This window comes from Planococcus lenghuensis (genome assembly GCF_001999905.1).
GTDB lineage: Bacteria > Bacillota > Bacilli > Bacillales_A > Planococcaceae > Indiicoccus > Indiicoccus lenghuensis.
In genome coordinates, this window is record NZ_CP019640.1 from 982,501 (window position 1) to 1,037,681 (window position 55,181).

At 49.2% G+C, this 55,181-nt stretch carries 55 protein-coding genes, 15 tRNA genes, 2 rRNA genes and 1 riboswitch (2 of these 73 only partly in view); of the genes, 48 read left to right on the forward strand and 24 right to left on the reverse strand.

The annotated features are described in order from the left end of the window. From B0X71_RS04905 to B0X71_RS04985, 17 genes are all read left to right on the forward strand, one after another. Positions 1-1,653, forward strand: a 23S ribosomal RNA gene (locus B0X71_RS04905) (it extends 1,281 nt beyond the left edge of the window). A 246-nt stretch (positions 1,654-1,899) separates the two neighbouring features. After that, a 5S ribosomal RNA gene (gene rrf, locus B0X71_RS04910) occupies positions 1,900-2,015 on the forward strand. Between the two features lie 8 nt (positions 2,016-2,023). After that, a tRNA-Asn gene (locus tag B0X71_RS04915) sits at positions 2,024-2,098 on the forward strand. 6 nt (positions 2,099-2,104) lie between these two features. Then, positions 2,105-2,195, forward strand: a tRNA-Ser gene (locus tag B0X71_RS04920). A gap of 29 nt (positions 2,196-2,224) precedes the next feature. After that, positions 2,225-2,299, forward strand: a tRNA-Glu gene (locus B0X71_RS04925). A gap of 50 nt (positions 2,300-2,349) precedes the next feature. Next, positions 2,350-2,426, forward strand: a tRNA-Met gene (locus B0X71_RS04930). A 3-nt stretch (positions 2,427-2,429) separates the two neighbouring features. After that, positions 2,430-2,505: transfer RNA gene (locus B0X71_RS04935), tRNA-Asp, on the forward strand. Positions 2,506-2,527: 22 nt separating this feature from the next. Further along, a tRNA-Phe gene (locus B0X71_RS04940) sits at positions 2,528-2,603 on the forward strand. Between the two features lie 6 nt (positions 2,604-2,609). Further along, a tRNA-Thr gene (locus tag B0X71_RS04945) sits at positions 2,610-2,685 on the forward strand. Between the two features lie 8 nt (positions 2,686-2,693). After that, positions 2,694-2,777, forward strand: a tRNA-Tyr gene (locus B0X71_RS04950). A gap of 5 nt (positions 2,778-2,782) precedes the next feature. Then, positions 2,783-2,856 (forward strand) — tRNA-Trp (locus tag B0X71_RS04955). Between the two features lie 30 nt (positions 2,857-2,886). After that, positions 2,887-2,962 (forward strand) — tRNA-His (locus tag B0X71_RS04960). A gap of 52 nt (positions 2,963-3,014) precedes the next feature. Further along, positions 3,015-3,090, forward strand: a tRNA-His gene (locus B0X71_RS04965). 11 nt (positions 3,091-3,101) lie between these two features. After that, positions 3,102-3,173: transfer RNA gene (locus B0X71_RS04970), tRNA-Gln, on the forward strand. 8 nt (positions 3,174-3,181) lie between these two features. Next, positions 3,182-3,253 (forward strand) — tRNA-Gly (locus B0X71_RS04975). Between the two features lie 16 nt (positions 3,254-3,269). Further along, positions 3,270-3,344, forward strand: a tRNA-Cys gene (locus B0X71_RS04980). 6 nt (positions 3,345-3,350) lie between these two features. Further along, a tRNA-Leu gene (locus B0X71_RS04985) sits at positions 3,351-3,432 on the forward strand. A 248-nt stretch (positions 3,433-3,680) separates the two neighbouring features. Here B0X71_RS04985 and B0X71_RS04990 read toward each other — a convergent pair. Beyond that, a complete protein-coding gene (locus B0X71_RS04990; protein ID WP_077588397.1) occupies positions 3,681-4,034 on the reverse strand; it encodes a winged helix-turn-helix transcriptional regulator in 354 nt (117 codons plus the stop codon). A 152-nt stretch (positions 4,035-4,186) separates the two neighbouring features. On the opposite strand from B0X71_RS04990, the gene B0X71_RS04995 reads away from it, so the two are divergent. After that, positions 4,187-5,245 carry an LLM class flavin-dependent oxidoreductase gene (locus tag B0X71_RS04995; RefSeq protein ID WP_077588398.1) on the forward strand — a complete coding sequence of 353 codons (1,059 nt, stop codon included), beginning with the start codon at positions 4,187-4,189 and terminating at the stop codon, positions 5,243-5,245. 12 nt (positions 5,246-5,257) lie between these two features. Beyond that, positions 5,258-5,824: an NADPH-dependent FMN reductase gene (locus B0X71_RS05000; protein WP_077588399.1), complete on the forward strand. Its 567-nt coding sequence runs from the start codon at positions 5,258-5,260 to the stop codon at positions 5,822-5,824. Between the two features lie 233 nt (positions 5,825-6,057). Here the strand turns inward: B0X71_RS05000 and B0X71_RS05005 are convergent, their stop codons facing one another. After that, complete coding sequence (locus B0X71_RS05005) at positions 6,058-7,008, reverse strand: AAA family ATPase (protein WP_077588400.1); 951 nt, start codon at positions 7,006-7,008, stop codon at positions 6,058-6,060. A 118-nt stretch (positions 7,009-7,126) separates the two neighbouring features. Here B0X71_RS05005 and B0X71_RS21535 point away from each other — a divergent pair, with 118 nt between their 5' ends. Beyond that, positions 7,127-7,249, forward strand: coding sequence for a hypothetical protein (locus B0X71_RS21535; RefSeq protein ID WP_269750100.1), 123 nt, complete (start codon positions 7,127-7,129; stop codon positions 7,247-7,249). A gap of 23 nt (positions 7,250-7,272) precedes the next feature. Next, complete coding sequence (locus tag B0X71_RS05010) at positions 7,273-8,769, forward strand: MDR family MFS transporter (protein ID WP_077588401.1); 1,497 nt, start codon at positions 7,273-7,275, stop codon at positions 8,767-8,769. A gap of 51 nt (positions 8,770-8,820) precedes the next feature. On the opposite strand, the gene B0X71_RS05015 is transcribed toward B0X71_RS05010, so the two are convergent. After that, on the reverse strand, positions 8,821-9,180 hold the full coding sequence (locus tag B0X71_RS05015; RefSeq protein ID WP_077588402.1) for a cupin domain-containing protein: 360 nt from the start codon (positions 9,178-9,180) through the stop codon (positions 8,821-8,823). Positions 9,181-9,292: 112 nt separating this feature from the next. On the opposite strand from B0X71_RS05015, the gene B0X71_RS05020 reads away from it, so the two are divergent. Further along, entirely contained in the window at positions 9,293-10,357 is a 1,065-nt protein-coding gene (locus B0X71_RS05020; RefSeq protein WP_077588403.1) for a C45 family autoproteolytic acyltransferase/hydrolase, read from the forward strand. Positions 10,358-10,591: 234 nt separating this feature from the next. Here B0X71_RS05020 and B0X71_RS05025 read toward each other — a convergent pair whose 3' ends face one another. The 3 genes from B0X71_RS05025 to B0X71_RS05035 form a co-directional block, all read right to left on the reverse strand. Further along, the gene (locus tag B0X71_RS05025; protein ID WP_077588404.1) at positions 10,592-11,641 is read right to left on the reverse strand and encodes a C45 family autoproteolytic acyltransferase/hydrolase; all 1,050 of its coding nucleotides are present in this window, start codon (positions 11,639-11,641) and stop codon (positions 10,592-10,594) included. Between the two features lie 83 nt (positions 11,642-11,724). Next, positions 11,725-12,633 carry an alpha/beta hydrolase fold domain-containing protein gene (locus tag B0X71_RS05030; protein WP_198038688.1) on the reverse strand — a complete coding sequence of 303 codons (909 nt, stop codon included), beginning with the start codon at positions 12,631-12,633 and terminating at the stop codon, positions 11,725-11,727. Positions 12,634-12,791: 158 nt separating this feature from the next. Then, entirely contained in the window at positions 12,792-13,460 is a 669-nt protein-coding gene (locus B0X71_RS05035; RefSeq protein ID WP_077588406.1) for a B3/B4 domain-containing protein, read from the reverse strand. Between the two features lie 66 nt (positions 13,461-13,526). Here B0X71_RS05035 and queG point away from each other — a divergent pair, with 66 nt between their 5' ends. From queG to B0X71_RS05055, 4 genes are all read left to right on the forward strand, one after another. Beyond that, positions 13,527-14,672 (forward strand): tRNA epoxyqueuosine(34) reductase QueG, encoded by a 1,146-nt coding sequence (gene queG / locus B0X71_RS05040; protein ID WP_077588407.1) that lies wholly within the window; start codon positions 13,527-13,529, stop codon positions 14,670-14,672. A gap of 10 nt (positions 14,673-14,682) precedes the next feature. Then, positions 14,683-15,156 carry a tRNA (uridine(34)/cytosine(34)/5-carboxymethylaminomethyluridine(34)-2'-O)-methyltransferase TrmL gene (gene trmL, locus B0X71_RS05045; RefSeq protein WP_077588408.1) on the forward strand — a complete coding sequence of 158 codons (474 nt, stop codon included), beginning with the start codon at positions 14,683-14,685 and terminating at the stop codon, positions 15,154-15,156. A 298-nt stretch (positions 15,157-15,454) separates the two neighbouring features. Then, positions 15,455-15,781 (forward strand): hypothetical protein, encoded by a 327-nt coding sequence (locus tag B0X71_RS05050; RefSeq protein WP_077588409.1) that lies wholly within the window; start codon positions 15,455-15,457, stop codon positions 15,779-15,781. A gap of 130 nt (positions 15,782-15,911) precedes the next feature. Then, positions 15,912-16,742 carry an aldo/keto reductase gene (locus tag B0X71_RS05055; protein ID WP_077590900.1) on the forward strand — a complete coding sequence of 277 codons (831 nt, stop codon included), beginning with the start codon at positions 15,912-15,914 and terminating at the stop codon, positions 16,740-16,742. A gap of 530 nt (positions 16,743-17,272) precedes the next feature. On the opposite strand, the gene B0X71_RS05065 is transcribed toward B0X71_RS05055, so the two are convergent. Genes B0X71_RS05065 through B0X71_RS05075 form a run of 3 tightly spaced genes read right to left on the reverse strand, consistent with a single transcriptional unit; the run spans position 17,273 to position 19,058 of the window. Further along, positions 17,273-18,109 carry an RluA family pseudouridine synthase gene (locus B0X71_RS05065; RefSeq protein WP_077588411.1) on the reverse strand — a complete coding sequence of 279 codons (837 nt, stop codon included), beginning with the start codon at positions 18,107-18,109 and terminating at the stop codon, positions 17,273-17,275. 52 nt (positions 18,110-18,161) lie between these two features. Beyond that, entirely contained in the window at positions 18,162-18,632 is a 471-nt protein-coding gene (locus B0X71_RS05070) for a thioredoxin family protein (protein WP_077588412.1), read from the reverse strand. A gap of 3 nt (positions 18,633-18,635) precedes the next feature. Further along, positions 18,636-19,058 carry a disulfide oxidoreductase gene (locus tag B0X71_RS05075; protein WP_077588413.1) on the reverse strand — a complete coding sequence of 141 codons (423 nt, stop codon included), beginning with the start codon at positions 19,056-19,058 and terminating at the stop codon, positions 18,636-18,638. Between the two features lie 133 nt (positions 19,059-19,191). Between B0X71_RS05075 and B0X71_RS05080 the strand changes: the two genes are divergently transcribed. Next, entirely contained in the window at positions 19,192-20,736 is a 1,545-nt protein-coding gene (locus tag B0X71_RS05080; RefSeq protein WP_077588414.1) for a carbon-nitrogen hydrolase family protein, read from the forward strand. Positions 20,737-20,812: 76 nt separating this feature from the next. On the opposite strand, the gene rsgA is transcribed toward B0X71_RS05080, so the two are convergent. Then, positions 20,813-21,868 carry a ribosome small subunit-dependent GTPase A gene (gene rsgA / locus B0X71_RS05085; protein WP_077588415.1) on the reverse strand — a complete coding sequence of 352 codons (1,056 nt, stop codon included), beginning with the start codon at positions 21,866-21,868 and terminating at the stop codon, positions 20,813-20,815. 354 nt (positions 21,869-22,222) lie between these two features. Between rsgA and B0X71_RS05090 the strand changes: the two genes are divergently transcribed. The 3 genes from B0X71_RS05090 (at position 22,223) to B0X71_RS20825 (ending at position 22,949) form a co-directional block, all read left to right on the forward strand. Continuing rightward, entirely contained in the window at positions 22,223-22,459 is a 237-nt protein-coding gene (locus B0X71_RS05090) for a hypothetical protein (protein ID WP_077588416.1), read from the forward strand. A 129-nt stretch (positions 22,460-22,588) separates the two neighbouring features. Further along, a complete protein-coding gene (locus tag B0X71_RS21540) occupies positions 22,589-22,720 on the forward strand; it encodes a hypothetical protein (RefSeq protein WP_269750101.1) in 132 nt (43 codons plus the stop codon). Between the two features lie 55 nt (positions 22,721-22,775). Then, positions 22,776-22,949, forward strand: coding sequence for a hypothetical protein (locus B0X71_RS20825; RefSeq protein ID WP_156889796.1), 174 nt, complete (start codon positions 22,776-22,778; stop codon positions 22,947-22,949). A gap of 179 nt (positions 22,950-23,128) precedes the next feature. On the opposite strand, the gene B0X71_RS05095 is transcribed toward B0X71_RS20825, so the two are convergent. Further along, the gene (locus tag B0X71_RS05095) at positions 23,129-24,007 is read right to left on the reverse strand and encodes a cation diffusion facilitator family transporter (RefSeq protein ID WP_077588417.1); all 879 of its coding nucleotides are present in this window, start codon (positions 24,005-24,007) and stop codon (positions 23,129-23,131) included. A gap of 383 nt (positions 24,008-24,390) precedes the next feature. On the opposite strand from B0X71_RS05095, the gene kynU reads away from it, so the two are divergent. Together kynU and B0X71_RS05105 are read left to right on the forward strand one after the other, a co-directional pair. After that, a complete protein-coding gene (kynU, locus tag B0X71_RS05100) occupies positions 24,391-25,641 on the forward strand; it encodes a kynureninase (protein ID WP_077588418.1) in 1,251 nt (416 codons plus the stop codon). A 2-nt stretch (positions 25,642-25,643) separates the two neighbouring features. Beyond that, on the forward strand, positions 25,644-26,264 hold the full coding sequence (locus B0X71_RS05105; RefSeq protein WP_077588419.1) for a cyclase family protein: 621 nt from the start codon (positions 25,644-25,646) through the stop codon (positions 26,262-26,264). A gap of 76 nt (positions 26,265-26,340) precedes the next feature. Here the strand turns inward: B0X71_RS05105 and B0X71_RS05110 are convergent, their stop codons facing one another. Next, complete coding sequence (locus B0X71_RS05110; protein ID WP_077588420.1) at positions 26,341-26,775, reverse strand: phosphatase; 435 nt, start codon at positions 26,773-26,775, stop codon at positions 26,341-26,343. A 223-nt stretch (positions 26,776-26,998) separates the two neighbouring features. Next, positions 26,999-27,511 (reverse strand): universal stress protein, encoded by a 513-nt coding sequence (locus B0X71_RS05115; protein WP_077588421.1) that lies wholly within the window; start codon positions 27,509-27,511, stop codon positions 26,999-27,001. 636 nt (positions 27,512-28,147) lie between these two features. Here B0X71_RS05115 and B0X71_RS05120 point away from each other — a divergent pair. Together B0X71_RS05120 and B0X71_RS05125 are read left to right on the forward strand one after the other, a co-directional pair. Further along, positions 28,148-29,884: an ABC transporter ATP-binding protein gene (locus B0X71_RS05120; protein WP_077588422.1), complete on the forward strand. Its 1,737-nt coding sequence runs from the start codon at positions 28,148-28,150 to the stop codon at positions 29,882-29,884. Positions 29,885-29,886: 2 nt separating this feature from the next. Beyond that, positions 29,887-31,650: an ABC transporter ATP-binding protein gene (locus B0X71_RS05125; RefSeq protein WP_077588423.1), complete on the forward strand. Its 1,764-nt coding sequence runs from the start codon at positions 29,887-29,889 to the stop codon at positions 31,648-31,650. Between the two features lie 99 nt (positions 31,651-31,749). Here B0X71_RS05125 and B0X71_RS05130 read toward each other — a convergent pair whose 3' ends face one another. After that, positions 31,750-31,953 (reverse strand): YheE family protein, encoded by a 204-nt coding sequence (locus B0X71_RS05130; protein ID WP_077588424.1) that lies wholly within the window; start codon positions 31,951-31,953, stop codon positions 31,750-31,752. 104 nt (positions 31,954-32,057) lie between these two features. Here B0X71_RS05130 and B0X71_RS05135 point away from each other — a divergent pair, with 104 nt between their 5' ends. The 3 genes from B0X71_RS05135 to B0X71_RS05145 all read left to right on the forward strand — a co-directional run bounded on the left by B0X71_RS05135 (position 32,058) and on the right by B0X71_RS05145 (position 34,434). Beyond that, positions 32,058-33,206 carry a DUF445 domain-containing protein gene (locus tag B0X71_RS05135; RefSeq protein ID WP_232336789.1) on the forward strand — a complete coding sequence of 383 codons (1,149 nt, stop codon included), beginning with the start codon at positions 32,058-32,060 and terminating at the stop codon, positions 33,204-33,206. Positions 33,207-33,220: 14 nt separating this feature from the next. Further along, positions 33,221-33,568, forward strand: a complete 348-nt coding sequence (locus B0X71_RS05140; RefSeq protein WP_077588425.1) for a YlbF family regulator — start codon at positions 33,221-33,223, stop codon at positions 33,566-33,568. A gap of 86 nt (positions 33,569-33,654) precedes the next feature. Further along, the gene (locus B0X71_RS05145; protein WP_077588426.1) at positions 33,655-34,434 is read left to right on the forward strand and encodes an enoyl-CoA hydratase; all 780 of its coding nucleotides are present in this window, start codon (positions 33,655-33,657) and stop codon (positions 34,432-34,434) included. Positions 34,435-34,767: 333 nt separating this feature from the next. On the opposite strand, the gene B0X71_RS05150 is transcribed toward B0X71_RS05145, so the two are convergent. Beyond that, complete coding sequence (locus tag B0X71_RS05150) at positions 34,768-34,953, reverse strand: YhzD family protein (protein ID WP_077588427.1); 186 nt, start codon at positions 34,951-34,953, stop codon at positions 34,768-34,770. Positions 34,954-35,079: 126 nt separating this feature from the next. Between B0X71_RS05150 and B0X71_RS05155 the strand changes: the two genes are divergently transcribed. The 5 genes from B0X71_RS05155 to yhaM all read left to right on the forward strand — a co-directional run bounded on the left by B0X71_RS05155 (position 35,080) and on the right by yhaM (position 42,304). Next, the gene (locus B0X71_RS05155) at positions 35,080-35,979 is read left to right on the forward strand and encodes an ABC transporter ATP-binding protein (RefSeq protein WP_077588428.1); all 900 of its coding nucleotides are present in this window, start codon (positions 35,080-35,082) and stop codon (positions 35,977-35,979) included. Then, positions 35,972-37,234 carry an ABC transporter permease gene (locus tag B0X71_RS05160; protein ID WP_077588429.1) on the forward strand — a complete coding sequence of 421 codons (1,263 nt, stop codon included), beginning with the start codon at positions 35,972-35,974 and terminating at the stop codon, positions 37,232-37,234. The genes B0X71_RS05155 and B0X71_RS05160 overlap by 8 nt, the downstream gene beginning before the upstream one ends. A 100-nt stretch (positions 37,235-37,334) precedes the next feature. Beyond that, positions 37,335-38,540, forward strand: coding sequence for a metallophosphoesterase family protein (locus B0X71_RS05165; protein WP_077588430.1), 1,206 nt, complete (start codon positions 37,335-37,337; stop codon positions 38,538-38,540). 3 nt (positions 38,541-38,543) lie between these two features. Next, positions 38,544-41,363: an ATP-binding protein gene (locus B0X71_RS05170; protein WP_077588431.1), complete on the forward strand. Its 2,820-nt coding sequence runs from the start codon at positions 38,544-38,546 to the stop codon at positions 41,361-41,363. Then, entirely contained in the window at positions 41,360-42,304 is a 945-nt protein-coding gene (gene yhaM / locus B0X71_RS05175) for a 3'-5' exoribonuclease YhaM (RefSeq protein ID WP_077588432.1), read from the forward strand. Before B0X71_RS05170 ends, yhaM begins: the two co-directional genes overlap by 4 nt. 830 nt (positions 42,305-43,134) lie before the next feature. Here the strand turns inward: yhaM and B0X71_RS05180 are convergent. The 8 genes from B0X71_RS05180 to B0X71_RS05215 all read right to left on the reverse strand — a co-directional run bounded on the left by B0X71_RS05180 (position 43,135) and on the right by B0X71_RS05215 (position 48,306). Continuing rightward, a complete protein-coding gene (locus B0X71_RS05180; protein WP_077588433.1) occupies positions 43,135-43,686 on the reverse strand; it encodes a GNAT family N-acetyltransferase in 552 nt (183 codons plus the stop codon). A gap of 247 nt (positions 43,687-43,933) precedes the next feature. Continuing rightward, on the reverse strand, positions 43,934-44,851 hold the full coding sequence (locus B0X71_RS05185) for a peptidylprolyl isomerase (RefSeq protein ID WP_077588434.1): 918 nt from the start codon (positions 44,849-44,851) through the stop codon (positions 43,934-43,936). A 128-nt stretch (positions 44,852-44,979) separates the two neighbouring features. Then, positions 44,980-45,165, reverse strand: a complete 186-nt coding sequence (locus B0X71_RS05190) for a hypothetical protein (RefSeq protein ID WP_077588435.1) — start codon at positions 45,163-45,165, stop codon at positions 44,980-44,982. Positions 45,166-45,247: 82 nt separating this feature from the next. Then, a complete protein-coding gene (locus B0X71_RS05195; RefSeq protein ID WP_232336790.1) occupies positions 45,248-45,769 on the reverse strand; it encodes a DUF3267 domain-containing protein in 522 nt (173 codons plus the stop codon). Between the two features lie 126 nt (positions 45,770-45,895). Then, entirely contained in the window at positions 45,896-46,456 is a 561-nt protein-coding gene (locus B0X71_RS05200) for an HTH-type transcriptional regulator Hpr (RefSeq protein WP_077588437.1), read from the reverse strand. A 252-nt stretch (positions 46,457-46,708) separates the two neighbouring features. Next, complete coding sequence (locus tag B0X71_RS05205) at positions 46,709-47,137, reverse strand: YtxH domain-containing protein (RefSeq protein ID WP_077588438.1); 429 nt, start codon at positions 47,135-47,137, stop codon at positions 46,709-46,711. Between the two features lie 117 nt (positions 47,138-47,254). Continuing rightward, complete coding sequence (locus tag B0X71_RS05210; RefSeq protein WP_077588439.1) at positions 47,255-47,782, reverse strand: tryptophan transporter; 528 nt, start codon at positions 47,780-47,782, stop codon at positions 47,255-47,257. Between the two features lie 92 nt (positions 47,783-47,874). Continuing rightward, positions 47,875-48,306: an HIT family protein gene (locus B0X71_RS05215; RefSeq protein ID WP_077588440.1), complete on the reverse strand. Its 432-nt coding sequence runs from the start codon at positions 48,304-48,306 to the stop codon at positions 47,875-47,877. A 105-nt stretch (positions 48,307-48,411) separates the two neighbouring features. Between B0X71_RS05215 and B0X71_RS05220 the strand changes: the two genes are divergently transcribed. The 6 genes from B0X71_RS05220 (at position 48,412) to ribH (ending at position 54,050) form a co-directional block, all read left to right on the forward strand. Next, complete coding sequence (locus B0X71_RS05220) at positions 48,412-49,164, forward strand: ABC transporter ATP-binding protein (RefSeq protein ID WP_332309464.1); 753 nt, start codon at positions 48,412-48,414, stop codon at positions 49,162-49,164. Then, positions 49,148-50,335, forward strand: coding sequence for an ABC transporter permease (locus B0X71_RS05225; protein ID WP_077588442.1), 1,188 nt, complete (start codon positions 49,148-49,150; stop codon positions 50,333-50,335). The genes B0X71_RS05220 and B0X71_RS05225 overlap by 17 nt, the downstream gene beginning before the upstream one ends. 114 nt (positions 50,336-50,449) lie before the next feature. Continuing rightward, a riboswitch (FMN riboswitch) is annotated at positions 50,450-50,593 on the forward strand. Next, complete coding sequence (gene ribD, locus B0X71_RS05230) at positions 50,578-51,735, forward strand: bifunctional diaminohydroxyphosphoribosylaminopyrimidine deaminase/5-amino-6-(5-phosphoribosylamino)uracil reductase RibD (RefSeq protein WP_332309465.1); 1,158 nt, start codon at positions 50,578-50,580, stop codon at positions 51,733-51,735. Its footprint overlaps the riboswitch before it by 16 nt. Continuing rightward, on the forward strand, positions 51,736-52,365 hold the full coding sequence (ribE, locus tag B0X71_RS05235) for a riboflavin synthase (protein ID WP_077588443.1): 630 nt from the start codon (positions 51,736-51,738) through the stop codon (positions 52,363-52,365). Between the two features lie 14 nt (positions 52,366-52,379). Continuing rightward, positions 52,380-53,573 (forward strand): bifunctional 3,4-dihydroxy-2-butanone-4-phosphate synthase/GTP cyclohydrolase II, encoded by a 1,194-nt coding sequence (locus B0X71_RS05240; protein ID WP_077588444.1) that lies wholly within the window; start codon positions 52,380-52,382, stop codon positions 53,571-53,573. Positions 53,574-53,585: 12 nt separating this feature from the next. Next, the gene (ribH, locus tag B0X71_RS05245; protein ID WP_077588445.1) at positions 53,586-54,050 is read left to right on the forward strand and encodes a 6,7-dimethyl-8-ribityllumazine synthase; all 465 of its coding nucleotides are present in this window, start codon (positions 53,586-53,588) and stop codon (positions 54,048-54,050) included. 48 nt (positions 54,051-54,098) lie between these two features. Here ribH and B0X71_RS05250 read toward each other — a convergent pair whose 3' ends face one another. Continuing rightward, on the reverse strand, positions 54,099-55,181 hold the 3' portion of the coding sequence (locus B0X71_RS05250) for a M20 family metallopeptidase (RefSeq protein ID WP_077588446.1). 93 nt of this gene lie beyond the right edge of the window; the window shows 1,083 of its 1,176 coding nt (coding positions 94-1,176); its start codon lies beyond the right edge, outside the window — the gene reads right to left on this strand; the stop codon is at positions 54,099-54,101.

Genomic DNA, 55,181 nt, shown 5'->3' on the forward strand with positions numbered 1-55,181 from the left:
GTGCTTAGAAGTGAGAATGCCGGTATGAGTAGCGAAAGAAGGGTGAGAATCCCTTCCACCGAATGCCTAAGGTTTCCTGAGGAAGGCTCGTCCGCTCAGGGTTAGTCGGGACCTAAGTCGAGGCCGAACGGCGTAGACGATGGACAACAGGTTGATATTCCTGTACCACCTCCCCGCCATTTGAGCAATGGGGGGACGCAGGAGGATAGGGTGAGCGTGCCGTTGGTTGCGCACGTCCAAGCAGTGAGGTGGGGAACGAGGCAAATCCCGTTCCCACAACCACCAGGCTGTGATGGCGAGGGGAAATATCCCCGGAGTCCCTGATTTCACACTGCCAAGAAAAGCCTCTAGCGAGGCGGGAGGTGCCCGTACCGCAAACCGACACAGGTAGGCGAGGAGAGAATCCTAAGGTGTGCGAGAGAACTCTCGTTAAGGAACTCGGCAAAATGACCCCGTAACTTCGGGAGAAGGGGTGCTCTTTTGGGTGAACAGCCCGAGAGAGCCGCAGTGAATAGGCCCAGGCGACTGTTTAGCAAAAACACAGGTCTCTGCAAAACCGTAAGGTGACGTATAGGGGCTGACGCCTGCCCGGTGCTGGAAGGTTAAGGGGAGCGCTTAGCGCAAGCGAAGGTGCGAACCGAAGCCCCAGTAAACGGCGGCCGTAACTATAACGGTCCTAAGGTAGCGAAATTCCTTGTCGGGTAAGTTCCGACCCGCACGAAAGGCGTAACGATCTGGGCACTGTCTCAACGAGAGACTCGGTGAAATTATAGTACCTGTGAAGATGCAGGTTACCCGCGACAGGACGGAAAGACCCCGTGGAGCTTTACTGCAGCCTGCTATTGAAGTTGGATACAGCCTGTACAGGATAGGTAGGAGCCGAAGAAGCGTGAGCGCCAGCTTACGCAGAGGCAATGGTGGGATACTACCCTGGCTGTATTGGACTTCTAACCCGCCGGCCTTATCGGCCGGGGAGACAGTGGCAGGCAGGCAGTTTGACTGGGGCGGTCGCCTCCTAAAGAGTAACGGAGGCGCCCAACGGTTCCCTCAGAATGGTTGGAAATCATTCGCAGAGTGCAAAGGCAGAAGGGAGCTTGACTGCGAGACAGACACGTCGAGCAGGGTCGAAAGACGGGCTTAGTGATCCGGTGGTTCCGCATGGAAGGGCCATCGCTCAACGGATAAAAGCTACCCCGGGGATAACAGGCTTATCTCCCCCAAGAGTTCACATCGACGGGGAGGTTTGGCACCTCGATGTCGGCTCATCGCATCCTGGGGCTGTAGTCGGTCCCAAGGGTTGGGCTGTTCGCCCATTAAAGCGGTACGCGAGCTGGGTTCAGAACGTCGTGAGACAGTTCGGTCCCTATCCGTCGCGGGCGCAGGAAATTTGAGAGGCGCTGTCCTTAGTACGAGAGGACCGGGATGGACACACCGCTGGTGTACCAGTTGTCTTGCCAAAGGCATCGCTGGGTAGCTATGTGTGGCCGGGATAAGTGCTGAAAGCATCTAAGCATGAAGCCCCCCTCAAGATGAGATTTCCCATTACGTTTACGTAAGTAAGATCCCTCAAAGACGATGAGGTGGATAGGTTCGGGGTGGACGCATGGCGACATGTGGAGCTGACGAATACTAATCGATCGAGGACTTAACCAAAGAAAAGCGCAGGTGGCCACGCAAGGCCCGACCGGCGTAGAGACGGCCCATGGCGGAAATCCTGATTTCCAGAATGGGACGGCTTACGACCCGAGGGCCTGGCCACCGAGCTAGACACCACAGCATTTCAATGTCGGTTATCCAGTTTTGAAGGAACAAGAAAACAGGCTTTCTTTTAAAAAAATGCTTGTAAAACTCGTGAGAGTTGATATAATAAATCTTGTCTTTCAAAACAAAACCAAATAGTCCAGTGATGATGGCAGAGAGGCCACACCCGTTCCCATCCCGAACACGGCAGTTAAGCTCTCTTGCGCCGATGGTAGTTGGGGGCTTCCCCCTGTGAGAGTAGGACGTCGCTGGGCAATATCATTCCGAAGTAGCTCAGTGGTAGAGCAACCGGCTGTTAACCGGTTGGTCGTAGGTTCGAATCCTACCTTCGGAGCCATACTATGGAGAGCTGTCCGAGTGGCCGAAGGAGCACGATTGGAAATCGTGTATACGCTAACCGCGTATCAAGGGTTCAAATCCCTTGCTCTCCGCCAGTATATAAAACTTTCCATATATTATGAAAGGCCCCTTGGTCAAGCGGTTAAGACACCGCCCTTTCACGGCGGTAACACGGGTTCGAATCCCGTAGGGGTCACCATTTTTATTCTTATCAACATCAGTGACGCAACATATCACTATTAATATTATCGCGGGGTGGAGCAGTTCGGTAGCTCGTTGGGCTCATAACCCAAAGGTCGCAGGTTCAAATCCTGCCCCCGCAACCAAACGGTCCTGTGGTGTAGCGGTTAACATGCCTGCCTGTCACGCAGGAGATCGCGGGTTCGATTCCCGTCAGGACCGCCATTTTTTCTTTTATTAATAGCGTGGCTCAGTAGCTCAGTCGGTAGAGCAAAGGACTGAAAATCCTTGTGTCGGCAGTTCGATTCTGTCCTGAGCCACCATTATCCGCCGGAGTAGCTCAATTGGTAGAGCAACTGACTTGTAATCAGTAGGTTGAGGGTTCAATTCCTTTCTCCGGCACCAGCATCAATGGAGGGGTAGCGAAGTGGCTAAACGCGGCGGACTGTAAATCCGCTCCTTCGGGTTCGGCAGTTCGAATCTGCCCCCCTCCACCAGTCATAGGGGCATAGTTTAACGGTAGAACAGAGGTCTCCAAAACCTCCGATGTGGGTTCGATTCCTACTGCCCCTGCCATTTTTTTATTTAATCAATAATTCCAATATGGCGATCGTGGCGAAGTGGTTAACGCACCGGATTGTGGTTCCGGCACTCGTGGGTTCAATTCCCATCGGTCGCCCCATCTTAGTTAGGTTTTTCCTCTCTATTAAATAACTTCAGTAATTAAAATAGTGGCGATCGTGGCGAAGTGGTTAACGCACCGGATTGTGGTTCCGGCACTCGTGGGTTCAATTCCCATCGGTCGCCCCATTTTTTCCTATTGGGGCATAGCCAAGCGGTAAGGCAACGGGTTTTGGTCTCGTGATGCCTAGGTTCGAATCCTAGTGCCCCAGCTTGATTTGCGGAAGTAGTTCAGTGGTAGAACGCCACCTTGCCAAGGTGGAGGTCGCGGGTTCGACCCCCGTCTTCCGCTTTTCCCTTAAGATAATGGCGGCATAGCCAAGTGGTAAGGCATGGGTCTGCAACACCCTTATCCACCGGTTCGAATCCGGTTGCCGCCTCCAAAACATGCCGGCGTGGCGGAATTGGCAGACGCGCACGACTCAAAATCGTGTTCCTTCGGGAGTGTCGGTTCGACCCCGACCGCCGGTATTACAAATGGTCGATTGATAGAAAAAGCCAGAGCTTTAGGAAACTAAAGCTCTGGCTTTTTCTCATTTCACTAATGCTTTTGCAAGATGGTATGCTAGGTAAAACAAGCAGTCTGCAATCTATCCGGTTACTATACATGTGGGACATTTCAAGCTCATTTCTGTTATCTAATTGCCGAGCAGGCAATGGCATTTTAGCATGAAGCAACTTTACTGGCTTTGCAGCGAGATGCAGGGAGGCAATCTAAATTAGGAGATGTCTTTTGCATCAGTTAATTTTTCCTGTTTGTGAATAAGGTGTTGTGTTCCCCATTCATGCATTGCTTCGAGAATAGGCTGAAGGCTCATGCCATATTCAGTGATGGAATACTCGACTTTAGGCGGGACTTGCGGGTAGACTGTCCGGTTGATGATATCTTCTTCTTCTAATTCCCGCAATTGTTTCGTCAGCATTTTTTGGGTGATACCCGGCATGCTTTGTTTAAGCTCGCTGAATCGTTTCGTGCCTTCCTGCATAAGGCGAAGTAAGATAATTGGCTTCCATTTGCCGACCAGAATACTCAGTGCATCTTCTACATGGCAGTTTTCAGGGGTTCTGTTCATGTTGTGCCTCCTAGGTATCTTTTTGTATACTATGTCACTTTTATGTGCGTACTTACGTTTTGTGCGGCTACAGACTATAATAGCGCTGTTGGGGTAAACAGGAAAGTGAAAAGTGTGCGTATTAACTTTAAGCAAGGGAAGGGCTGAACAGAATGCAGAAATATGGAATCAATCCGGAAAAAGGACTTGAATTCGGAATTTACACACTCGGGGACCATTTGCCCGATCCGCATACCGGCGAACGGATCTCTGAGGGACAGCGGCTCCGTGAAATCGTGGAATATGCCAAGCTGGCTGATGAGGCCGGTCTTGATTTTTTCAGTGTGGGTGAAAGCCATCAGGAGTTTTTCGTGACACAGGCCCATGCAGTTGTACTGTCAGCCATTGCGCAGGCGACAAAACAGATCAGACTTGGAAGTTCTTCGACGATTATCAGCACATCGGATCCGGTACGCGTTTACGAAAACTTCGCGACAGTGGATCTGCTGTCCGAAGGGCGGATGGAAATCATCGCGGGACGTGCTTCGCGCGTCGGCCTCTTTGATTTGCTCGGCTATGATATTCGGAATTATGAGGAATTGTTTGAGGAAAAGTTCGAGCTTTTATTAAAAATAAACGAAGAAGAAGTCGTCAATTGGAGCGGGGAATTCCGGCCGCCATTGAGAAATGCAAAAGTGCTGCCCCGGCCGGTGAATGGGTCATTGCCGATTTGGCGGGCAGTCGGCGGAACGCCTGCAAGCGCCCGGAAGGCAGGGTATGCAGGCGTTCCGATGTTTATGGCACATCTCGGCGGACCGGTATCGATTTTCAAACGAACAATCGATTCGTATCGGGATGCAGCGAGAGAAAGCGGATTCGATCCGGCAGAACTTCCAGTCGCAACAGCGGGGTTCTTCCACGCTGCTGAAACGTCCCAGCAGGCGCTCAGGGACATGTATCCGCACATCAATGAAGGAATGAAACGGACGAACGGACAAGGATTTCCGAAGCAGCAATTCGCCCAGGGGGTTGATCCGCATAATGTGATGAACATTGGCAGCCCGCAGCAAATCATCGAAAAAATTCTTTATCAACATGAGGAGTTCGGTCACCAGCGGTATATTGCGCAAATCGATTTCGGCGGTGTACCATACGACCGCCTCGTTAAAAATATCGAGTTGATTGGCACCGAGATTCTGCCGGCCATCCGTAAGTACACAGCGAAGAAGTAGGAGGAGATAAACGTGAAAATCGTCGGATTATCAGGCTCTATTGTCGGATCCAAGACAAGAACCGCTATGAATTATACGATGCAGGCTTTAGAGGAAAAGTATCCGGAGATTGAAGCAGAATTGATCGATCTGGCAGAGTATGATGTTCAATTCAGCGACGGACGCAATTACCTGGAATATGAAGGGGATACCGGCTATGTGACCCGTGCCATTATGGAAGCGGATGCCATCATTATTGGAACACCGATTTTTCAGGCTTCCATTCCTGCGACACTTAAGAACATTTTCGATCTTCTTCCGGTGGACGCACTGCGGGATAAAGTGGTCAGCATGGTCGTGACTGCAGGATCTGCCAAGCATTTTCTGATTGCGGAGCAGCAGCTGAAACCGATTCTGGGCTATATGAAAGCACAAATCGTGCAAACTTATGTATTCATCGAAGAAGAGGATTTCCACCGCAAGAAAATCATTAATGATGATGTTTTGTTCCGGCTTGAGCGGATGGTTGAAGATACAGTTGTCCTGACAGAGACGTATCAGAGCATCCGGGAAGCAAAAGAAGCAGAATATGATTTTTGATCAATAAGCTCCTGGCAGGCCTTCTGGTACCTGTCAGGAGTTTTTTGTAAGTGGGTTAAATCGCTTTTAAAGGAGTTCCTGCTAAACAGGTGAGATGGTGAAAAAGGCGGAGGACCAGGAGTTAATTGTAGAGTCATCAATGGCAGTCAAGTGGCAATGGAAGTCCGATGGGTAAGTATTATCGCATTCGCTCTTGTTTAGGAGTAAGGAATTTGTTATCCGGCTCCTTTTCATCATGCCCCGATTAAGTCCAATAAGATTTGCATTCGTTCATGATTCCGTTCCCCGAGCCGCCGTTTAAGTTTTCCTTGTTTCATCTTCTTTGCTTCTTCATGTTCGTCAATCAGCAGTGTGACATCATAGATAAATGCGGGAGAGAAGTTCAGTGAAAGCAGCACCTGGTATGCCAGATAAGCACTGACGTGTTCATGACCATGGAAATTGTCTTCACCAAAAGGCCGGTTTTTCCGAATAGAAGCCTTGCCGATGTCATGAAGGAGAGCGAACCATGAAAGCAATTCCTTTTCTTCAGGTTCGATGGTGAGGCTTTGCACTTTTTTATAAACTTCAAATAGGTGCTGAATGACTGAAGCAGCTGCATTCGGCTCTCTATGCCGCCAATTGTGCATAGCTTGTGTTTCAAGCAACTTGCTATACAATTCCGCAATGGATTCGAACGTGGCATCGCTGTTCACGGCAATGGACTTAATCGCATGGGCATTACTGACCGGTTCTTTGCTGCTGATAATCCTTGCATTCGTAAAGCCTTCGTTAAACCGCGGAAATTGGAATGCCCGAATGTATCGCTCAAGAACATGGTCAGGTACCCGTTCGCGGCTATCCCGGTTTCGATTCCGCTCCTTTAGCAGGCTGTAAGATGTTCGCAGGACGACAGCTTCAGCATTCGGCCGGCCGATTCGATTCAGGAAACTGCGTCTTCGTGTGGAAGCTAAATTCGTAGCATCATATAATACGTGGTGACCAGCGGCCAATGCGGCAGCTGTCTGCTGGTACATTTCCTCGAAAACCTCCCGGTAGTCGATTTCTTCATCTGCACCAAACCGGCTGCGGGCAATTCGGTCTGAAGATATATGAAGCCATCCGGAGTTAGAAGCCAGGAAATTTTCGGCGTAAGTTGACTTGCCGCTTCCCGGCAAACCAATAAGCATTTGCAGGTTTGTCATCAGTTGCTCCTTGTTAAATTTGACATTTTATATACAAGCCGGTAACCTACTCCTATTGACTTCCCGGCTATCCAATCAGGAAAACCTGTGTCAGAGGCAGGCAGCTGAAGGCTATTCCATGGAATCTGGAAGAAAAGCTTATGGAGTGGTTCCTGGCTTTATGGAAAAAGTGGGCGATTCATCGAAACAGATCAATGAAGAAGAAACACTGAAAAACAGATGTGTTGCTGTAAGACAATAAATACTTGAAAGAGGTTAAGCATTATGTCCGAAGTTGATTTAACTAATTTTAAAAAAGGGCCAATGGTGGCTGTCCTGCTGCTTGGCGCGTTTTTCTCTCTATTGAATGAAACACTGCTGGCGACAGCATTGCCGAGTATTATGGCGGATTTTGGAATCACTCAAAATAAAGTCCAGTGGCTGACAACTGCATTCCTGCTGACGAACGGAATCATGATTCCAATTTCCGCATTTTTGATTGAACGATTCACTACTCGAAAACTGTTTCTGTACGCCATTTCTGTGTTCGCCCTTGGCACAATGGTTGCAGCAGTCTCCCACAGTTTTCCGCTGCTGCTAGCTGCAAGAATCATTCAGGCAACCGGATCCGGCATTATGCTGCCATTGATGATGACGGTTCTGCTGACGATTTTTCCGATTGAAAAAAGAGGTGCCGCTATGGGAATGGCCGGTATTGTTATTTCATTTGCGCCGGCGATCGGGCCAACCTTGTCAGGCTGGCTGCTGGATAGCTATTCCTGGCGGTCCTTGTTCTATGTTGTTGTTCCAATCGCTCTTTTGACATTGATCGGCGCCGTGTTCTTCGTGAAAAATGTAACGAAACTGACGTATCCGAAAATTGATGTGTTATCGATTTTACTGTCTTCTTTCGGTTTTGGCGGGCTGCTGTATGGATTCAGCAGTGCAGGCGAAAAAGGATGGGACAGCGCGTTTGTGATTAGCTGCATCATCGGTGGCACCATTATCCTGACGCTGTTCATCATCCGGCAATTGCGGTTAAAAGTGCCGATGCTTGAGTTCCGGGTATTCAATAACAGCATTTTTTCCATCTCACTCATCGTTACGATGATCGTCCTCATTTCGCTGATCGGTGCAGAGACGTTGCTGCCGCTTTATATGCAGATTACCCGCGGTTTTACACCGCTTGAATCGGGACTAATGCTGCTGCCGGGGGCTATCGTTATGGGCATCATGTCGCCGATTACCGGAATTTTGTTCGATAAGGTGGGCGCGAAGGTGCTGGCAATTCCCGGGCTGCTGATCGTCAGCGTTACGACGTATCTGTTTTCCAACCTGACGTTGGATACCTCTTTCACATTCCTGACAATTGTGTACGCAATACGGATGTTCGGACTGTCACTGATCATGATGCCAATGATGACCAACGGCTTAAATCAGCTGCCACAGAAATGGAATTCCCACGGGACAGCGATGGCCAATACGATGCAGCAAGTATCGGCATCGATCGGCACTGCGCTGCTGGTGACCATCGTGACGATTGGATCCGCGCGCTATGAGCCGAATACAGCAGCGCTTGCCGATCTGTCGCAAGCGGAGGCTCAGCAGTATGTCACCAATCAAGCATTGATCAGCGGTTATAATCTGGCGTTTTTGGCTGCTTCTGCCTTGACTGTCGCTGGGTTGATCCTGACGCTGTTCCTGAAAGAGAATCCATCATGGCAAGAACAGAAAGCTGGAGAAACAGCTGCACGTACAGAAGAACGCCCAGTTCAGTCATGATAGAAGACGCTGTCCTGTTTTAGAGGGACAGCGTCTTTTTAATGGCGGCGGTTAAATCGATTCCAGGTTAGATACCGTCCGCTCATTTACTTCAGTGCCGGTGTTTAATGTTGTATTTGGTTCGAACAGCAGTACATGTGCTTCTTCTTCAGCGACCGGCCGGTGTTCGACTCCTTTCGGAACGATTAGAAATTCGCCTTCATTGATTGTGATGTCTTTGTCGCGCAGCTGCATGAGGAGGGACCCTTTAATAACCAGGAACATTTCGTCTTCCTCCTCGTGCTGATGCCAGACGAATTCCCCTTTCAGCTTGGTGAATTTCACGTGCATGTCGTTTATTGAACCGCCAATTTTCGGACTCCAATGATCAGTGAACAATGAGAATTTATCCTGAATATTTACTTTTTCCAAGCAATTTCCTCCTTCTGTTGAGTCATTCTTTTTTATTATAACGAAAAAATACTGGTATGATTAGTAAGTGGCCATACAGAAGGATTGATGGAATCCGGAACAGGAGGACGAGATGAAAGAAATACACAGCGACATCCTGCAGTTCCGTGGGAGTCATTACGAATTTGGGCTCCGGCAGGGAGAACTGCTGCGGGGCACGATTACATTGGAAAACCGGCGCGGCCAATGGAAAGCGAAGCGGCCGCGATTTGCGATAAATGAGCAGGAAGCATACGGGATGTTCAGCAAGTTCGCACCAGGCATCTGGGATGAATTGCTGGGACTAAGGGACAGTTTGGAACTGCCATTGGAGGAAATTTTGCTGAACTTTGGCGGCTACCGGACAGAACTTGTGCCAAGCGGTTGTTCGATTTTTACGGGCACCGACTTCATGATAAGGAATTACGATTTCCACCCGCAGACATACGAGGGCCGCTTCGTCTTATTTCAGCCATCGGATGGCGGCTATGCATCCATCGGGCCAAGTTCGCGGATTACAGGCCGGACGGACGGGCTGAATGAAAAAGGGCTTGCGGTCGGCCATAATTTCATCCACCGAAAAAACCCGGGTGACGGTTTTGTGTGTTATGTCATCAGCCGGATCTTGCTTGAAACATGTGCAACAGCAGAGGAAGCAGTAGCGGTACTAAAGGAGATCCCGCATCGCGGCTCATTTAGCTATGTTGTGACAGATGCCACAGGTGAGAGCTTCATTGTCGAAGGCAGTCCGCGCTCAGTTGATGTACGACAGGAAAGCGTCTGTACGAACCATTATGAGATTCAGCTGCAGGAAAATCGCAATTACCTGAAGGACTCGCATGCCCGGATGGAAGCGATCCGGAATGGAGAAACGGGGGAAGCTGAAAAAGCTTACCGGCTGTTCAATGACACGGATAAAGGTGTGTTTTCCAAGCTGTATAAGAGCTGGGCAGGCACGATCCACACATCTGTTTACTTTCCGGCGGCCCGTGAAGCATGGTTTGCCCTCGGCGGCGACCGGGAACCGGAAGTGTTCGATTTTGACAGCTGGCTCCAGGGAGAAGATGTGGACGTGCAGCGGTTGACAGGTAAAGTGGATACGGACATCGGATTCGCCAATATCGACGGACGTGCGCGCAGCCGGCAGACGAACAGGTAGAAGTGAAAAGAATACAGAAAAAGAGGACGGAATCGGTTTCCGTCCTCTTTGTGCGTTGTATTACGGGTTCATGCGCTATAACTGGCGGCTTATGCGCTATAATCCTGATTTATGCGCTATAATCGGCGGCTTATGCGCTATAACCAGCGGTTTATGCTCTATAATCCCAATTTATGCGCGCTAGCCGAGGTTTTATGCCTAATAAGACAATAAGGACGCAAGGATCCAACCCGCTTAAATGGTTTCCTTATTCACAAATTCAAGCTCAGATTCGATTTCGCCATTGATCCGTTTGATATTGAAGGGCTTTCCATCCAGCCATTGGCCAAAATCAAGCATGAGCGGCAGCCGGTCTCCGCCTAAAGCAAAGCCGATCCGCAAGGTGTCAGGCGCATACACGGCAGTATGGAGAGTGCCGGCAGACGCACCGTATTTTTTTGAGAAAACACCTCGCTGTGTATCATTCAGCAGGCGGAATGCATCGAATGCATCGGCTGTTTCTGCCTGCCGTTCCTGGATAAGTTGCTGTCGGCGCCGTGAGTCGTCCGTCCGGTACCGGTTTTCGCTTGTCAGTAATTCAAAATGGTTCGTTGAAATGGTTGACCGGCGGATCTTTACCATGCGGGGAGATGTTTCTGCAACGACTGTTTCACCGGAGCGGTCAAGCAGCACATAACTGAACGACCGGCGATGCGGAATTTCCCGGAGCAAGGCAACCGCTTCATCAATGGTGGCACAGTTTTCAAGAATCATCCGTCCAATCATGTTACAGATGAACCCGTCACCGGAATTGCGCCGATTGATGAAGTTATAGCCCATGACGAGCCCTTTTTCGTTTATGCCGTCCATGCGTCCGGTAATCTGCATGGTCGGTCCGGCAGTCGCATAGCCGCCGTCTGTCGGCTGATAAAATGCGAATCTGCCTTCGTAGCCAATCGGTGTGCTGTCATAATTGCGGACCATATAATCGAGCCCCGTCAGGATGGAGCATCCACTGCGGGTGTATTCGATATAATAACCGCCAAACTCGCGGAGAGCATCTGTCCTATTCCAGTTGAGTGCATCCGCCAGCCCCTGGATCTCCTCCAGAATTTTAGGCGCTAATTGTTTTAAAAGTTTGAGTGCTTCTTGTTCATTTGTCATAAAGTTGCGGGCGCGGGAAGCGTCCCACTGCTTTTTTCGATTTGGCAGGATAACTGAATCCTTCAACAATACCCCTTGTTTATAGCCGAAATCATAATGGCTTCCCCGAAACTGAACGACATCACTATATACTCTTCCCATCTGCATTCCTTCTTTAAATTGAAAGTAACAAGAGTTTACAGCATTCCCCAGCCAATGAAAATAAAAATGCTCATCATAGCGTCTCAGCTGTTTTGGATGAGAGCGGCAATTTGCCGCAAAGCTTGTTTTGCTTCCGGAATCGGATAGACCGGGAAGACGTGGTTCATCTTGTCGTATTCGAAATAATTGATCGGCACTTGCAGCCGGTCCGCTCTCTTTTTCAAGGCCCGGGCGTCAGCCAGCAGGATTTCCCGGGTGCCGACGAATACGGAAATCCTCCCGAGTCCCTGCAACGGGCCTCGGAGCGGGCTTAACAGGAAGTGACTGACGTCTTCACGCCCTGCCCAGATCCGGCCCATCTCCCGCATGCCATAGGCTGCCAGCATTGGATCTTTTGGTTCCAGTTTCGGGATCAGTGGCGAATTCATGGACAAATCGAGCCATGGCGACAGGAGGATGATATTGCCGGGCTGCGGTAGATTTTCCTGCAGCAGGAGCTGAGCAAGCGCTAGCGAAAAACCGCCGCCGGCTGAATCGCCCATCACTACCATATCTTGGGCGGCAGTCCGGCTGCGCATCTCTAAATACAGGGGCAGCACCCTGTTGAATGCTTCGGTGTACCGATGATGGGGCGCTTTCGGATAAATCGGGACGGTAATAGTGACATCCATTTGACCGGCGAGTTGGTATAGAAACCGCCAATGCTCATGGAGCGGCTGATTAAAATAGCCCCCGCCATGCAAGTATAAAATTTGTTTTTGTCTGATGCGACCCTTATTTCGGGTGAGCACATAGCAATCCATGCCATTTCGGTGCTGCTCAACAAATCCATATTCTTTCCGGATCTCTTCGGGCATCACGTAACGTTTGCTGTTATCCAGCTGTTTCTGTCTTAAATAGTCTTTGAACTTTTCAGGATCTGCAATTTGCTCTTTCGTGCCGCGTTTCTTGATGATTCGTTCAACGACTCTGCTTTTTAAGCTTCGTGCCATATTATCATTACTCCTCGTTTTATCCATACTTATCAGGTGAGTGGCTTAAGCCAAAGAACAGTAAACTGCATTTCTTTCAAACCGGCAGAAAAACCATTATAATAGGTAGTTGGAAAAAGAATAACACGTTTATTGTGCGTCAGGCATGCTGTTTCAGCTCATGCCTCCGCGAGCTGCACTTCGAATTCTCCACCATGGATTTGGGTGAACATGCCGCCCGCTGCATTCAAGAGCTGCAGGGCTTGCCTGGAGTCCATGGAAGGCTGCAGATAAAACACATGAAGCGCACGGACAGTTTCTTCTGTCACAGCGGTCCGTTTCGAATCAACGAACGGGCTGCCGAAAGCGCCGGCCTGATCTTTTGTAATTGGTATCCCGGCGAGTGTATTCGGCCGGTTATTGAGGCCTTCGTATGTATCAGCTGCTGTGCCGGTTGTCAGCAGCACGTTACCTTGGATTTTATCGGCGTCGTACAGCCCGAGCGGTATGCCATATTGAAGCGATAAAAACGTATTCATGTCAACAGCGGAATGGATGGGATCCAAGTAGTTCTGTTTGGCGATCCGCCGATACAGCGCTTCAGCGGACGGCCGATAGCGATTCGGATCAGCGCCCAAAGCTTTAAATACAGAGCGCCATTCCCGGATTGCCGGGTAATCGGTCACTTTCTTGTCACTCAAGTCGAAAAATAATTGTTCCTGAAACAGCCGGAGCCGGCCTTTCAGCATTTGCGGTGAATCGGAAACGGTGATATGGTCGTACTGAATTATGCCCGCTTTGAAATCAGGGAGAGTTTCATGCAATTCGGGAGCAATTGCGATGTTCACATCAATCAGCTTCCTTTCATGTATAAGTAACGCTATATTATCATATTTTTACAGGAGGTGAGCGCAATGAATCTCGACGAGTTCCAGGACAAGCTAGTGGCATACGCGCATGAGATTGGAATTGATAAAATCGGATTCACGAATGCTGCCCCTTTCTTTAGTTTAAAACACCGGCTCATCCGGCAGCAGGAATTGAATTATCAGTCAGGCTTTGAGGAGCCGGATATCGAAAAACGGACACAGCCGAAACTGCTGCTCGATGAAGCTGTCAGCATTATTTCCATCGCCATCGCGTACCCATCCAAAATGGAAAATGCTCCAACAGGGAAGAAAGGAGCGCGGCGCGGAATCTTTGCCCGGGCTTCATGGGGCATTGATTACCATACAGCGCTCAGAGAGCGGCTGCGGTTGCTGGAAGCTTTTATCGCCGCCCATTACCCGGATGCGCGGATGCGTTCCATGGTGGACACAGGCGAGCTGTCAGACAGGGCAGTAGCGGAACGGGCCGGAATTGGCTGGAGTGCAAAAAACTGTGCGGTCATTACGCCGGAGTTTGGTTCTTATGTGTATTTGGGGGAAATGATCACCAATTTGCCGTTCCGGGAAGATGAACCAATGGAAGACCAGTGCGGCGACTGCCGGCTGTGTTTGGATGTATGTCCGACAGGTGCACTCATTGAAGGCGGGCAATTGAATGCCCAGCGCTGCATTGCGTTCCTGACCCAGACGAAAGGATCGCTGCCGGATGAGTTCCGGGCGAAAATCGGGAATCGGCTGTATGGCTGTGATACATGCCAGACCGTCTGCCCGAAGAATAAAGGGAAAGCGAACCGGATCCACGAGGAGTTCGAACCGGATCCGGAAATCGCCAAGCCGCTGCTCGAACCGCTCCTGAACTTGTCGAACCGGGAATTCAAGGATCGTTTCGGGCATGTATCCGGTGCTTGGCGCGGCAAAAAACCGATTCAGCGCAACGCAATTCTTGCACTGGCGCATTTCAAAGAACAAAGTGCAGTACCGGCACTGATCGGCGTGATGGAAAGGGATCCGCGTCCGGTCATTCGCGGCACCGCCGCCTGGGCGCTTGGTAAGATCGGAACAGCAGAGGGACTTGAGGCGCTGAAACAGGCGGAACAGCGGGAGACGGATGCGGAAGCACTCGAGGAAATCAGAAAAGGTTTGGCGTTTTTCGCTGAAGAATTGAAAGGATAAGTGAAGATCATTGGCTATTCATGTTGTGCTGTATCAGCCGCTCATCCCGGCAAACACAGGAAATATCGCCCGGACATGTGCAGGAACGGGCGCAAAATTGCATCTCATCCGGCCGCTCGGGTTTTCAACAGACGATAAGATGCTAAAACGGGCCGGACTCGATTATTGGGAACACGTGGACATCACTTACTATGATTCCCTGCAGGAATTGTTCGACCGGTTCCCTGACGGCGAGTTTTATTATTTAACCAAGTTCGGCTCCAAGCCGCATACCACTTATGATTACTCCAGTCAGAAGAAAGACCATTTCTTCGTCTTTGGCCAGGAAACAAAAGGACTCCCGGCTGAAATTCGGGAAGCAAATCCTGACCGGGCGCTCCGCATCCCGATGAACGGCAATATCCGGTCACTGAATTTATCGAATACGGCGGCCATTCTAATCTATGAAGCGTTCCGCCAGCAGGGATACCCGGGACTGACATAAAAAAACCGGCACCCGTGCGATTCAGCGCACGGGTGCCGGTTTCAGTATTACCGGTCTTCTTCAGTTCCTTGTTTATCGTCATAGCCAGCAGTCAGGATGGCGGAAAGGAATGCGACGATTACACCGACCACAAGAACTGTATTCATAAGCGATGGCCTCCTTGTAATGTTGAGTCTACAGTTCAGTATAGCGCAGGCAAGGAGAAAAATAAACAAAACAACTGATAAGACTGTGGCGGATGCATGGCATCTTTCCCCGTATTCTTATATAGTAAAGGAAAAGAAAAGGAGGCAGGAATATGCGAACTGCAATTGCCCTTTTATGGCTGACCGGTATATTCGAAGCATTGCTCGGCATTCCGTTTTTTGGAGGCGCTTATGTGTTAAGCACCGGATGGACTGCACTTGGCATTATGTTTGTACTTCATGCAATCACCCTGTTTTTCTGCATTCGGGAACGCGCACCGAAAATCGGTCCGATTCTTGGACTGATCACAAGTCTGATCGCAGTCATTCCGGTTATTGGAATGATTATGCATTGGATTACAGCGGTTGTTCTGATTATGAGTGCCATTGCTGCCGGCAAGAATACAGAGCGGCGGACTATGACAAAAGATCAGTTATAATGATGGCAATCATCAGGGATGTCCGAGGTGTTCAATTCGGACATCCCTGATTCATGGGACTGTGAAAAGCTGATGAGTCGAATTTTTTGTTCCGGATTCGTACAATAAAGAAGAAGAAAGGATGAAGGCGATGAACTTATCTATTGATTCAATGAAAACACTGTCCAACGGTGTGGAAATGCCACGATTCGGTCTGGGGGTCTACAAAATGACGGACCGGGAAGAAGCGATCCAGGCAATGACCCATGCCCTTAAGACTGGCTACCGGGCAATCGATACGGCTTCATTGTATGAGAATGAACGAGAAGTCGGCGAAGCGGTTCGTGCATCCGGCATTAAGAGGGAAGAAGTTTTTATTACATCGAAAGTATGGAACAGTGATCAGGGTTACGATAATACACTCCGGGCATTCGAAACGACCCTGGAAAACCTTGGGTTCGATTACCTGGACTTGTACTTGACGCACTGGGCAGTTGAAGGAAAGTATCCGGATACATATCGGGCGATCGAAAGGCTGTATGAGGAAAAGCTGATTCGCGCGACAGGTGTGTCAAATCACCAGTCGCATCATTTGGAACGGATTTTTGCAACTGCGAATGTAAAACCGATGGTGAGTCAGATTGAGCTCAGCCCGCAGCTGACACAGGAAGATGTGCGTGCGTTCTGTAAGGAGCATGATATCGCAGTGACTTCGTGGTCACCGCTTGCAAGAGGAAGACTGCTGGAAGAACCGACATTGCGTCACATCGCTGAAAAATACGGCAAGTCAGCGGCTCAAATCATCATTCGGTGGCATCTGCAGAATGATTTGATTGTCATTCCGAAGTCCGTGACACCGTCCCGGATCGAAGAAAATGCCGATGTTTTTGATTTTGAATTATCCCTTCATGACATGGTGACAATCGACAGTCTGAACCGTGACGCGCGGACAGGTGCCGATCCGGATAATTTTGCTTTTTGACCTCTTAGTAAAAGAAGCTCGGTGAAGATGCAGTTGCAGGATAAGCAAAGGGGTTGTCCGAAAAGGTCAAAAGATTCGTTGACGGCACCTCCCGATCCGGGATGGGAAAACCGGACGCTTTCGGGACCACAGGAAGTGGTTCATGCAGCTGGCGCGACAGAACGTCGCGTTGCCAGCTGCCAGGACGGACGTCCGAGCCACCGCCGCTCATGCTTCGCGGTGAGGGTCTCAGCCATCCGTTCTTCCGCCGGAGTCGCCGGTTTCCTATTCACCCCGGCTTAAAAAACAGCGGCAGATCAGGAACGCACACATCTCTTTGATTCAGCGAACGGGATCAGCAACGGAAAAATTAAAAATGGCGGGAAGAGGACTGAAACCCTCTTCCCGCCTTTATGCATTCTGTCTGATTGTCTCCTTCAACTGGCCTGGCACGGAACACGGCGGAAGCCAGCGAACAGCAGCGGCAGAAGTCGTGCAGTAATGGAAGACCATCTAAGCAAGACAAACCTAAGGGCTTTTGGGACAGCCCCTTAATTTTGTGCAGTGAGTTTTTTGCCTGTGAAAGGATGGATAAATGTCATTCGGAACGCATGGAGCTTGTAGGTTCCGGCTGAATCGGCGGCTCCGCCATACAGTTCATCACCGGTAATCGGATGGCCGATGGAGGCAAGATGAACCCGAATCTGATGCGTTCTGCCCGTATCAAGCGTCAGCCGTAGTTCAGTTGTTCCCTTGCGGCGCGCTGTCACGCTGTAATGCGTAATGGCGGGCTGGCCGGAAGGTGAAATGTGGCGCCGGGTCGGATGGTGACGGTCCCGGCCAATAGGGGCTGTGATTGTTCCGCCATTCTTTTGGATATTCCCTTCAACTTCTGCCAGGTACTCCCGGGTGATTTGTCTGTCTTCGAGCATCCGGTCCAGTGCATTTTTGACAACCGGGTGTTTGGCGAACAGCACCAGGCCGGATGTACCTTGATCAAGCCGGTGCACGTGCTCGGCATAAGTTCCGCCATGAGCATGGACGTATCCAAGGACACCATTCAGCAATGTGCCGGATTGTCCAGGGTCATTCGGATGCGTCGGCATGCCTTTCGGTTTACAGGCAATGAGTAAATGATCGTCTTCAAATACAATCGATACATCAGGATTGGGTTCCGGAACATGGGGAGAGACAGTATCAGCCAATTGGATGACCACCGGTGTCCCGGCAGCAAGGGGTTCGTTCCAGCGGATCGGTGTTTCGTCCGCATCCAGGATTCCTTTTGCCATGCGGAGTTCATGTACTTGTTTTTTGCTGAGCCGCCACTCATCCCGAAGCAATTGCTCGACGGTTAATCCCTCTGTCTGAATCGTATAAGTCCATTTCATGTAATCACTCCTAAAAAACGGATCATGCGCCATGCACATGATCCATTCCGGTTTAATTCAGTACGATTTCGTCAAAGAACCGGCGGATGTTTCCTTCCGGCTGGGAACCTTCCCAGCGCGCAACTTCTTCGCCGTTTTCATAATGGACTAAGGTCGGTGTTCCTTGAATCGCATATTCATCCCAACCTTGTTCAAATTCCCAGAGATTGTACTGGTCAACTTCAACATCCATTTCTTCAGCGACCGGCATGAGGATCGGTGTGGTTTCCTGGCAATGCGGACAAGTCGGACTGAAATAATAAACCGTTGTCGGTTCACCGCTTGCGATTTTTTCATCCAGTTCATCCGGCAAGATGATGTTCTGGTAGTTTTCATCGTCCAGCTGGTCGATGGTTTCCTGTTTCAGGTCATCGGTTCCGTACGGATTACCTGCAAGTTTTTCTTCATTTGCTGCATTATTCAAAAATATCAACAGTACGAATATGGCTACCACCACAGCACCGATAATAAGCAGTTTTTTCATGAATTAGTCCTCCTTCAGTGTCTTCAGCACATAAATACTGGCACCAGCAATAATGCTAAACGCAATAAATGCAAGAAACGGGATGGTGATGAATCCAAACCAGTTGATATACTGGCCGGTACACGGCACCTGACCGCAGAAGCTGGCGGAATCCTGCAGGAAGGCAACTTTCTGAATGCCGTAATGATACAGGGAAATACCGCCTCCAGCCACAGACATGATCAGCGCTGTCAGTGCAATTCGCGGGTTTTTTTGAATATAGGCTACCCCCAACACAATTACGAGCGGATACATCAGTATACGCTGATACCAGCACAGTTCACACGGTAAATAATCGCGGACTTCCGAAAAATAAAGTGATCCCGCAGTGGCCACAAGTGCAGCTGCCCACATTAATAAGAGGGCATTTTCCTGGTGCTTCGTCATCTGTCTTCCTCCGTTTCAGCAAATCAATCCATTCTAAATTATAGTCTCCGCAGTGTCTGCAAGTAAAATAATTTTATTCGCAGGTCAAATTCCGCTATAATGAAGCGTGATCTTTTTGTAAAGGGGTGCTTTGATGGCTGAACAGTTTGATTTATCCGAATTTGAAGTAAGCATGATCATCCGCGAGATGACATTGATAGATGTGCCTGCCATTCTCGAAATGCAGAAGCACTGTTTTCCCGGCATGGTTCCGTGGAAAGAAGAGCAGCTGAGGAGTCATATTGATGTCTTCCCAGAAGGGCAACTGGTTGCGGAACTGGATGGAGAAGTCATTGGTTCCTGCTCGAGCCTCATTATAAATTTCGACGAGTACGATGACCGTCATTCGTGGGACGATGTAACGGATGAAGGATATATAACAAATCATAATCCCGATGGATATAATCTGTATGGGATTGAAGTGATGGTAAACCCTGAATACCGCGGGATGAAAGTCGGCCAGCGTCTGTACGAGGCAAGAAAAGAGCTGGCACGCGAGATGAACCTGAAATCTATCATCATCGGGGGCCGCATTCCGAATTACCATAAACATGCGGATGAGATGTCACCGCGTGAATATGTCGATGCCGTATCCCGCCATAAAATCTATGATCCAGTGCTGACGTTTCAGCTTATGAGCGGATTCCAGCTCATGCGCATCAATCCGAATTATTTGGAAGACGATCTGCAGAGTGGAACGTACGCGACATTGATGGAATGGAATAATGTCGATTACCGCCCGGTTTCAAAACGTCATTTCAAGACGAGCCTGCCCGTGCGGATCTGTGTTGTCCAGTATCAGATGCGGGCAATTTCCTCCTTCGAGGAACTGGCTAACCAATGTGAGTATTTCGTGGATGTGGCATCGGATGCACATTCCGACTTTGCCGTATTTCCGGAGATTTTCACGACCCAGCTCATGTCGTTCCTCAATGAACCATCACCGGGTCTTGCCGTAAGGAAAGTGACGGACTTCACTGAGCAGTATATCGAGATGTTCACAGATCTTGCTGTCCGCTATAACGTGAATATCATTGGCGGTTCCCATTTTGTGAAGGAAGAAAATGACGAAATTTACAACATCGCATACCTGTTCCGCCGGGATGGGTCAATCGAGAAGCAATATAAAATCCACATTACGCCAAATGAACGCAAATGGTGGGGGATTTCTGCCGGTGATTCGGTTCGTGTCTTTGATACAGACTGTGGTAAGATCGCCATCCAGATTTGCTATGATATCGAATTCCCTGAACTGGCGCGCATTGCGACAGACATGGGGGCAAATATCATCTTCACACCATTCTGTACAGAAGACCGCCAAGGCTATTTGCGTGTTCGTTATTGCTCGCAGGCCCGGGCTGTGGAAAATCAGATTTATACCGTAATTTCCGGCACGGTCGGGAACCTGCCACAGACGGAAAACATGGATATTCAGTATGCCCAGTCCGGCATCTTCGCTCCATCCGATTTTGAATTTGCCCGTGACGGTATCGTCGGGGAAACAAATCCGAATCTTGAGATGGTGCTGATCGGCGATGTGGACCTGGAAATCCTCCGGCGCCAGCGTCAGGCAGGCACTGTCAAGCAATTGCGTGACCGCCGTCATGACGTTTACCGCATTGAGTATATGAAAGACTGAGCAGTAAGCCGCTTCTTTTATAGAGGCGGTTTTTTGTATAAAAAAATCGTGCAGATCATAATCTGCACGACGTGGTTCAACGCTTTTTCACCGGACGTTTCCGATTATCTTTTGTGATTTGCTTCCATTTATTCCGTTCGGCTTTTTGAGCAGCAGCATCGTTCTTACGTTCGAGATGGGCAAGTTCCCGCTGTAATTTCACGTAGCTTAGGTACCGGTCAAGGGATAATGTGCCGTCAGTCAATGCTTCCTGAATTGCACAGCCTGGTTCATTCGTGTGGCCGCAATTCCGAAAGCGGCACATCTCCGCCAAATTTTCAATGTCTGAAAACCCGGCGCTTACGCCGCCTGAACTGTCCCATAGCTGAAATTCCCGCATGCCGGGCGTATCGATCAGCAGGCCGCCATCGGGCAGAAGAATCAGTTCCCGGTGGGTAGTCGTATGTCGGCCTTTACTGTCATCTGTCCGGATGTCCTGTACGGCCATGGCCTCATTGCCGGAAAGTGCATTGATCAATGATGACTTTCCAACACCTGAAGAACCCAGCAAGGCACCTGTTTTACCTGCGGAAAGCAGTTCCTGCAAGGAAGCGATTCCTTCACCGGTAATGCTGCTGACTGTGTGTACAGGCACGCCGAATGCCACGGTCTCAACTTCCTGAATGTAAGGTGTGGGATCCGGACACTGGTCTTTTTTCGTCAGGACAACGACCGGATTCGCTCCGGAATCCCATGCAGCCAGCAAATACCGTTCCAGCCGGCGAAGACTGAAATCGTGATTCAAGGACATGACGAGAAATACATAATCCACATTGACCACGATTAATTGGATTTCTGTTGTTTCGCCTGCAATTTTACGTGAAAACTGAGATTTTCGCGGCAGCACGGCATGGATGATTCCCCGTTCTTCGCCTGGCATCTGTTCCGCCATCACCCAGTCGCCGACTGCTGGAAACTCCTCACGTGTCCGCCCGTGCCGGTACTTGCCGGATACCGAACAGAGCCATTCGCCGTCATTGGTGACGACCCGGTACAAATGCTTATGTTCAAGTAAAATCCGCCCCGGCTGCCCGGGTGCTGAAATTTGGGGTAAATGGTTGTCTGTCCAGCCATATTGTTCAATTCGATTCAATGTGATTTCCTCCTGTTAACTGAATGTGAAAAACCCATGGCTGCACAAATCGCAGTCCATGGGTTTTCCTCAGTCAACCGGTATTCTTCGCATAGAGAAGAAGCGTATCAGAAACGATACACGGCAGGGAATAGCATGTGCTGGATTTGCGTCTTGTTCTGAACAACTGCACAATTAACCACTGATGCAATAGCCATAATTCCCCACCTCTTTCTTCTTAAGATAAATCAAACATACTGTACGGTGTGCAGTGTGTCAAGGACCAAAATGAAAAAAACAGCGGATTGTTTACCGGGAAATGCAGCGGGTATAAATCTGTATGGAATACAGGGCCGATAGAAAGGGGTGTTTGGATTGGCGGAAGCTAAATGGATCCGGCTTGGTGCTGCAGCTTTTCTCTCAATGGGATTTCTTGCAGGCTGTGCTGAAGGAGACGAACCGGTTGAAGAAGAGCCGGTGGAAGATGAAGTGACAGAAGATGAAACAGTTGAAGATGAAAATGTGGAACTTGAAGAAGAGGCAGGTACTGAAGGGGAAGAAGAAGGAGAAGTCATCAACGAAGGTGAAGACGAGGAAGAGGTCATCGAGTAGGACCAGAGAAATGCTATGAAAATCACGTTTAGAAATGCGCAACTTGGGAAATACATGTTGTAGGAAAGCCTAATATTTATTTCGCGAAATAAATATTAGAAAAACTGATTATTCGAAGGAGGATTTTTTATGTGGAAATCAAAATGGGCACGACTTGCAGCAGTAGGTTTTGTATCAATCGGCGTACTTGGTGCTTGTGCTGAAGAGGAACCTGTCGAAGAAGAAGAAGTGCTTGAAGAGGAAGAAGAAGTAGTAGAGTAAGCGAGATGAGGACTGGGGCCATGCCGGCCCTTTTTTTTATCAGGAAGTTGAAAGGATGATTGCAGTGGTAAAAGCCAAATGGATGAAATTAGGAGCTGCGGCAGTTCTTTCAATGAACGTGCTTGCCGCCTGCGGAGACCCGGGCGAACAGGAAGAGGTTGATGTCCCGGAAGTCGATGATGATGAAGAGGTTGAAGAAGAAGTGGAAGAAGATCCGGACGCAGAATAATAGACCATCAAGAAAGGGCCGCAAATGGCCCCTTTTTTAATGGCAGGAAACAGCACGTTGCGGAACGCAAGGGGAAGCCCAGTCAGTTCGTGCCAAACTGACAGCATTGGCGGACAGCCGGGAGTTCCTGCTCTGAACCGTTTGCCCGCACACTAAGTGAGGAGGGGACTGCGGGTCCATTATTCCTCCTGCGGGAAGAAAGGCTCAATATGCACATGAATAATGCAGGCGGGATTTACCCGATGAATTTTTTGTTCGATTTCTTCTGTAATGCGATGACTCTGCACAACATTTAAAGAAGGATCAACTTCAACAGTCAAATCGACAAACATTGTATTGCCATGTGTGCGACCTTTGAAGTCCCGCAGCACCAACACACCCGGAACTTTGCGGATCAGAAAAGATAATGTCTCCACTTCATCTTCATCAAATCCGTCTGTCAGCGCATGAACTGCTTCCCTGAAAATATCCACGGCTGTTTTAAGGATAATGAGTGCAACCAGTATAGCTGTGATGGCATCAAGAATCGGAAAACCTAAAACGGCACCCGTAATACCGATTCCGGCTCCGATTGAGACAAGTGCATCCGAGCGATTATCATATGCAGCGGCTTTAACTGCTGAACTGTCAATTTGCCTGCTGAGCTTAATATTAAAGCGGTACACACCATACATAATAACTGCACTGAAAAAAGCGACAGCAGCAGTAAAGAAAGAAGGGATTTCATCGGTCGGATGCAGTAAGTTCATGAAAGCTGAATACAGTACCTGCAATCCGATCAGTCCCATGACGAAAGACGCAAACAACGAGGAAATGGTTTCGGCCCGCAAGTGTCCGTAATGATGATTCTCGTCAGGTGGCCGCTGGGATATCCGGAGACCGATCAGAACAGCGACAGATGCGATGATGTCTGACAAGTTATTGAATCCATCCGCCCGCAGTGCTTCTGAATCTCCGGTGTAGCCGGCAATCAGCTTGACAGCACTCAAAAAAAGGTAAGCTCCGATCGACAGCCAGGCTCCTTTTTCCCCTTTGCGTAAATTTTCATACTGGTCCATCAGGATTTCCTCCTTTCAATATCGGCTGACATATGAAAACGGCTCACTAAGGAGCCGTTTTCAGCAAATCATCGTACTAGAGGTCATACTGTTTATCATAGAAGATTTGAAGCGGAAAAACAAATATGTCAAACATAGAAATGGACCATTAGATAATCAACGAACAGTGAAAACGGCTCAGCAATAAGAAGGATATACACATAGAAATTTTATAAGTATCGCTGATGCTGTCCCTGTTTCATTTGGTGGGCCGGCTGATTTCCCGATTGCAGTTGCGGCAGTTGGAATGGTAGTCTGATTTAGACGGCTGTCGGGGATAACTTACGCTTCACGACGGTGCTTGGTGCTTGTTATAGGCAGTTATAGGATAAGGAGGAACAGGAATGAACGCAGTGAAGTATGACCAGCAGGATAGGCTTGCCCGCTTCAAACAGGAGTTTTTTCAGGCCGAGGGCCAGATTTACCTGGACGGAAATTCGCTTGGTCTAATGTCTGCAAGCGCAGAACGGAAATTACTGGAGCTCAGCGAAAGCTGGAAACAGCTCGGCATTGACGGCTGGACCGAAGGAGAGCATCCATGGTTTACGCTTTCTGAAGAATTGAGCACGCGTATAGCTCCGCTTGTCGGCGCGCGGGCGAATGAAGTAATGGTGACCGGATCGATCACCGTAAATATTCATCAATTGCTTTCATCGTTGTTTCAGCCTGATAAGGGGCGTTCAGTCATTTTAACAGACGAATTGAATTTCCCTTCAGATATTTACGCGGCGGAAAGTCATTTGCGCCTCAGAGGTCTTGACCCGCAGGTATTCTTGCGGAAGATCGGCAGCCGTAACGGAGCTGTCCTGGCGGAAGAAGATATTCTGGATGCGCTTACGGAAGATGTTGCAGTCGTACTGTTGCCTTCTGTTCTGTACCGGAGTGGCCAATTGCTGCCGATGCGGCGGATTACAGAAGCGGCACATAAAAAAGGCATTCTTGTGGGATTTGACCTTGCTCATTCAATCGGTGCCATGCCGCATAACCTCCATGATGATGGAGTGGATTTTGCCGTATGGTGCCATTATAAGTACATGAACGCCGGTCCGGGGTCCGCTGGCGGCCTCTACATCCATGAACGCCATCACGGCCGGCAGCCAGGGCTGAGCGGCTGGTTCGGATCAGATAAGACGAAGCAATTCGATATGGACCATACTTTCGTAAAAGCGAAAGGGGCAGGCGCTTATCAGATCGGCACACCGCATATCTTCAGCACAGCGCCGCTTGTGGGAAGCATTGAACTATTTGAAGAAGCGGGCATGGATGAAATTCGAGAAAAATCTCTGGCGCTGACCCGGTTCATGCGTGAATTCGCTGCTGAGCGTTTACCTGAATTAAAAACAATCACGCCTGAAGCAGATATAGAGCGCGGCGGCCATATTGCATTTATACACGAAGAAGCAGCCAGAATCTGCAAAGCACTGAAAGCGGATGGGGTTGTACCGGACTTCCGCGCACCGAATGTTATCCGGTTGGCACCCGTCGCTCTCTATACATCATTCACTGATGTGGAAGAAGCGATGAAACGCTTGGAGCGGATCATGAAAGAAGAGCGGTACAAGAACTTCACAAATGAACGAAATGTGGTGGCATAACAATGAAAATTTGGGATATTACAATGCAATTGAGTGACCGGACGGCTGAGTGGCCGGGCGATATACCGTTCAGCTATCAGACAACGGCGACAATTGAACAAACCGGTTCTGTCAACGTTGGTGAAATCCATATGAGCACACATAACGGCACGCATATCGATGCGCCATTTCATTACGATAATAAAGGAATCAAAGTACACGAACTGCCGCTTGATATTTATATCGGTAAAACAGCAGTCGTTGATGTGACGGGGGAGAAGCGCATAACGGACCGTCATCTCACAGCAGCAGCCGGGAAAGGGGTAACGGCCATATTCCTGAAAACCGGCGGCTGGCCGGACCGCAGCAAGTTTCCATCTGACTATCCCGTCTATGATGATTCCATAGCGGCATGGATGGAAGAAAACAAAGTTCTATTGCTTGGCGTCGAAACACCTTCGGTCGACCCGGAAACGAGTAAGGATTTACCGATGCACCAGGCAATGAACAAACACAAGCGATTTATTCTCGAAGGAATTGTATTGGATGAAGTGCCGGCAGGGATTTATGAGTATGCCGCACTTCCGCTGAATATTGCTGGAAGTGACGGCAGTCCGGTGAGGGCTGTTCTGTTTGAAAAATGACTTCCGCTGTCTTGTCTTGAATTAAAGTGAAAACAGAACAAAAAAACACCTTCACCGGTTGGACGGGTGAAGGCAGCTACATGTACTGGAATCTGAAAACAGGTTCCAGTTTTTTTACGTTCTGGGCAATTTCATCGCATACTTCCTGATAAAGGACCCATTTCTCAATTTCATCGTTCGTGCGTAAGGCGGGATTACAGATATCCCATAGCAGCAAATTGCTTTCAGGCAGGTCAGGAGGCAAATCCAACTGCTCGTATTCACTGTCATACAGGACGATTACTAAATCAGCTCCGCCCACTTCCATCGGATTATATGGTGTTAGCCGGATTTCCGGAAAATCCAGCAATATTTCTTGCATGATTTCGATTGTTGTATTATCCCATATAGGCTGCTTCCATGCTGCACTGCGGATTTCCCAATCAGGCAACCGCAGACAGTTAGCCCAAATTTCTGCCATCATACCGCGTTGCTGATGGGAAGACAGAAAATAAACGGTGTGTTTGTTCATGGCTGTTCCCTACTTCCTCGCTAATTAGCAGAATGAGTGAAAGGGATGCAAGGAAATGTGCTTCTTGCTTCTCTTTAGTAATGTTTACCCATCATACGTAATTTAAATCTCATAAAAGCATTGTTTTTATGTATTTTTTCGTGAACTTTTACAAAATGGTAACAATTGTATCAGAGGAACAGGATGAATAGGAAAAGCCCAGCAACAATCTGCTGGGCTGAAATCATTTGACGATCATGACAGAACACGGTGATTCTTTCAGCACTTTTTCACTGACCGACCCGACGAAGAACTTCTGAAGTCCTGATTTTCCGCTGTTTCCAACAATCAGCAGGTCGGTATGCTGTTCTTCTGCAAATGCCGGAATGGTCTTCTCTGGATTTCCTTCGATCGCCAGGACATCTCCTTCAATATGCTGTTCTTCAAGCTGCTGCTGGATGCTGTAATGCATACTTTTTGCATAATCACGCGGAGCGCCCGGCGTGCTGTCTCCATCGAACTCGGCCCCGATTTCAGGAGGCATATAGCGCGTGTAGGCTCCATCGGCTATAGGTGTCATTCCTTGAATCGTTGCACCCTCCGGAACGGCATGGGCTACGTTTTCATGCGTTTCTTCATTGACGTAAATTACAGTCAGTCTCGCTTTGGGCATAACCTTTTTCAGCTGAATCGCCTGATCAAGTGCTTTTCGGGCTCCTGAAGAACCATCAAAGCCCACTGCAATGTGATTAAACATTCATTTCACCTCTCTTTACCGTTTGCTGACTAATACTTATTACTTGTTAATTACCCTTGCCTAGAGTGGTAAAAACATTAGAAAACTAACTGAAAAATGACCGATTTCAAATAACTGTTGACATTTAAAAAAAGGCAATGGTAGGCTGAAACTAATAAATCAGAAAGAAGGGAGCGTTTAACCATGAAAAAAGTACTTATCCAGAACATCGTACAATCGCATATGTTAAACCTGCCTGAATCTGTCCGGACAATTATTTCGTAAAACGTTTGTTTCGAAAACAGAAGTAAAAGGCAGGGAATCCACCTGCATTTTTTTGCTGCCTGCGCATGCCGAAAATCGGTATGCGCTTTTTTAATGCCAGCTTCGGCTGTTCATATAGATCTATATGCTGTCTGTGCGTGTTGCCAGCAGGAAAACTGTCAATTTGGATAGAGCGCAGCTATTTCTTACAACAGTTCCGCTGTTTATCTATAACTTTGCGGAACCAGCCACGTCAATTAACAGAGAAAAGCGAAAAACTTAAAATCAAAGGAGATGCGGAAGATGAATAAAGTACAAACACGAAAAATGATGATCAAGGAATCGCTTGAAGGAGACTAGTGGAACTGGAAACAGGAAAGAAGGAAAACATATATGTTTAGCGTATTAGGAAAATTAGGATGGTTTTTTAAAGAAAATTGGATCCGTTATTCCATCGCAGTCGGGCTGCTGCTGATTGCGAATGTCATTGAAGTGGTTCCGCCCTGGCTGATCGGAGCTGCCATCGATGAAATCGCAAGAGGGGAACTGACGCAGGGACTGCTTTGGGAGTATATCGGATTGCTTGCGCTGGCTCTCGTGCTCGCGTATGTTACAAACTTCGTCTGGCAGCATCAGTTATTCGGCGGTGCATACGTCATCGAACGGAAACTTCGGTCGAATCTGATGCGGAAGTTCCTTGGCATGTCGCCTGGATTCTATGAAAAGAACAGAACGGGCGATTTGATGGCCCGGGCAACCAATGACTTGCGGGCTGTATCGGAGACAGCCGGATTCGGTATTTTGACTTTAGTCGATTCGACACTGTTCATGGGTACACTGATTGTGGCCATGGGAATAATTGTGTCATGGAAACTGACATTCGCAGCACTGCTTCCGCTGCCGATACTTGCGGTGATGATGCAAATCCTCGGCAAACGGATTCATGAACGCTACACCGTAGCACAAGATGCCTTCGGCGAGATGAATGACAGTGTACTGGAATCCATTTCCGGTGTCCGGGTTGTTCGAGCGTATGTTCAAGAACGGGCTTCTGAACAAGAATTTGCAGCAATGACAGAAGATGTCTTCAGCAAGAATATGGCAGTTGAACGAATCGATGCCCTCTTCATGCCAATCATGCGGGTGCTGACGTCAGTCAGTTACATGATCGGCCTCGGGTATGGTGCATTTCTAGTCGCAGCCGGGACTATCACGCTCGGAGATCTGGTCACGTTCAATGTGTATCTCGGTATGATTGTCTGGCCGATGTTTGCAATCGGAGAACTTATCAATATTATGCAGCGCGGTAACGCATCACTGGACCGGGTGACAGAAACGCTTGAAGCGAAAGAAACCGTGCAGGATCCGGTCAAGCCGCGCGTGATTGAACGGCCGGAACAGCTCGGGTTTAATGATGTGCATTTCACGTATCCAACGTCGAGCTCCATTAACCTGCATGGCATTAACCTGGCACTTAACAGCGGACAAACGCTTGGTATTGTCGGGAAAACCGGCAGCGGGAAGACGACATTCGTAAAACAGCTGCTACGGGAATATCCGCTTGGTGAGGGGACAATTTCGTTCAATGGCATAGGCCTGAACGAGTTGTCAAAAGCCCGTCTGCGCGGCTGGGTCGGCTACGTGCCGCAGGATCATGTACTGTTTTCACGTTCAGTTCGCGCGAACATTCTGTTTGGCAAGCCGGATGCGTCAGATGAAGAAATTCGGGAAGCGATTCGTCTGGCTCATTTTGAACGGGATCTGGAAATGCTGCCGCAAGGGCTTGATACACTCGTCGGCGAAAAAGGTGTTGCATTATCCGGTGGTCAGAAGCAGCGGATTTCCATTGCGCGAGCCTTGATCAAAAATCCGGAAATCCTGATTCTTGATGATTCACTGTCGGCAGTCGATGCAAAAACTGAAGCGCAAATCATTGAGAACATTCAACAGGAGCGGGCAGGAAAAACAACGATCATTACGACACACCGGCTGAGTGCAGTCCAGCATGCCGATTGGGTGGTCGTTATGGATGACGGGAAAGTCATTGAAGAAGGCACCCATGAGCAGTTGGTCTCCAAAGGCGGCTGGTACTATGAACAATTCCTCCGCCAGCGAATTGAGGAGGTGTAATTATGGGGACAGGAAAACGATTAGTCAAGTACGCGTTAACATTCAAAAGAACATTATATACCGGACTCGCACTGCTGGCTGTTGCAGTAGCAGGTGATCTGGCGGGTCCGCTGATCGCAAAAGAAATCATTGACGGACCGATTGCTGAAGCGGAAGATGGCACGCTTAACTTCGAGCCGATCGCTTACTTGCTTGCCTGGTTTTTCGGGCTAGCCGCCGTGGCGGCAGTATTCCGCTACGGCCAGTATCTCTTATTGCAGACGACGGCGAACCGGGTCATTCAAAAAATGCGCAATGACGTGTTCCAGCATGTTCAGACATTGCCGATCCGGTACTTTGATAACCTGCCGGCCGGCAAAGTAGTTGCCCGCATTACGAATGACACAGAAGCAATCCGGGAATTGTATGTCACGGTGCTGTCTCAATTCGCTACGAGCTTCATGTATATGGCGGGTATTTACGCGGCGCTTTTCTACCTGGACTGGCGTTTGGCGTCCATTACACTGGTGCTGGTTCCGTTATTATATGGCTGGATGCTGTTTTACCGGCGCTATGCCGCAAAATATAATCATGTCGTCCGGCAAAAGATTTCTGACTTGAATGCAATGGTCAATGAGGCTATTCAAGGAATGACGATCATTCAGGCATTCCGGCGGGAACAGCAGATGCAGGATGAGTTCGAGGAAATGAATAATACCCATTTCCGTTATCAGAACAAATTGCTGTTACTGGAAGCGGCGACTTCCCATAATCTTGTCGGTGTACTGCGCTCAGCGACATTTGTGCTGTTCATCTGGTATTTCGGTGGCGCGGCATTGAATGCGGAATCGGTCGTGACGGTCGGGGTGCTTTACGCTTTCGTCGATTACATCATCCGGCTGTTCAATCCGATCTCCGGTGTGGTCAACCAGTTTGCAAAGTTGGAACAGGCGTTGGTGGCAGCGGAGCGGGTATTCAGGCTCCTGGACAGGGAAGGCGAGCCAGTCGCTGATGAAAAAGTGGCACGCTATCGGGGCAATGTGCGGTTTGAAGATGTGTGGTTCGCCTATAAAGATGAAGAGTACGTGCTGAAGAACATTTCCTTCCAGGCGAAACAAGGACAGACGGTGGCGCTCGTCGGCCATACGGGCTCAGGTAAAAGCTCGATTATCAATCTGCTGTTCCGCTTCTATGATTCGACGAAAGGCAAAATCACGATAGATGGGACAGATATCACATCATTGAGCCGCCAGGCTATCCGGGATCATATGGGGATTGTGCTACAGGATCCATATTTATTCACCGGGACAATCGAGTCGAACATCACACTCGGGGATAAGCGTGTCACGCGAGCTGCTGCTGAAAAAGCATTGACGGATGTCGGTGGTGAGCGGGTGCTGAATCACTTGCCGAAAGGGTTGGATGAGCCGGTAGTCGAGAAAGGCAGCACGTTGTCGTCAGGTCAGCGGCAATTGATTTCCTTCGCCCGGGCGCTTGCATTTGATCCGGCTATCCTGATTCTGGATGAAGCGACATCGAATATCGACACGGAAACCGAAGAAATCATCCAGCATGCGATGGAAGTATTGAAAAAAGGGCGGACAACATTCGTCATCGCCCACCGGCTGTCCACGATCCGATCAGCGGATCAGATTATTGTGCTCGACCGCGGGGAAATCGCGGAAGCCGGAACCCACGAAGAGTTGATGAAATTGAAAGGCCGCTACTACCAGATGTACCTGATCCAGTCAGGGACACCCGGCGGAGAAGCACAGCCGGTCGGATAAGCCGCAGGACAATTCCTTTTAATCAAACTGCCTCTTGTCTATAATAATAGATACGGATGCAGCGCAAGACTAAAAAAGCGCCGGGAACTTCCCGGCGCTTTAGTCGTATACATGGAAGAGCATCAGCTCATGAATCATTTTTTTGACCTTTTCTTCATCAGCCGGTGCTTCAGAAAGCCAGGTAATGGTCCCGTCCGGATGATACTCGCCTTCAATGCGTTTGCTGTTGTAGAAAAACGAAATCGTCCAGCCGGGCAGCTGGCCGTTATCGAACATGGATCTGTATTTAAAGTGCTGCAACATGGCGTCTTCCACCTCCAATCTTTATTATAGGCCGGACAGCCATGGAAATCTATAGCTTCGGCAGGAGGAAAGCCGGAGCAATTGATGGAAGAGAGTGAATTGTTTTGGAGTTATTATGGTTACTGCTGTTTATGGGACTGATCGGTGCACTGATCGGCGGCTTTACAAATCACATTGCCATCAAGATGCTTTTTCGGCCATATGAGGCAAAGTATATCGGCGGACGTCGCCTGCCGTTTACGCCGGGGCTGATTCCGAAACGCCGGGATGAACTGGCACGGCAGCTTGGAAAGACCGTTGTGGAACACTTGCTGACACCGGAGACATTCAAAAAGCGTTTCTTTAATGACGCGATGCGGGAGCGGCTGGCTGGCTGGGCTGAGCGACAGCTGGCAGCGCATGTATTCAAAAGCCCGAGAACGTTCCGTGAATGGTTTCAGCTTGCCGGCCAGACGGAAGTCGATACGAAGGCGGAGCAACGTATTGATTCGTTTATCAATCAGCAATTTCTCCAGCTGGCCGCTTTTATCGAAGGAAAGACCGTCCGGGAATTGATGCCGGATTTGTTGAAAGCGGAAGTGGAGCAGCGGGTTGATGATGCTGCACCTTACGTGATCGACAGGGGGATCGAGTTTTTTGCTTCCGCTGACGGACGGGCGGCGATCCGTTCACTGATCGATGAATTCCTGGCAACCCGGGGACGCTTCGGTCTCATGCTGCAATCGTTATTCGGGGAATCGGAATCTCTTGTGGACCGGGTGCAGCAGGAAATGATTAAGTTCCTGACGGCGCCTAATACAGAAGTGATTCTTGGTGCCCTGATCAGGAAGGAATGGGAGAAGTTTCTCGATAAGCGGGCGGATGCCTTGTTCGGCCAAGCCGATCTCATGCCGGCAGTGGATTCCGTGAAGACACTGGTCAAAAAGAAAGCCGCTATTTCGGCGCGTCTGGACCTTACTGTTGCACAAGCGTGGCCAAAAGGCTTAGAATGGACCATGCACAATCTTATCCCGACGGCCCTGGATTCCCTGTTTGTGCAAGGGGAAGCGAAACTGGAAGAAATGATTCAGAAAATCAACATGGAAGAGATGGTCCGGGAACAAGTGGATTCTTTTCCGCTGAACCGGATAGAAGACCTGGTTCTGGGCATTTCACGTCGGGAATTTAAGATGATCACGGTATTGGGCGCAGTTCTTGGCGGTGTTATTGGACTCGTGCAGGGGTTACTCGTTCAGCTGATGAATATGATTTGAAAGGGGAGAGGAAGATGACAGTAAATATTTATGATGACATCAACAAATTGGAAAGCACATTCCGCCAGACGGAGGAATACAAGAACCTGGAACAGGCAGTGGAAACGGTGACGGCAGATAAAGAAGCAGCAGAATTGTTCCGTACATTCCGCGATTTGCAAGTAAGCTTGCAGGAAAAGCAGATGCAAGGGGAAGAAATTTCAGGGGAAGAAATGGAATATGCTCAGAAAACAGCCCAGCTTGCGCAGCAAAATCCGAAAATTCTCGGTATGCTGGAAGCAGAGATGGCACTGAGCCGGATCATGGATGAAGTGAATCAGGCTATGACCCGTCCGATTCAGTCTCTTTATGAAAAAATGTAAGGAATTTAAAGGATTTCTTTAAAAGGCACCGAATCTGTAAAGATGAATGGTAATTCATTTTTACGGAGAGAGGTGTCTTTTTCTTTATGTATGAAACAATCGAGTTAACAAAAGAAGGGCGGATTGCCCGGCTGGTGCTGAACCGGCCAGCTTCCATGAATGCCATGAATACAGTGATGATGAAAGAGATAGCGGATTGCCTGGAATCACTCCATGCGGACAATTCGGTTCAAGTGCTGATCATCAGCGGAAGCGGCCGTGCATTCTCGGCAGGGGGCGATATAAAGGCGATGCTGGATACGGAGAACCCGATGGACTTCGGTCCGGCCATGGAAAACGTCTCAAGGCTGGCCCGTGCCCTGTACACGCTGCCGCAGATTTCAGTCGCCGCTGTGCACGGAGCAGCAGCCGGTCTGGGCTTTAGCATGGCGCTCGCCTGTGATCACTTGATCGCGGAAGAAAACAGCAAACTTGCCATGAATTTCATCGGAATCGGGCTGGTACCGGATGGCGGGGGTCATTTCTTTATGAAAGAGCGGGTAGGTGTACCGAAAGCAAAGGAATTGATCTGGAGCGGCCAAGTGATGAAAGCCCATGACGCGTTGGCAAAAGGGCTTATAGACGAAGTGACCGCTGAAGGGAAGGTTCAGGAACAGGCGGAAGCATATGCGGAATACATATTAGCCGCGCCGGTCCGGGCAATGCTTGCTTCCAAACGGATTTTACACAGTCAGAAACTGGAGGAATTGGAGCAGGTTTTAGCGATGGAAGCAGAGACGCAAGGCGACATGCGTACTTCGGCAGATCATATGGAGGGAATTAAGGCTTTCACAGAAAAGCGGAAACCGAAATTCGAAGGGAAATAAGAAAAGTGTAGCGAGCAGTCTGAGGAACGCAACCTAAAAGTACAACATCCTGTCGTAACGGTTGCATGACCCACATCCTGTGGGCCTCCGACGCCTGAGTTGGAACCCGCGACAGCGAAATGCTCCTGTGCAAGCCCGTCGCAAAGACAGGGGGCAAATGACATATGCCCCCTGTCTTTCCTGATTTCGTAAAAGCGGGTGAAACGAGGGTGCGGGCTGGAGTCTGGACACAAAAAATTACAGACACGAGATTGATAGTGCAGCGAATTTATATACTTTCTCTTTCTTTAAAAAATCTGCGGAGGAAGCATTCTTCCTCCGCAGATTTTTTGTTTACGGGTGAAACAGCAGCAATTTGCCTTCGGGCGAACCCAAGCGATGCGTCTGATGCAGAAGTTCATTTTCTTCCAGTAGCTTCCGGCCGATGCTCTGCGCTTCCTTGTCGTCAGGAGCCGTGAAGGTTTCCTCAAGCAGCAATTTCCCGGTCCGCTCGAAGGCGGTCAATTTATACGTTTTCATGACTGAACTTCCTTTCTGAATGGTTATTCATTTTCAGTATAAACGCTTTTGGTAAAAAAGTCGCCGGAATCTGCAACATTTCTGCTGCTGACTCGTAAAGGGAAAGAGAGAAAGGCGGTAGATGAAATGGCATTGGAAGTAGAGCATGTGACAAAAAAGTTCGGCTCATTTACAGCAGTTGATGATTTATCAATGATTGTCAAAAGTGGACAGATGTATGGCTTCCTCGGAGCGAACGGAGCCGGTAAGACGACAACGTTCCGCATGATTTTGGGACTCCTGGACCCGACATCAGGCAACATCAGCTGGAATGGCAGACCGGTTACATATGAAACGAGTCCGGAAATCGGCTATCTGCCGGAAGAACGGGGACTTTATCCGAAAATGAGGGTTTCAGAACAGCTTATTTACCTGGCCCAGCTCCGGGGGATGGGGAAAACGGCAGCCAGGCAGGAGACGCGCAAGTGGCTGGAGCGTTTTGAAGTGGCCCATTACGAGCAAAAGAAAGTGGAGGAACTGTCAAAAGGAAACCAGCAGAAAATCCAGCTTATTGCAGCGCTCTTGCATCGTCCGAAACTGTTGATTTTGGACGAGCCATTCAGCGGGCTTGATCCGGTCAATGTCGAGATGCTGAAAGCGGCGATTACGGATTTCCAAAAGCAAGGCGCCACCATCATTTTCTCGAGTCACCGCATGGAGCATGTGGAAGAACTTTGTGATGAAATGAGTATGTTGCATCATGGAAAAATCGTTTCAAGCGGACGGATACGGGATGTCAAACGGTCTTTTGGAAAACAGAATGTCCGGATCCGCACCGATCATGAATTGAATTCTCTTCGGCACATTACCGGTGTGGAGTCATTTACTGCAACAAAAGAAGGAGGCATTTTCCGCATTACGGATGAACGTGTGGCCCAATTGCTGCTTGCTGAAGCGATGAAATTTGGTCCTATCCGTTCTTTTGCTATTGAAGAGCCGACACTCCAGGAAATTTTTATCGCAAAGGTGGGGCAGCAGCATGCGTAGTTTCTGGGCGATTTTCAAACAGGCATTCTGGACAAAAGCCAGAACGAAATCATTCATCATTACCACATTGATCGCCGTGGCTGGATTTTTTCTGATGGCGAACCTGCAAAACATCATCTCATCAGTTCAAGAGACCGGTGTGCTCGGCGGGGATGGTGAACAAATCCTGTATATTACAGAGTCAGAAGCGGGACTTGCTCCACTTTTGAAAGAGCAGTTGATGTTGATGGACGTTGATTTTGAAGTGCAGGAAACAGACCGCGCTGAGGCGGACCTGCAGGCCGATATTAAAGATGGAGTGATTGAAGCGTACGTGGTGCTGGAAGCTGGAAATGGAATTTCTGCCACCTATGTTTCCCAATCGGCTGGTTTGTCGGGAATGGCATCAGCTGTAGAAGGAGCAGTGCAGAATCTGCAGACAACCCGTACGGTTGAAGAACTGGAGTTAAACGCAGAAGAGGCAGCGGCACTTTTTGCGCCAGCCGGGTTCGAACGGGAGGCAATCTCTGATGCATCACGCACAGAACAGGAATTGAGTGAAGCCCGCGGCCTTGTTTATATTCTGATTTTCCTCATTTATTTTGCTGTCATTTATTACTCGAATATGATCGCCATGGAAGTGGCGACAGAAAAATCTTCCCGGGTAATGGAAATTCTAATATCGAGCGTCTCGCCGGTAAAGCATATGTTTGCGAAAATCGCGGGAATCGGCACGCTCGGTATCCTGCAAATGCTGATTTTCGGCGCAGCCGCCTACACGGCGATTGAAACTTCGTCATCTGACCTGTCCGGCGGCTTCTTCAGTGTATTCGGCTTTTCGAACGTCAGAATCAGTACCATTTTATTTGCTGTCCTGTTCTTTCTGCTGGGCTATTTCCTGTATGCGATGCTCGCAGCACTTCTCGGCTCGATCGTCAGCCGGATTGAGGACGTGCAGCAGCTGATGCTGCCCATGATGCTGCTGATCATTGTTGCCAGTTTAATTGCATTCACAGGCATCTCTGTGCCGGAAGCAACATTTGTCACAGTCTCTTCCTATATTCCGTTCTTCACGCCGCTTGTTATGTTCCTGCGGGTGGGAATGCTGGATATTCCGCTGTGGGAGCCGCTGTTGGCTGTGGCCTTGATGCTCGCCTCCATTACTGTTCTCGGCTGGTTCGGGGCCCGGGTATACCGCGGCGGCGTTCTGATGTATGGTTCGTCGCAATCGCTGAAAGACATCCGTCGGGCCATTCAATTGGGCAATAAACGCTGACAATGAACTGTTTGCCGGCTTACATGCCGCAAACAGTTTTTTTCTTTCGCTTTCCATGCTAGTATAAGAACAAGTATTCGGTTTTACAGGAGGAGTTGCCATGCGGCCATTGCGGTTTATACATACAGCAGATTTGCATCTCGATAGTCCGTTCAAGGGAATGAATGGTCTGCCGAGAGAAAAGTGGAAGAGTTTGCGGGACAGCACGTTTGATGCATTTAACCGGTTGATCAGCTATGCGGCTGACACAAAGCCGGATTTTGTGCTGATTGCAGGAGATATATACGATGGTGAAGACCGCAGCATCCGGGCTCAGCATATTTTCAGCACGGGCATGCAGACACTTGCTGACTGCGGAATTCCGGTTTTTATTTCACATGGAAATCATGATCATTTAAGCGGCAGTTGGGTCCGCTTCGACTTGCCCCGCAATGTCCGTGTATTCAAAGAAGAAGTGGAGCAGATGGAAATAACGATCGGGGGCAGAACTGTCCGGATTTCGGGGTTCAGCTACCCGGCCCGCCATGTAAATGACCGGATGATCGATCGCTATCCTGTTGCGGCAGACCGGGAAGCTATCCATATCGGCATGTTGCATGGCAGCCTGGAAGGTGATTCTTCGCATGCAGTCTATGCGCCTTTCCGGAAGCAGGACCTGCTGTCGAAGCATTATGATTATTGGGCGCTCGGGCATATCCACTTGCGGCAGGAACTGCATGCTGATCCGCCCATCGTCTATCCAGGCAATCTTCAGGGGCGGCACCGGAATGAAACAGGAACAAAAGGATTTTATGAAGTGACGTTGTCTGATGCCGGTCCGGATCTAAAATTCATTCCTGCATCGGTCATCGAGTTCACCACTTTGGAAATTGATATTCCGGAAACCTGCCATATGAATGAAATTCTGCTGATGTGTACTGACCGACTTGCCCGTCATCTGGAAGAAAAGGGGGCAGGGGTGACAGAACTGGTGATCCCGCACGCAGCACTGGGCAGAAATGAAGAGTCACTGCAGGATCTGCTGCTGACTATCCGGGAAGAAATGGAAAACAGCGAATCGTTTCTTTGGGTCGATCGCATTCGGGTGAAAGAGCCGAAACACCCGGGTACCCTTTCTGGCCTAGGCGCAAAAGTGAGTGAATTGGTGGATAGCTGGCAGCCGGACGACTGGCAGGAAATTCTGGGGGACGTCTATCGCCATGTCCGGGGAATCCGCTACCTGCAAACGCCGGATGAACAGCAGATCCAGGAGATCCAAACAGCAGCAGCAAATAAAATCAAGGCCGAACTCGGCGCGGAGGACTAGAGGATGCAGATCAGAAAGCTTGTTATATATGGATTCGGCCGCCACGAAGACCGGATAATTGAAATCGATTCTGAACTGGCGATTTTTCACGGACCCAATGAAGCCGGAAAAACGACCATTCAGCAATTCATTATTCAGACCTTGTTCGGATATCCGGTCAGAGGTGGTGCATCCCGTCGCTATGAACCGAAAGCCGGGGGGCGGTTCGGCGGTCAGCTGCATATAGAAGATGCTGATTTCGGAACCGTGATCATTGAACGGGTGAACGGTAAATCTGCAGGTGAAGTCACCGTCTATTTTGAAGATGGCTCCCGCGGCGGGGAACCGGCCCTTCAGAAAGTGCTGAGGGGAGCGGACAGAGCCTCCTTTGAAGCGGTATTCGCTTTTTCTGTCCATGAGCTGCAGGGACTGGAGCGGATGACTGAAGAAGAACTGAGCCGGACGCTCCTTGCTTCCGGGACAACGGGAATGGATACAGCGCTGCAGCTGGCGGACAGACTGGAAAAGGACATGGGCCAGCTGTTCAAGCCGAACGGCCGCAATCCGGAAATGAACCGGCTGATGGATGAGCTGCGAACAACAGAAACCGAACTGCACAAGATCAAAAACAAGTCCCAAGTCTTTATGCCAGCCGCTGACCGGATGCCGGCGATTGACGGCCTGCTCGTCCAATTGGCTGCTGAAGAGCAGAGAATAAAAAAGCAGATGAAAGAAACAGAAAAATGGCTGCAGGCGGCTCCGCTCGTTGCAAGAAAGAACCAGCTCCGGCAAATGCTTGCCGAACTGCCGGCAACCCCTTTTCCGGCAGATGGAAGAAACCGGCTGGAGAGGCTGGCAGAACGTTTAGAGGAAGCGTCAGCGGCAGCAAACGTACTTGGAGAGGAACTGAAAACACAGCAAAAGCCGGAACCTCCGGACAGCAGCGCATTGGAACGGCTGCTTACACAAGAAGCCGAATGGCACCGGGAACGTGCTGCCATTGAACAAAAACGGGATGACCAGACCAAACTCGAGGATGAACGGAACCGGCTCATCGGTCTGCTTGGAATGGACGAAGCAGAAGTGCTTGCCGCAGATGTGTCCATCCGACAAGAAGAGGAGCTGAAGCGGCTGGTCGCAGCTGCAGCTGCAGAAGAGGAAAACCGGCGCTTCTGGCAGCGGCAATTGGACAGTGAAAAGATAAAACTGGCAGAGCAGGAAGCGGACTTGGACCGGCTGATGCGGAATGCACCCGATGATGAAGAGCTGGAACAGGCTGAGGAATGGCAGCGGATTTCAGCGGAATTCGCCGAAGCCCGTGCTGCCAGAACACTCGGAAAGACCAGCCAGCCACTTGCAAGTTACGGAGTTGCAGCCTTTGGTGCTGTTTGCATTCTCATCGGGCTCATCAATGGGCATCTCCTCTGGTTTGCAGGGGCAGCAGCATTTCTTGCGATTGCCGGTTGGCTGTACAAAACGGGAAGCAAAGGTCTTCCGGAACACTATGAAAAGCTGCTGCAGCAATACGAGGGCAGAGAAGCGGAATTGAATGCCCTTGTTACCCGGACTGCAGGATACCACAGTGATATACAACAGCTTGAGGGAGCCTGTGATCGGACAGCCGATAAAGTCGAACGGCTCATTAAAGAAGAACCGGAGACTGGAGCCGCTGGACAATTCCGGAAATGGCTGATCGGGACGGGACTGCCGGTAAATACAGGCCGGCAGACAGCTGTCAGTCTTTTGGAGAAACTCAGGGATTTACAGGCAGTTTCGCTGAAGCTGGAACGAGTCAGCCGGGAACTGGATCTATTGACAGAAAAAGTACAGCAACGATTGCTGGAAGCAGAAGCGGCGGGTATAGTGGCTTCTGCCGATGAACTGTACACCCTTATCCGAACGGAATGCAGGCGCAGGCAGGACCAGCAGCTTGCGTTTGATCAACAAGAAGAAAAAAGAGAAAAAACACTGGCGGAACACAAAAAACTTGAAACACTCTGTGCGAAAATAAAGCAGGAGATCCAGTCCCTGCTGCAGGAAGCGGGTGTGGAAGATGAATCCGCTTTTTACCGGCTGAGCCAGCAGGCAGCTGAATGGAACCGCCTGCTCCAGGAACTCAGGCCCATTGAAGACCAGTTGAATGCATTCGGAGAAATTCAGGAGCCTGAAGATACAGAAGAACGTACAGCGGGAGACATGCTGATTCAGTGTGAAGAGCGGCTGAAGCAACTGGAAATGGAGCGTAAGGAGCTGTTGCAGGAACGTGCTGAAAAAGTACAGATGCTTGAACACCTTATGACAGACGGCAGTCTTGCTGATAAACAGCAGCAGCTGGAGGCACAGAAAGCGGAACTGGCAGCACTGGCTCAAAAATGGGCAGTGGACCGGGCAATCGCCGAAGCTATCCGGCGTACGCTCGATGAACTGAAGGAAAAAAGGCTGCCCGCTGTATTGGCCGGAGCTCAAGCCATATTCAGCAGACTGACAGGCAGTGCATACAATGAGCTCGCCATGGCCCAAGATGGCTATTTTGAAGCAGTACGGACAGATGGTTTCCGCTTCCGGATTACTGAACTCAGTCAGGCGACAAAAGAGCAGGCATACCTGGCACTTCGCTTGGCACTTGCTGCTTCACTGAAGACGGAGCAACCATTTCCGGTGCTGCTGGATGATCCGTTTGTCCATTTTGATCGCAGTCGGCTCCTGCAAATGATAAGCTTAATGCGGGAAATGAAAGCGAATCATCAATTTATCTATTTTACCTGTCACGACACCATTACGTCACTGCTTCCGGAAGCACAAGTAATCGAAGTGGCGGCACATGAGAGGAGCGTTAAAGTATGAAAAAGGGAATTACCCAATACGCGGTAGGGGAACAAGTGGATACGTTTTTGCTGGTCAAGCAATCCAATAAAGGGGTTACGACAACCGGTAATCCATTCATGTCCCTTGTTCTGCAGGACAAAAGCGGAGATATCGAAGCGAAACTATGGGATACAAAAGAAGAACATGAAAAAATGTATGCTGCAGAGACGATTGTGAAAGTCGGCGGAGAAATTCATAATTACCGAGGGAAAAATCAACTTCGCATCAAGAGTATCCGGCCGGCTCGTCCCGAAGAAAATCAGTCGATTTCTGCATTGGTGCCTTCTGCGGAAAAAAGCAAGGAAGAGCTTTATGAAGAGCTGGTGCAGTTTTTCTTCGAAATGAAAAATCCGAAGATCCAGCGGATTACCCGCCACATCCTGAAGCAGTATCAGCAGGAGATCATGACGTTCCCCGCAGCGACGAAAAATCATCATGATTACGTATCAGGACTTGCTGATCACACAGTTTCTATGCTGCGGCTCGGTAAAAGTCTTTGCGAACTGTATCCGTCGCTGAATAAGGATTTATTGTATTCAGGCATTATTCTGCATGATATCGGCAAGGTGTTTGAGCTATCCGGGCCTATTGCCACAACATACACCTTGGAAGGGAACCTGCTTGGCCATATTTCCATTATGGTTACAGAAATCGCCAAAACAGCGCAGGAACTTGAAATCGAAGGGGAAGAAGTACTGCTGCTTCAGCATATGGTGCTCTCTCATCATGGAAAAGAAGAATGGGGCAGCCCGAAAAAACCAATGATCAAGGAAGCGGAAATCCTTCACTACATCGACAACATTGATGCCAAGATGATGATGCTCGACCGTGCGCTTGAGAAAACAAAGCCCGGGGAATACACCGAGCGGCTATTCCCGCTGGATAACCGCTCCTTCTATAAACCGGAATTTGGTTCATAAAAAGAGGCTATCCGAAAAGGTCAACAGACCCGTTGACGGCACCTCCCGGCCCGGGGCGGGAAAACCGGACGCTTTCGGGACCACAGGAAGTGGTTCATGGAGCTGGCGCGACAGGACGTCGCATTGCCAGCTGCCAGGACGGACGTCCGAGCCACCGCCGCTCATGCTTCACGGCGAGGGTCTCGACCACCCGTTCTTCCGCCGGAGTCGCCGGTTTCCTGTCCACCCCGGCTCAAAAAGCAGCGGCAGATCAGGAAAGCGCGTATCTCACCGTTTCAGCGAACGGATCAGCAACTAATAAATCAAAAAACGGCGGGAAGAGGATTCCAATCCTCTTCCCGCCTTTATGCATTCTGTCTGGTTTCTCATTCAACTGGTCTGGGACGGAACGGCGGAAGCCAGCGAACAGCAGCGGCAAAGCAGTTGCCGCTGCTGTTTGCGACGAGCAAGCGAAGCGGCGCAGGAGCAGATGTTTTAATGCGACGAGTAACCGCAGGAGCAAGCGAGTGTTTGCGCAGCAGAAGCCGTTCTATTATGGAAGAACATCAGAGCAAGATAAGCCTAAGGGCTTTTCGGATAGCCCCTTTTTAGGCTCTCGAGAAATCGGGTTATAACTAGAAATAGAAAGATAGACCTTCCAGACTGCATAAATCACCACAGCTCATTTCTGTTCCTGACACTGCTGAAGTTTCTGTTCCAGATACGGGATTGCCTCCTCCAACCAGCGATGTCTTTCTTTATAAGAACTTAGGATCGGCTGTTAACATTCAAACTGAAAGGCCGGTAAGTGGCGGGGAAGCCACGTTGCAACGGATGGACCTTTTGGTGACTTATGATGATGCTGAACGAAACTCATCTTTTAGCAGGCTATATACATAATGATCTGCGAAGCGATCATGAAGCCATTCTGCCTGGCGAAGCCGGCCCTCTTTTGTAAAGCCGAGGCGCTCAGGGATTGCCTGGCTTTTTTTGTTTTCTGCCGCTGCCCGAATTTCCACCCGGTTCAGATGAAGCTCTTCAAAACAATATGCTATGATGGCTCGGCAGGCCGCTGTCATGAGGCCTTGCCCTTGAAATTGCTCGCCAAGCCAATAACCGAATGTCGTTGACTTGTTTGTCCAGCTGATCTGATGCAGGCCAATGATGCCTGCAAGCTCTCCTCTATACCAGATTCCGGCCTGAAAGCCGTTATTCTGTCTGAATTGTTCAAGCGCAAGATCGATGAATTTGCCGGAGTCAGCAGGAGAGTTTATCATATCCACCCACGGGAGCCACTCGCGGATGTGCTGACGGGATTGATCGGTTAACTTGAATAGTTCGGGGGCATGCCGGGTTTCAAGCAATCGCAATTCTGTCTGAGTATCAATGGAGAATGTAAACATGGTTATCTTCCTTCCTATATGTATCGGTACGGCTTACTGAAAATCCACAACTGTCTCCCTGAAGCAGACTTTTGTTGGAAAAGACGTTGCTGGAAGTTTCCTTAAGTATGCCGCTGTTTTTCAAACGTAAGTTTTTTATAGGCCTGTATAAGATTTTACAATTCCCTTTGTCAATATGCCATTGCATTTCTTAAACGGATATAAACAAAAAAGCCTCCTCTTCAAAAGAGGAGGGGCCTAATCAATCTTATTCGGTTGCTTCAGTGTCTTCTTCGGCCGGTTCTTCAACTGCCGGAGCTGTGAGGAACTGATCAAGTGCGCCTTCAAGATCTTCATCCTGAATTTCTACATTCGCTTCCTGCAGCATTTCAGAAATGCGTGTCAGCAGGGCAGACTGATCGGCCTGTTCAAGGGCTAATTGCGTCCGGATATCTTCCGCTACGTCTTCCAATGGCTCTATATCTTCAAGTTCACGTGTTTCGAGAACTTCAATGATATGGAAACCATAGTCGGACTGGACCGGTTCACTGACTTCACCCACTTCGAGTGCATAAGCGGCATCTTCAAAGGCAGGGACCATTGCGCCTGTTCCGAACCAGCCAAGTTCACCGCCGTTTTCAGCGGAGCCTGGATCAGTGGAAAATTCCGCAGCCAATTCCGCGAAATCTTCACCCGCTTCAAGCCGTTCAATCACTTCATTGGCGGTCTCTTCATCTTCAACAAGAATATGCCGGGCATTGAGCTCGGTTGTTGTACGCTCATACTGGGTTTGTACATCTTCTTCTGAGATTTCGACGCCTTCAGTGAGGGCGGCTTCCTGAAGAAGGTTCAGACGGATGAAATCTTTATATGTTTCTTCTGTATAGCCATTCGATGCAAGATATTGCTGGAATCCTTCTTCACCCATCTGTTCCAGTTCTGTATTGTATCGTTCTTCCACTTGTTCATCCGTTACTTCGTACGCTTCGCTCAGTACATTTTCGATCATCATGACTTGGAGAGCCTGTGCGCCGATGGATTCTTTCATTTCTTCATAAAGTTCTTCTTTTGTGATATCTCCCACATCAGAAGTGACAATTACTTCTGAATCTGCGGCTTCCTCGCTGCATGCAGCGAGCGTTAGGACCGAAGCTGCCAAGGAGAGGGTTAAAACTGTTTTTTTCATTGCGTGTATTCCTACTTTCTTTGATGGATTCAGATATAAAGCAAATGCAGAGATTACTATACCATAAGACGTCTAAAAATAACAAAAGTTTCATTGAATAAAAAAAACGGCTGGATCAGCAGCCGTTTTCAGGCGCTGAATTCAACGCCGACATAAAGCGATATAAGCAGAATCGTGATCAGGATATTGATCCACCGAAAAATCTTATCATGATTTTCCTCGGGGATTTCACGGCTGGTCACAAGTGCATAAGTCATACGATTGATCTGAAACAGATAGAGCACTGCAAACACAATAATTGTGCCAATAATCATGGAATTCCTCCCTCTCCGGCATTCGTTCTGATCCTTGGGAACTGATTCTCAGTATATCAGAGGGACAGGGAAAATAATAGTTTTACAGCGTAACAGACGGCACGAGAATTTCATAACCTGTGTCGGTTTCTTCGATAAGAGCATGCTTGGGTGAACGGAGAGCATACCGGAAATACATCAAATCGATCATGCATAACCCGCAGTGAAACCCGAGCAGCAAGGCCCAATAATGGCTGAACGCAGGATAGATAAAACTGGCAACCAATAACACTGTATTTAAAACGACAAAGGGTGTCAGCAGCGTTATGAGAAACCGTACTTTGTTTACGGGATCCTGCACTCGGAATTCAACTTCCGGCAGGATGCCGAAATGCTTCCTGATCCGGATCTGCACACAGTTCCGGCAGCCCATCAACGGCAGGAAGTGCAGCAGCTTGTGGAGCGGATATAACGCTGCCAGCGCAATCAGAAAATAAAGAAAATGCTGATCCGATAGCGGGGCTGAATAGAGTGCCGCCATTGGAATATAGAATGTGACAAACACGCCGAGGCCTGCGAGAGCGGATAACAGGAAAATACGCTCACGGCCATATTTTTTTTTCATATTTATCGTTTTCCAGCAGTGCATGAGGCGTCACTCCTAAAGTCGGGTAATTGCTGTAACGTTTCATAGAATACGCCCATTCATACCAGATTGCAACCATAAAATTCACTGCCTTCAATAGCGGGTTTACGGGGATTGCCGATTGTCAGTAAACTGGCCTTCGTCATCAAAATGGGTTTCGATATTATGAAACGATTTCTCGAAAATCTGAATGAAATCCTCTCCGTAAATATTTCGGAGTACAGCCATTACTTCCATGAAATCAGGGAACCGCCCATATAACTCTTTTAAGGGAAGAGCCCCCTCCACGATACTGTGCGGTGTCTTATGATAATTCGCCATCATGTCAATCAGCAGTTCTCTTCCTGCTTCGGTCAATTCAATATATGTATTCCGTTTATCGTGGTCGCGTTTTGAAAAAGATAGAAGACCTCGTTCTTCAAGTTTCTTTGAGAAGTTAAACGCCGTGGATACATGCATGACACCGAATTTTGCCACATCTGAAATGGAAGCCCCTTTCAAATGAAATGATATCCACAAAATATGGTGTTCATTAATATTCAAGTCATAAGGTTTTATCCACTGCTGCCAATCTTTTTCAATGGATTTCCATAGCGCTTTTGACAATTGGGCAACTCGCTGACTGAATATCATCGCCTCTTTTAACGTATAAAGCTGGTCATTCATTTTGACACCCGCTTTCTCTAATTGTTATTTTCTTCATTATAGCAGTAAAACAACAAGCTTAAAAGAGTGAATTGTATAACAATTAAATGGAGACGAACTTGGCAGAGGGGGAAAAGATGAGACATGCAGATCGGCTTAGCAGAGGGATAAAGAGGATGATCGTTGACCGGGGCTTACTGGATGCCGATTATTATTGCCATCCAAGTGAAACGCCGGAAAAAAACAAAAAAAACTGCCGCATGCGCGGGCAGTTTATTCGCCTTGTTTCCGTTCGCTGGCGTCCGGATTGTATTCACCTTTTTTTTCTTTCTTTTTATCATTTTTCTTGTGTTTTTTCAGTTCTGCTTCAATTTCTTTGATGGAGTTCTGGATTGCTTTGATCTCAAGCTGCATATGCTCTTTATCAGGTGCTGTTGCTTCCTGATACTGTTTGAATGATTCCTTCAGATCATCAAGAACCGGTTTCACGGTTTCTTTTGATTCTTCCGACAGATGCTTGACGGATTCTTTTACACCGTTCACCTTTTCCTTCAGTTCACTGAACCGTTCCTTCCAGTCGGAGGAAGAGGATTTTACGGATGTACGGAATTCCGGACCCGATTGCGGTGCGGAAAAGAGGACCACCACTGCACCTGCTGCAAGGCCTGCTCCAAAACCGATAAAAAAGTTCGCTACTTTCATAAGCCAAACGCCCCTTTCATGCTCTATAGTCCCTTTTCCTTTATTATCTCAGATTGAAACATAAAGGTGAATAGGCATTCAATAAAAAAACCTCCTGCAAAAAGCAGGAGGTTAAGATCAGGCGGTTGAAACGGATGTTTCGAACTTGGAACGTCTGACCAGTTGAATGACAATCGGGTAAATCAAACCGATCGCCACAGCATTCAATGCCGTAGCCGGCAATACCACTGTCAGGACAAGCGGCAGGAATGGAATTTCTGCTCCGATAATGACAATTGCAGCTGACAGGAAAATCGTACCGGACAGCAAAGTGCCAAATGCAGCCAGTGTAATGACAGCCGGAAGTTTATCGGCAAACTTCTTCAGCAGGGTGACTGCAAGCAGGAAAACGAACGCTGTAATCAGCTTATCGATGACGTTTGGCAAAAAGCCCCCGGGGAATGTTGAAAACAGACCCGACAGGATGCCTGTTGTCACAGCAAGCAGAAAAACATTTTTTACATTAGGAAAAAGCAAAATTCCAATAAACATCATGGTCAGCATGAAATCCGGCTTCATCCCGCCATTAAATCCGGGAATTACCACGTACAATGCTGCTCCGACGCTGACCAGCAGCGCCATCAAAACTAAACTCTTCGTATTCATTTCTCATCTCTCCTCAGCTCAAGACTAATTTTGGTTTCTCCCGGCGTGTCCTCATGACCGGCGGCGAAAAACTTAAGTTGATTCTACGCTGTTCAAGACTGCGTTGCAAGTGTTTGCTTCACTTGTTCTGCAAGCTCCTGAATCTTTTCACTCGAATACTGTTTTTCTTTTGTGATCCACTTCGCGCCGAATCCGTCTGTCTCATCATAGCGCGGGATGAAATGCAGATGAAAATGAAACACGCTCTGCCCGGCTTTTGCGCCGTTATTGTTTAACAGGTTCATCCCGACAGGCTGGAAGGTCTCTTTTAAAGCTGAAGCGATTTTAGGAGCGGCAGCGAATAATGTGCCCGCTTCCTGTTCCGTTAAATCATATACGAATTCCCGGTGCTGTTTCGGGATCAGCAGGGTATGGCCTTTTGAGAGCGGCATGATATCCATGAAGGCATAAACATGCTCATCTTCGTACACTTTAATGCTCGGAATTTCTCCATCAATAATTTTGCAAAAAATACAATCTGCCATTTCGCCATCATCCTTTCACAATTTTCTTCATCTTATCATAAACGGCATAGCAGAAAAGAAATTAACCGTGGCTTTTGGTACAATACGATACAGAAAGAGGTGTTCATGATGGCTGTATTGGAAGTGGATTCGCTGACCGGCGGCTATACGCGAAAGCCGGTGTTAAAAGAGGTTTCATTCTCGATCAAAAAAGGAGAGCTGGTGGGGCTGATCGGTCTCAATGGCGCCGGCAAAAGCACGACGATCAAACACATTATCGGATTGCTGCAACCCAAATCCGGTGAGATCCGGCTGAACGGCAAAACTATCACAGAAGATATGGATGCATACCGGTCTTCGTTTTCATACATACCGGAAACACCGGTTCTATATGAAGAATTGACGCTGCGGGAACATCTGGAGCTGACGGCGATGGCCTATGGCATAACAGAAGAGCGACTGGAGGCCCGGTCGGCTGAACTGTTGAAGGAATTCCGGATGGAGAAGCGGCTGCGCTGGTTTCCTTCCCATTTTTCCAAGGGCATGCGGCAGAAAGTGATGATCATGAGCGCTTTTCTTGCCGATCCGGCTCTTTATATTATTGATGAGCCATTTGTCGGCCTCGATCCGCTTGCGATCAAATCATTGCTCGAACAAATGGAAACAAAAAAACGGGAAGGCGCTTCTGTCTTGATGTCGACGCATATCCTGTCTACGGCGGAACGCTATTGTGACCGGATTATTCTGCTGCACAACGGGCGGGTGCGCGCCAGCGGAACGATGACGGATCTGCGCAAAGCGTTCAGTATGCCGGATGCGACGTTGGATGATCTGTATATTGCAATGACCGAGGATGACCATGATGAAGAGCCTGCATGATGTCTGGACAGTGCGCATGCGCCAGTACGCACTGGAAGTTCAGAACTATATGAAGTATATCTTCACCGGTCATTTAGCAGTCGTGCTGCTGTTTGCAATCGGTGCAGCCGGCTATGCCTACAGCGGCTGGCTTACCGATATTCCGGAAAATTTCCCGGCGGCATTGCTGCTGGCGCCTGTCTTCGGCTTGTTGCTTGCAGTCAGTCCGCCTTCCACGCTGTTAAAGGAAGCCGATAGCGTATATTTTCTGCCGCTCGAAAGCAGACTCGATGTCTTTCTGAAGCCGGCACTTCGCTGGACGTTCATGAGTCAGCTGTATCTGCCGGTGATTATCTACATCGTATCACTGCCGATGATCAATGCATTGTATGGTGTTGACAGTGCTTATCTGATCGGATTCCCGGTCCTGCTGCTATTGATGAAGTGGTTCAATGTTAAAAGCGAGTTCGCTTTCCGTAAATGGCAGGCCGGCCAAGGATTATGGCGTGACCGGCTTGGCCGGTTCCTGCTGGCTGCGCTGTTTGTGTACTTCTATGTGGAGGGGCAGGTGGCCTTTGCGGCGCTTCCGCTGTTTGCAATGATTTTATATATGCGCAGACTTCTTAATAAAGCGGAGGACCAGCCGTTTCCGTTCGATCATTTCATTGCATTGGAGCAAGGGAGGTTGCTCCGGTTTTACCGGTTCGCCAATTATTTTACCGATGTACCGCATATTAAAGGAAAAGTCCGGAGGCGCGGCTGGCTGGATCCCATATATCGCCTGATCGGTAAAGGAAAAAAGAATGCTCATCTGTATTTGGTTGCCCGTACATTCATCCGGTTTGATGACTTGTTCTATTTATGGGTCCGTCTGACACTGATCGCAATGATCGGCGTCTGGTTTGTGTCATTTGCCATTGGTGTCTGGATTTTCGCGGCGGCTTTGGCTTTCGCAACAGCCATTCAGTTAAGGCAAGGGATGAACGGCACTTCCTATTTCCGCATGGATGAATTATTCCCGCTGTCAAAGTATGACCGGAGCCGGGCTGTCCGACAGCTCATCTTCACACTGCAGGTGATACAGGCAGTCCTTGTGGCGCTCGTGGCTGTCGGCGATCCGCTGACAGCGCTCATCATATTTGCAGCTGTATTGGCAGTTTCGTCTGTCACACTGCAAGTCGCCGGCAAATAGCAGCAGCCATCAGCTTCCTTTGAAGCTGATGGCTGTTTTTTCTGTGTTTTCAGGTTTAATTTCTCTCATTTTATGATTCTGCTGTGCTAATATAATAAACACGGATCACTGATCCGTCTTCTTCGGGGCAGGGTGAAATTCCTGACCGACGGTGAGCGGGAAACCGCAAGTCCGTGAACTGTTTCCATGCGAAAGGAAATGGCCGAGCCGGTGGAAATCCGGCACCGACAGTTATAGTCTGGATGGGAGAAGAAGACGGCTTTGTTTCCGCAATGCTTTTCGTTTCTGCTGCTTCTTTCGAGTCGTATCGGAAGGAGGAGATTATTATCGAACCTGCGCATTATATGAATTTTGCCATTCAATTGGCAAGCGAGGCAAAAGGACAGACATCACCGAATCCGCTCGTCGGCGCTGTCTGTGTAAACAATCACCGGATTGTCGGGATGGGTGCACATCTCGAGGCGGGAAAACCGCATGCGGAAGTGCACGCACTGGCAATGGCAGGCGAGAATGCCCGCGGCTCTGATTTATATGTCACACTGGAACCGTGTTCACATTACGGCAAAACACCGCCTTGTGCACTGAAGATCATCGATTCGGGAGTAGCGCGTGTATTTATCGCGACGCTTGATCCGAATCCGCTTGTCTCCGGAAGAGGCGTAAAGCTTCTTGAAGAGGCCGGCATTGAAGTGATCACTGGTTTACTGAAACAGGAAGCAGCGCAGATGAATCAAGCATTTTTTCATTCCATCACCCATCAAATGCCGTATGTCACGCTGAAATCGGCGGTTACCTTGGACGGTCGCATGGCAACCGAGGCAGGAAGCAGCAAATGGATTACTTCCGAGGAAGCAAGAGAAGATGTCCATCGGCTCCGCCATATCCATGATGCCATTTTAGTCGGTGTCAATACGGTACTTCATGATCAACCTTTCCTCACCACCCGTTTGCCCCATGGTGGAAAGAATCCAATTCGCGTTATTCTCGACCGGCACCTTCGCACACCGGCCGATACCCCGGTTACAGCAGATCCTGCTGCCGGGACATTGATTTATTGTCAGGAAGATGCTCCTGACGTTCAGTACAGGAAACATGTTGAAGTGATCCGCCTGCCGGATTCTGTGTCGTTTCTGCAGGAAGTGCTCCGGGATCTGTACACCCGTGGCATCATGACCCTCCTTGTGGAAGGCGGACCTGCGGTACATTCAAGCTTTATTGAACAAGGGCTTGTTCAGGAACTGTATCTGTACCAGGCGCCGAAGCTGATCGGTAACGGGCCGTCTGTTTTCACCAGCAACCGGCGGGCGGATATGGCGGACAGTCTCAAACTGGAGATTACAGACGTTGACCAACTCGGGTCAGATATCCGTATCCGTGCCATATTTAAGGAGGCTGACTGAATGTTCACCGGTATTATAGAAGAAATCGGCCACGTTTCAGCAATCCGGCGCAAACCGCAGGCGCTGGAATTGACCATTGCCTGCTCGGTCGTTCTCGAAGATGTGAAACGGGGAGACAGCATTGCGGTGAATGGCGTCTGCCTGACCGTATCAGAGTTCGGCAAAGCCCATTTTACAGCAGACGTCATTCCGGAAACGGTGAAATCGACGACCATGAACAACCTGCGGACCGGTTCCCGTGTGAATCTGGAGCGGGCGATGGCCGCAAATGGCCGATTCGGCGGTCATTTCGTGAATGGCCATATCGATGGCGTCGGAACGATTCGGGCAGTTAAAGCCGAGTCGAACGCTATAACAAAAACAATCGAACTTGGTGCTGATCTGATGAAATATATGATCGTAAAAGGTTCTGTGGCGGTGGATGGCACGTCACTGACTGTGTTTGACGTCGGCCGGAATTCCATTGCGATCTCGCTGATTCCTACGACCCAGGAGGATTCCCTTCTTGGTGGAAAAGGAATCGGTGATTCCGTGAACATCGAATGTGATTTGCTTGCAAAGTACACGGAACGGACAATGTCGGCGCAGCCGGGCATTACACGGAGTTATTTAGCGGAACATGGATTTTGACAGGAGGGTACCATATGTTTTATTCAACAGAGGAAGCGGTCCGGGATTTAAAAGCAGGCAAAGCAGTTATCGTCATTGACGATGAAGACCGGGAGAATGAAGGGGATTTTGTTGCGCTTGCTGAACAGGCATCACCGGAAATTGTCAACCTGATGGCAACAGAAGGCAGAGGGCTTATCTGTGTGCCGGTTGCCAAGGAGATCGCAGACCGGCTTCAGCTGGATCCAATGACCGATCGGAACACCGATCACCATGGGACTGCTTTCACCATCAGTATTGATCACCGGGACACTACAACCGGTATCAGTGCATTCGAACGTTCCCATACGATTTTGCGCATGCTGGATGCAGACGCGAAAGCTGCGGACTTCAAGCGGCCAGGCCATATTTTTCCGTTGATCGCCAAAGAAGGCGGTGTCCTCCGTCGGGCTGGTCACACGGAAGCGGCAGTTGACTTGGCGCGGCTCGCAGGTGCAGCACCGGCCGGCGTCATTTGTGAAATCATGAACCCGGACGGAAGCATGGCACGGGTCGGTGATCTTCAGAAAGTGGCAGAGCGGCTCGGGATGGGGATTTTGACGATTCAGGAACTGATTGCCTATAAACAGAAAAACGAACGGCTGATTTCAAAAGAAGTCGAAATTACACTGCCGACAAGCTACGGGGAATTTCGGGTCGCGGGTTATACTGAAGTGTTGACCGGACAGGATCATGTGGCGCTGATTAAAGGAGATATCAATCCGGAAGAACCGGTCCTTGTACGTGTGCATTCCGAATGCCTGACGGGTGATGTATTCGGCTCATATAAATGTGATTGCGGTCCCCAGCTCCATGCGGCGATGAAGCAGATTGAAGCGGCGGATAATGGTGTACTGCTGTATATGCGTCAGGAAGGCCGCGGTATCGGGCTGATCAATAAGCTGAAAGCATATAAACTGCAGGCGGAAGGGTACGATACAGTGGAAGCGAACCGCCAGCTCGGTTTTGCGGATGATCTTCGCGATTATGGCATCGGTGCACAAATCCTTCGCGATTTGGGTATCCGGAAGATGCGGCTTTTGACGAATAACCCGCGTAAGATTGCAGGGATTGGCGGTTATGGACTGGAAGTGACCGAGCGGGTCGCATTGGAAACACCTGCAACAGAAGACAACGAAGCATATATGAAGACAAAAAAATCCAAGCTGGGCCACTTGCTCAACTTGTAAAGGAGACAGAACATGGCTACTCATTTTGAAGGATTTTTGAATGGACAGGGACTGCGAATCGGCATTGTCGTCGGGCGGTTCAATGAATTTATTACAAGCAAGTTATTGAGTGGTGCGGAAGATGCGCTTCGGCGGCACGGAGTGGAAGAAGAGAATGTATCGGTCGCCTGGGTGCCGGGGGCGTTTGAAATTCCCCTCGTGGCAAAGAAAATGGCGATGAGCGGCAAGTATGATGCAGTGATCACACTCGGGACCGTTATTCGCGGCGCGACTCCTCACTTCGATTACGTGTGCAGTGAAGCAGCGAAAGGCGTATCCCGTGCAGCCGACCAGTCAGGTATTCCTGTCATTTTCGGTGTGCTGACGACCGATTCCATCGAACAGGCGATTGAGCGGGCAGGCACAAAAGCCGGCAACAAAGGTTGGGAAGCGGCAGCCAATGCGATTGAAATGGCGAACCTGGTGAAAAACTTATAAACCGATCAAAAAGAGGACCGACTCATTTCTGAGCCGGTCCTTTTTCTCTTATTTGTCGTGAACGCCGATTGCGGCAGCCCCGAGTGTCTTGGCGGCAAGGACCATTGCCCGTTCGTCGAAATCGAAGCGGGGGTGGTGATGGGGATAGACCCGCTTCTCGTCTTCAAGCATGGCGCCGGTGAAGAAGAAGCTTCCCGGAACATGCTGCATGTAATAAGCGAAATCTTCACCGCCCATTTGAGGTGCACTTTCAGCCACGGCATCAACGCCGGGTACCTGCTCGGCTGTCTCTTTCAAATACATCGTCTCATTTTCATGGTTATCCACAGTCGGATAGCCGCGGACAAAATCGAATTCAATCTCACAGTTTGCAGCTTCAGCTGTTCCCCGGATGATCCGGCCCATTTCCTGTTCGATCAGCGTACGGGTCTCTTCACTGAACGTCCGGACTGTTCCATGAAGCTGAGCCTCATCTGCGATGATATTGAAGGAATTTTCCGCTTTAAACGTACCGATTGACAGCACGGCCGGTTCTAAAGGATCAACCCGCCGGGATACAATTTGCTGCAAAGCAGTGACAAGCTGAGCACCAATGGCGACCGCATCTTTCGTTTCATGCGGCATCGCGCCATGGCCGCCCCGGCCTTTTACTTTGATCTCAAAGCGATCAGCTGCAGCCATGATCGGCCCAACCCGGTACTCAATTTGCCTGAAGGGTTTCGTCGACCACAGATGAGTGCCGAAAATGACGTCCACACCGTCGAGACAGCCATCTTCGATCATAGAAATTGCGCCGCCCGGCTGGTATTCTTCAGCGTGCTGATGAATAAGGACATACGTGCCCGGCAGTTCATCTTTCAGTTCATGAAGGGTCTTGCCAAGTGTCAGGAGCGTCGCTGTATGCCCATCATGTCCGCAGGCATGCATGACGCCTTCCACTGTTGATTTATACTCACAATCTTTTTCATCGTGAATCGGCAGTGCATCGAAATCAGCGCGAAGCGCAACCGTTTTACCTGGCTTGCCGCCGCGGACAGTAGCAACTACACCATTGCCGCCGACATTCGTACGCACCTCCACGCCGAGATCCCGATAAAAATCAGCGATGTACTTGGCTGTTTTCGTCTCTTT

Excerpts from the sequence above, each read along its gene's own strand:
- B0X71_RS04990 (WP_077588397.1), bottom strand. The coding sequence starts at position 4,034 with ATGAACAGAACCCCTGAAAACTGCCATGTAGAAGATGCACTGAGTATT.
- B0X71_RS04995 (WP_077588398.1), top strand. The coding sequence starts at position 4,187 with ATGCAGAAATATGGAATCAATCCGGAAAAAGGACTTGAATTCGGAATT.
- B0X71_RS05005 (WP_077588400.1), bottom strand. The coding sequence starts at position 7,008 with ATGACAAACCTGCAAATGCTTATTGGTTTGCCGGGAAGCGGCAAGTCA.
- B0X71_RS21535 (WP_269750100.1), top strand. The coding sequence starts at position 7,127 with ATGGAATCTGGAAGAAAAGCTTATGGAGTGGTTCCTGGCTTTATGGAA.
- B0X71_RS05010 (WP_077588401.1), top strand. The coding sequence starts at position 7,273 with ATGTCCGAAGTTGATTTAACTAATTTTAAAAAAGGGCCAATGGTGGCT.
- B0X71_RS05020 (WP_077588403.1), top strand. The coding sequence starts at position 9,293 with ATGAAAGAAATACACAGCGACATCCTGCAGTTCCGTGGGAGTCATTAC.
- B0X71_RS05025 (WP_077588404.1), bottom strand. The coding sequence starts at position 11,641 with ATGGGAAGAGTATATAGTGATGTCGTTCAGTTTCGGGGAAGCCATTAT.
- B0X71_RS05030 (WP_198038688.1), bottom strand. The coding sequence starts at position 12,633 with ATGGCACGAAGCTTAAAAAGCAGAGTCGTTGAACGAATCATCAAGAAA.
- queG (WP_077588407.1), top strand. The coding sequence starts at position 13,527 with ATGAATCTCGACGAGTTCCAGGACAAGCTAGTGGCATACGCGCATGAG.
- B0X71_RS05050 (WP_077588409.1), top strand. The coding sequence starts at position 15,455 with ATGCGAACTGCAATTGCCCTTTTATGGCTGACCGGTATATTCGAAGCA.
- B0X71_RS05055 (WP_077590900.1), top strand. The coding sequence starts at position 15,912 with ATGAACTTATCTATTGATTCAATGAAAACACTGTCCAACGGTGTGGAA.
- B0X71_RS05065 (WP_077588411.1), bottom strand. The coding sequence starts at position 18,109 with ATGAAATGGACTTATACGATTCAGACAGAGGGATTAACCGTCGAGCAA.
- B0X71_RS05070 (WP_077588412.1), bottom strand. The coding sequence starts at position 18,632 with ATGAAAAAACTGCTTATTATCGGTGCTGTGGTGGTAGCCATATTCGTA.
- B0X71_RS05075 (WP_077588413.1), bottom strand. The coding sequence starts at position 19,058 with ATGACGAAGCACCAGGAAAATGCCCTCTTATTAATGTGGGCAGCTGCA.
- B0X71_RS05080 (WP_077588414.1), top strand. The coding sequence starts at position 19,192 with ATGGCTGAACAGTTTGATTTATCCGAATTTGAAGTAAGCATGATCATC.
- B0X71_RS21540 (WP_269750101.1), top strand. The coding sequence starts at position 22,589 with ATGTGGAAATCAAAATGGGCACGACTTGCAGCAGTAGGTTTTGTATCA.
- B0X71_RS20825 (WP_156889796.1), top strand. The coding sequence starts at position 22,776 with ATGATTGCAGTGGTAAAAGCCAAATGGATGAAATTAGGAGCTGCGGCA.
- B0X71_RS05095 (WP_077588417.1), bottom strand. The coding sequence starts at position 24,007 with ATGGACCAGTATGAAAATTTACGCAAAGGGGAAAAAGGAGCCTGGCTG.
- kynU (WP_077588418.1), top strand. The coding sequence starts at position 24,391 with ATGAACGCAGTGAAGTATGACCAGCAGGATAGGCTTGCCCGCTTCAAA.
- B0X71_RS05105 (WP_077588419.1), top strand. The coding sequence starts at position 25,644 with ATGAAAATTTGGGATATTACAATGCAATTGAGTGACCGGACGGCTGAG.
- B0X71_RS05110 (WP_077588420.1), bottom strand. The coding sequence starts at position 26,775 with ATGAACAAACACACCGTTTATTTTCTGTCTTCCCATCAGCAACGCGGT.
- B0X71_RS05115 (WP_077588421.1), bottom strand. The coding sequence starts at position 27,511 with ATGTTTAATCACATTGCAGTGGGCTTTGATGGTTCTTCAGGAGCCCGA.
- B0X71_RS05120 (WP_077588422.1), top strand. The coding sequence starts at position 28,148 with ATGTTTAGCGTATTAGGAAAATTAGGATGGTTTTTTAAAGAAAATTGG.
- B0X71_RS05125 (WP_077588423.1), top strand. The coding sequence starts at position 29,887 with ATGGGGACAGGAAAACGATTAGTCAAGTACGCGTTAACATTCAAAAGA.
- B0X71_RS05130 (WP_077588424.1), bottom strand. The coding sequence starts at position 31,953 with ATGTTGCAGCACTTTAAATACAGATCCATGTTCGATAACGGCCAGCTG.
- B0X71_RS05140 (WP_077588425.1), top strand. The coding sequence starts at position 33,221 with ATGACAGTAAATATTTATGATGACATCAACAAATTGGAAAGCACATTC.
- B0X71_RS05145 (WP_077588426.1), top strand. The coding sequence starts at position 33,655 with ATGTATGAAACAATCGAGTTAACAAAAGAAGGGCGGATTGCCCGGCTG.
- B0X71_RS05150 (WP_077588427.1), bottom strand. The coding sequence starts at position 34,953 with ATGAAAACGTATAAATTGACCGCCTTCGAGCGGACCGGGAAATTGCTG.
- B0X71_RS05155 (WP_077588428.1), top strand. The coding sequence starts at position 35,080 with ATGGCATTGGAAGTAGAGCATGTGACAAAAAAGTTCGGCTCATTTACA.
- B0X71_RS05160 (WP_077588429.1), top strand. The coding sequence starts at position 35,972 with ATGCGTAGTTTCTGGGCGATTTTCAAACAGGCATTCTGGACAAAAGCC.
- B0X71_RS05165 (WP_077588430.1), top strand. The coding sequence starts at position 37,335 with ATGCGGCCATTGCGGTTTATACATACAGCAGATTTGCATCTCGATAGT.
- B0X71_RS05170 (WP_077588431.1), top strand. The coding sequence starts at position 38,544 with ATGCAGATCAGAAAGCTTGTTATATATGGATTCGGCCGCCACGAAGAC.
- yhaM (WP_077588432.1), top strand. The coding sequence starts at position 41,360 with ATGAAAAAGGGAATTACCCAATACGCGGTAGGGGAACAAGTGGATACG.
- B0X71_RS05180 (WP_077588433.1), bottom strand. The coding sequence starts at position 43,686 with ATGTTTACATTCTCCATTGATACTCAGACAGAATTGCGATTGCTTGAA.
- B0X71_RS05185 (WP_077588434.1), bottom strand. The coding sequence starts at position 44,851 with ATGAAAAAAACAGTTTTAACCCTCTCCTTGGCAGCTTCGGTCCTAACG.
- B0X71_RS05190 (WP_077588435.1), bottom strand. The coding sequence starts at position 45,165 with ATGATTATTGGCACAATTATTGTGTTTGCAGTGCTCTATCTGTTTCAG.
- B0X71_RS05195 (WP_232336790.1), bottom strand. The coding sequence starts at position 45,769 with ATGAAAAAAAAATATGGCCGTGAGCGTATTTTCCTGTTATCCGCTCTC.
- B0X71_RS05200 (WP_077588437.1), bottom strand. The coding sequence starts at position 46,456 with ATGAATGACCAGCTTTATACGTTAAAAGAGGCGATGATATTCAGTCAG.
- B0X71_RS05205 (WP_077588438.1), bottom strand. The coding sequence starts at position 47,137 with ATGAAAGTAGCGAACTTTTTTATCGGTTTTGGAGCAGGCCTTGCAGCA.
- B0X71_RS05210 (WP_077588439.1), bottom strand. The coding sequence starts at position 47,782 with ATGAATACGAAGAGTTTAGTTTTGATGGCGCTGCTGGTCAGCGTCGGA.
- B0X71_RS05215 (WP_077588440.1), bottom strand. The coding sequence starts at position 48,306 with ATGGCAGATTGTATTTTTTGCAAAATTATTGATGGAGAAATTCCGAGC.
- B0X71_RS05220 (WP_332309464.1), top strand. The coding sequence starts at position 48,412 with ATGATGGCTGTATTGGAAGTGGATTCGCTGACCGGCGGCTATACGCGA.
- B0X71_RS05225 (WP_077588442.1), top strand. The coding sequence starts at position 49,148 with ATGAAGAGCCTGCATGATGTCTGGACAGTGCGCATGCGCCAGTACGCA.
- ribD (WP_332309465.1), top strand. The coding sequence starts at position 50,578 with ATGGGAGAAGAAGACGGCTTTGTTTCCGCAATGCTTTTCGTTTCTGCT.
- ribE (WP_077588443.1), top strand. The coding sequence starts at position 51,736 with ATGTTCACCGGTATTATAGAAGAAATCGGCCACGTTTCAGCAATCCGG.
- B0X71_RS05240 (WP_077588444.1), top strand. The coding sequence starts at position 52,380 with ATGTTTTATTCAACAGAGGAAGCGGTCCGGGATTTAAAAGCAGGCAAA.
- ribH (WP_077588445.1), top strand. The coding sequence starts at position 53,586 with ATGGCTACTCATTTTGAAGGATTTTTGAATGGACAGGGACTGCGAATC.